General features: G+C 44.2%; 46 protein-coding genes (1 of these 46 running past the window's edge). 16 read left to right on the forward strand and 30 right to left on the reverse strand.

Translation table 11 applies throughout. The features are described from left to right. Positions 1–17: 17 nt before the first annotated feature. From queF to CFT61_RS05540, 4 genes are all read right to left on the reverse strand, one after another. Complete coding sequence (queF, locus tag CFT61_RS05525; RefSeq protein ID WP_089543472.1) at positions 18–473, reverse strand: preQ(1) synthase; 456 nt, start codon at positions 471–473, stop codon at positions 18–20. 82 nt (positions 474–555) lie between these two features. Then, positions 556–1,245 carry a queuosine precursor transporter gene (locus tag CFT61_RS05530; RefSeq protein ID WP_089543582.1) on the reverse strand — a complete coding sequence of 230 codons (690 nt, stop codon included), beginning with the start codon at positions 1,243–1,245 and terminating at the stop codon, positions 556–558. A 282-nt stretch (positions 1,246–1,527) separates the two neighbouring features. Beyond that, positions 1,528–1,935 carry an Hsp20/alpha crystallin family protein gene (locus CFT61_RS05535; RefSeq protein ID WP_089543473.1) on the reverse strand — a complete coding sequence of 136 codons (408 nt, stop codon included), beginning with the start codon at positions 1,933–1,935 and terminating at the stop codon, positions 1,528–1,530. A gap of 222 nt (positions 1,936–2,157) precedes the next feature. After that, the gene (locus tag CFT61_RS05540; RefSeq protein ID WP_089543474.1) at positions 2,158–4,404 is read right to left on the reverse strand and encodes an inorganic phosphate transporter; all 2,247 of its coding nucleotides are present in this window, start codon (positions 4,402–4,404) and stop codon (positions 2,158–2,160) included. A 537-nt stretch (positions 4,405–4,941) separates the two neighbouring features. On the opposite strand from CFT61_RS05540, the gene CFT61_RS05545 reads away from it, so the two are divergent. Beyond that, positions 4,942–5,079 carry a hypothetical protein gene (locus CFT61_RS05545; RefSeq protein WP_176425511.1) on the forward strand — a complete coding sequence of 46 codons (138 nt, stop codon included), beginning with the start codon at positions 4,942–4,944 and terminating at the stop codon, positions 5,077–5,079. A gap of 80 nt (positions 5,080–5,159) precedes the next feature. On the opposite strand, the gene CFT61_RS05550 is transcribed toward CFT61_RS05545, so the two are convergent. The 14 genes from CFT61_RS05550 to CFT61_RS05615 form a co-directional block, all read right to left on the reverse strand. Further along, the gene (locus tag CFT61_RS05550; protein ID WP_089543583.1) at positions 5,160–5,453 is read right to left on the reverse strand and encodes a helix-turn-helix domain-containing protein; all 294 of its coding nucleotides are present in this window, start codon (positions 5,451–5,453) and stop codon (positions 5,160–5,162) included. 40 nt (positions 5,454–5,493) lie between these two features. Then, positions 5,494–7,005 carry an RNA-binding domain-containing protein gene (locus CFT61_RS05555; protein ID WP_176425512.1) on the reverse strand — a complete coding sequence of 504 codons (1,512 nt, stop codon included), beginning with the start codon at positions 7,003–7,005 and terminating at the stop codon, positions 5,494–5,496. Positions 7,006–7,101: 96 nt separating this feature from the next. Beyond that, positions 7,102–8,073, reverse strand: coding sequence for an SDR family oxidoreductase (locus CFT61_RS05560; RefSeq protein ID WP_089543477.1), 972 nt, complete (start codon positions 8,071–8,073; stop codon positions 7,102–7,104). Further along, positions 8,070–8,825: a metallophosphoesterase family protein gene (locus tag CFT61_RS05565; protein WP_089543478.1), complete on the reverse strand. Its 756-nt coding sequence runs from the start codon at positions 8,823–8,825 to the stop codon at positions 8,070–8,072. Before CFT61_RS05565 ends, CFT61_RS05560 begins: the two co-directional genes overlap by 4 nt. After that, positions 8,822–9,973 (reverse strand): hypothetical protein, encoded by a 1,152-nt coding sequence (locus CFT61_RS05570; protein WP_142990567.1) that lies wholly within the window; start codon positions 9,971–9,973, stop codon positions 8,822–8,824. Before CFT61_RS05570 ends, CFT61_RS05565 begins: the two co-directional genes overlap by 4 nt. A gap of 8 nt (positions 9,974–9,981) precedes the next feature. Beyond that, positions 9,982–11,031, reverse strand: coding sequence for a glycosyltransferase (locus tag CFT61_RS05575; protein ID WP_089543480.1), 1,050 nt, complete (start codon positions 11,029–11,031; stop codon positions 9,982–9,984). Next, positions 11,028–12,782 carry a polysaccharide deacetylase family protein gene (locus CFT61_RS05580; RefSeq protein ID WP_089543481.1) on the reverse strand — a complete coding sequence of 585 codons (1,755 nt, stop codon included), beginning with the start codon at positions 12,780–12,782 and terminating at the stop codon, positions 11,028–11,030. Before CFT61_RS05580 ends, CFT61_RS05575 begins: the two co-directional genes overlap by 4 nt. Then, the gene (locus CFT61_RS05585; protein ID WP_089543482.1) at positions 12,779–13,414 is read right to left on the reverse strand and encodes a hypothetical protein; all 636 of its coding nucleotides are present in this window, start codon (positions 13,412–13,414) and stop codon (positions 12,779–12,781) included. Before CFT61_RS05585 ends, CFT61_RS05580 begins: the two co-directional genes overlap by 4 nt. After that, positions 13,390–14,268, reverse strand: a complete 879-nt coding sequence (locus tag CFT61_RS05590) for a radical SAM protein (protein ID WP_089543483.1) — start codon at positions 14,266–14,268, stop codon at positions 13,390–13,392. The genes CFT61_RS05585 and CFT61_RS05590 overlap by 25 nt, the downstream gene beginning before the upstream one ends. Next, positions 14,265–15,380: a DUF512 domain-containing protein gene (locus CFT61_RS05595; protein ID WP_089543484.1), complete on the reverse strand. Its 1,116-nt coding sequence runs from the start codon at positions 15,378–15,380 to the stop codon at positions 14,265–14,267. Before CFT61_RS05595 ends, CFT61_RS05590 begins: the two co-directional genes overlap by 4 nt. 6 nt (positions 15,381–15,386) lie before the next feature. Beyond that, positions 15,387–16,223, reverse strand: coding sequence for a radical SAM/SPASM domain-containing protein (locus CFT61_RS05600; protein ID WP_089543485.1), 837 nt, complete (start codon positions 16,221–16,223; stop codon positions 15,387–15,389). Continuing rightward, on the reverse strand, positions 16,220–16,915 hold the full coding sequence (locus CFT61_RS05605; RefSeq protein ID WP_367379329.1) for a UDP binding domain-containing protein: 696 nt from the start codon (positions 16,913–16,915) through the stop codon (positions 16,220–16,222). Before CFT61_RS05605 ends, CFT61_RS05600 begins: the two co-directional genes overlap by 4 nt. Next, positions 16,882–17,427, reverse strand: a complete 546-nt coding sequence (locus CFT61_RS05610) for a hypothetical protein (protein ID WP_089543487.1) — start codon at positions 17,425–17,427, stop codon at positions 16,882–16,884. Before CFT61_RS05610 ends, CFT61_RS05605 begins: the two co-directional genes overlap by 34 nt. An 18-nt stretch (positions 17,428–17,445) precedes the next feature. Then, on the reverse strand, positions 17,446–18,168 hold the full coding sequence (locus CFT61_RS05615; protein ID WP_176425513.1) for a UpxY family transcription antiterminator: 723 nt from the start codon (positions 18,166–18,168) through the stop codon (positions 17,446–17,448). A gap of 406 nt (positions 18,169–18,574) precedes the next feature. Here CFT61_RS05615 and CFT61_RS05620 point away from each other — a divergent pair, with 406 nt between their 5' ends. Next, on the forward strand, positions 18,575–19,291 hold the full coding sequence (locus CFT61_RS05620) for a hypothetical protein (RefSeq protein ID WP_089543489.1): 717 nt from the start codon (positions 18,575–18,577) through the stop codon (positions 19,289–19,291). 358 nt (positions 19,292–19,649) lie between these two features. Here the strand turns inward: CFT61_RS05620 and CFT61_RS05625 are convergent, their stop codons facing one another. After that, positions 19,650–21,254, reverse strand: a complete 1,605-nt coding sequence (locus CFT61_RS05625; protein WP_089543490.1) for an ATP-binding protein — start codon at positions 21,252–21,254, stop codon at positions 19,650–19,652. Between the two features lie 126 nt (positions 21,255–21,380). On the opposite strand from CFT61_RS05625, the gene CFT61_RS05630 reads away from it, so the two are divergent. The 5 genes from CFT61_RS05630 (at position 21,381) to CFT61_RS05650 (ending at position 29,791) form a co-directional block, all read left to right on the forward strand. Beyond that, positions 21,381–22,112: an HAD family hydrolase gene (locus CFT61_RS05630; RefSeq protein WP_089543491.1), complete on the forward strand. Its 732-nt coding sequence runs from the start codon at positions 21,381–21,383 to the stop codon at positions 22,110–22,112. 393 nt (positions 22,113–22,505) lie between these two features. Then, on the forward strand, positions 22,506–25,622 hold the full coding sequence (locus CFT61_RS05635) for a SusC/RagA family TonB-linked outer membrane protein (RefSeq protein WP_254918870.1): 3,117 nt from the start codon (positions 22,506–22,508) through the stop codon (positions 25,620–25,622). Between the two features lie 31 nt (positions 25,623–25,653). Further along, complete coding sequence (locus CFT61_RS05640; RefSeq protein WP_089543492.1) at positions 25,654–27,510, forward strand: RagB/SusD family nutrient uptake outer membrane protein; 1,857 nt, start codon at positions 25,654–25,656, stop codon at positions 27,508–27,510. A gap of 30 nt (positions 27,511–27,540) precedes the next feature. Then, positions 27,541–28,017: a DUF5018-related domain-containing protein gene (locus tag CFT61_RS05645; protein WP_089543493.1), complete on the forward strand. Its 477-nt coding sequence runs from the start codon at positions 27,541–27,543 to the stop codon at positions 28,015–28,017. A gap of 109 nt (positions 28,018–28,126) precedes the next feature. Further along, positions 28,127–29,791: a right-handed parallel beta-helix repeat-containing protein gene (locus CFT61_RS05650; protein WP_089543494.1), complete on the forward strand. Its 1,665-nt coding sequence runs from the start codon at positions 28,127–28,129 to the stop codon at positions 29,789–29,791. A 632-nt stretch (positions 29,792–30,423) separates the two neighbouring features. On the opposite strand, the gene CFT61_RS05655 is transcribed toward CFT61_RS05650, so the two are convergent. Genes CFT61_RS05655 through CFT61_RS05660 form a run of 3 tightly spaced genes read right to left on the reverse strand, consistent with a single transcriptional unit; the run spans position 30,424 to position 31,697 of the window. Next, the gene (locus CFT61_RS05655) at positions 30,424–30,849 is read right to left on the reverse strand and encodes an N-acetylmuramoyl-L-alanine amidase (protein WP_089543495.1); all 426 of its coding nucleotides are present in this window, start codon (positions 30,847–30,849) and stop codon (positions 30,424–30,426) included. 53 nt (positions 30,850–30,902) lie between these two features. Continuing rightward, on the reverse strand, positions 30,903–31,007 hold the full coding sequence (locus CFT61_RS16875) for a smalltalk protein (RefSeq protein ID WP_153095822.1): 105 nt from the start codon (positions 31,005–31,007) through the stop codon (positions 30,903–30,905). A 27-nt stretch (positions 31,008–31,034) separates the two neighbouring features. After that, on the reverse strand, positions 31,035–31,697 hold the full coding sequence (locus CFT61_RS05660; protein WP_176425514.1) for a DNA-binding protein: 663 nt from the start codon (positions 31,695–31,697) through the stop codon (positions 31,035–31,037). A 1,078-nt stretch (positions 31,698–32,775) separates the two neighbouring features. Between CFT61_RS05660 and CFT61_RS05665 the strand changes: the two genes are divergently transcribed. Continuing rightward, the gene (locus tag CFT61_RS05665) at positions 32,776–33,939 is read left to right on the forward strand and encodes a replication initiation protein (protein WP_089543496.1); all 1,164 of its coding nucleotides are present in this window, start codon (positions 32,776–32,778) and stop codon (positions 33,937–33,939) included. Positions 33,940–33,942: 3 nt separating this feature from the next. Further along, positions 33,943–34,176, forward strand: coding sequence for a DUF4248 domain-containing protein (locus CFT61_RS05670; protein WP_228115447.1), 234 nt, complete (start codon positions 33,943–33,945; stop codon positions 34,174–34,176). A 158-nt stretch (positions 34,177–34,334) separates the two neighbouring features. Here the strand turns inward: CFT61_RS05670 and CFT61_RS05675 are convergent, their stop codons facing one another. The 6 genes from CFT61_RS05675 to CFT61_RS05700 all read right to left on the reverse strand — a co-directional run bounded on the left by CFT61_RS05675 (position 34,335) and on the right by CFT61_RS05700 (position 42,346). Further along, a complete protein-coding gene (locus tag CFT61_RS05675; protein ID WP_089543497.1) occupies positions 34,335–34,595 on the reverse strand; it encodes a hypothetical protein in 261 nt (86 codons plus the stop codon). Between the two features lie 614 nt (positions 34,596–35,209). Beyond that, positions 35,210–36,193: a hypothetical protein gene (locus CFT61_RS05680; RefSeq protein ID WP_254918871.1), complete on the reverse strand. Its 984-nt coding sequence runs from the start codon at positions 36,191–36,193 to the stop codon at positions 35,210–35,212. A gap of 110 nt (positions 36,194–36,303) precedes the next feature. Next, positions 36,304–37,365 carry a YncE family protein gene (locus CFT61_RS05685; RefSeq protein ID WP_254918872.1) on the reverse strand — a complete coding sequence of 354 codons (1,062 nt, stop codon included), beginning with the start codon at positions 37,363–37,365 and terminating at the stop codon, positions 36,304–36,306. Positions 37,366–37,380: 15 nt separating this feature from the next. After that, on the reverse strand, positions 37,381–38,670 hold the full coding sequence (locus CFT61_RS05690) for a hypothetical protein (protein WP_254918873.1): 1,290 nt from the start codon (positions 38,668–38,670) through the stop codon (positions 37,381–37,383). Between the two features lie 612 nt (positions 38,671–39,282). Continuing rightward, entirely contained in the window at positions 39,283–40,893 is a 1,611-nt protein-coding gene (locus tag CFT61_RS05695) for an ATP-binding protein (protein ID WP_089543499.1), read from the reverse strand. A 160-nt stretch (positions 40,894–41,053) separates the two neighbouring features. After that, the gene (locus tag CFT61_RS05700) at positions 41,054–42,346 is read right to left on the reverse strand and encodes a hypothetical protein (RefSeq protein ID WP_254918874.1); all 1,293 of its coding nucleotides are present in this window, start codon (positions 42,344–42,346) and stop codon (positions 41,054–41,056) included. 593 nt (positions 42,347–42,939) lie between these two features. Here CFT61_RS05700 and CFT61_RS05705 point away from each other — a divergent pair. The 4 genes from CFT61_RS05705 (at position 42,940) to CFT61_RS05720 (ending at position 50,788) form a co-directional block, all read left to right on the forward strand. Beyond that, entirely contained in the window at positions 42,940–44,715 is a 1,776-nt protein-coding gene (locus tag CFT61_RS05705; protein WP_089543500.1) for an oxaloacetate decarboxylase, read from the forward strand. 11 nt (positions 44,716–44,726) lie between these two features. After that, positions 44,727–45,272: an HDIG domain-containing metalloprotein gene (locus CFT61_RS05710; protein WP_089543501.1), complete on the forward strand. Its 546-nt coding sequence runs from the start codon at positions 44,727–44,729 to the stop codon at positions 45,270–45,272. A gap of 47 nt (positions 45,273–45,319) precedes the next feature. Then, complete coding sequence (locus tag CFT61_RS05715) at positions 45,320–48,169, forward strand: putative LPS assembly protein LptD (RefSeq protein WP_089543502.1); 2,850 nt, start codon at positions 45,320–45,322, stop codon at positions 48,167–48,169. A 162-nt stretch (positions 48,170–48,331) separates the two neighbouring features. Further along, positions 48,332–50,788: a glycoside hydrolase family 95 protein gene (locus CFT61_RS05720; RefSeq protein ID WP_089543503.1), complete on the forward strand. Its 2,457-nt coding sequence runs from the start codon at positions 48,332–48,334 to the stop codon at positions 50,786–50,788. Between the two features lie 65 nt (positions 50,789–50,853). Here the strand turns inward: CFT61_RS05720 and CFT61_RS05725 are convergent, their stop codons facing one another. Both CFT61_RS05725 and CFT61_RS05730 read right to left on the reverse strand, forming a co-directional pair. After that, positions 50,854–52,590, reverse strand: coding sequence for an AAA family ATPase (locus CFT61_RS05725; RefSeq protein ID WP_176425515.1), 1,737 nt, complete (start codon positions 52,588–52,590; stop codon positions 50,854–50,856). A gap of 9 nt (positions 52,591–52,599) precedes the next feature. After that, positions 52,600–55,146, reverse strand: coding sequence for a transglycosylase domain-containing protein (locus CFT61_RS05730; RefSeq protein ID WP_089543504.1), 2,547 nt, complete (start codon positions 55,144–55,146; stop codon positions 52,600–52,602). Positions 55,147–55,431: 285 nt separating this feature from the next. Between CFT61_RS05730 and CFT61_RS05735 the strand changes: the two genes are divergently transcribed. The 3 genes from CFT61_RS05735 to CFT61_RS05745 form a co-directional block, all read left to right on the forward strand. Then, entirely contained in the window at positions 55,432–56,910 is a 1,479-nt protein-coding gene (locus CFT61_RS05735) for an L-fucose/L-arabinose isomerase family protein (RefSeq protein WP_089543505.1), read from the forward strand. Positions 56,911–57,043: 133 nt separating this feature from the next. Beyond that, positions 57,044–57,463 carry a GNAT family N-acetyltransferase gene (locus tag CFT61_RS05740; RefSeq protein WP_176425516.1) on the forward strand — a complete coding sequence of 140 codons (420 nt, stop codon included), beginning with the start codon at positions 57,044–57,046 and terminating at the stop codon, positions 57,461–57,463. Between the two features lie 186 nt (positions 57,464–57,649). After that, positions 57,650–57,671 carry the 5' portion of a TolC family protein gene (locus CFT61_RS05745; RefSeq protein WP_089543507.1) on the forward strand. The gene runs 1,304 nt beyond the window's last position, so the window shows 22 of its 1,326 coding nt (coding positions 1–22); the start codon lies at positions 57,650–57,652; its stop codon lies off the right edge, out of view.

A 57,671-nucleotide genomic window follows, 5' to 3' on the forward strand; every position in this document is an offset into this window, starting at 1 on the left:
ATTTTTTATTTCGTTTTTTATTCGTGAGTAGCGAATCTCTGTTCTGCGAGCTTCTCATACTTGGTTCCTGGCTTGCCATAGTTGGTGTAAGGCCAGATGCTGATGCCGCCGCGAGGAGTAAAGATACCTGTTACCTCGATATACTTTGGATCCATCAGCTTGATGAGGTCCTTCATGATGATGTTCACGCAGTCCTCGTGAAAATCACCGTGGTTGCGGAAACTGAAGAGATAGAGCTTCAGACTCTTGCTCTCTACCATCTTCACGTCTGGAATGTAGCTGATGCGAATCTCTGCAAAGTCTGGCTGACCCGTGATAGGGCAGAGGGAGGTAAACTCTGGGCAGTTGAAACGTACCCAGTAATCATTGCCAGGGTGCTTGTTCACGAAGGTCTCCAATACCTCTGGCGCATAATCCATTCTATATTGGGTCTTGGCACCCAGTGCCTTCAACCCATCTTCTTTTCTATCCATTGTTTTATTCTAATGTTAAATGTTAAGTGTTAAATGTTAACTTTGTGGGGCGAACTTCTATTGAAAAGACTTTCTTTTTATCCTAGATAGCCCCTAACTTGAAGATGTTGTAGGAGATATTGTTGTCATACACATCCTCGCCCTCGTGTTTCTTAATCGCATTGACCACACGGATGGTAATAGGCAGCACGATGATTTCATACACGGTCTTCAGTACCACCTGCCAGAGCATCAGCCAAGGCAATTCTGAGGTTGGAACGATTCCGCCCAGGGCAAGAGGGAAGAAGATAAGGCTGTCGCAACTTTCGCCAGCTACCGTACTCCAGATGGCACGGGCTGAGAAATGCTTGCCGCCATCTCGAATCTTCATCACGCTCATTACGTAGGCGTTGGCAAAGGAACCTACGATGAATGCCACGAAAGAGGCGGCTGCAATGCGGGGAGCCAGACCGAAGATGGCATGGAAGCCGGCATCGTTGGTCCAGTAGGGAGCGGCTGGTATCCAGTCGCAGATGGCACCCAGGGTTACGAAGAAGAAGTTCATGGCGAAGCCGGTCCAGATGAGGAGACGGGCTTTCTGGTAGCCCCATACTTCGCATACCACATCATTGATGATGTAACTTACCGGGAACACGATCAGACCACCGGTCAAAGAGATGGGACCAACAGCGATTTGCTTTGTTTCGAGCACGTTTGCCGCAATGAGACAAACGCAGAAGAGGATGCTGAAAAGCATGAACAGCACACTCACTTGAGTTGTTTTCTTTTCCATTTTCTTGTTTTTTACGAGGTTTACCAAGCACTCGGATTATACTAACTTTTTTAATTCGGGCTGCAAAATTACAACATTTCTCTCTAACTGCCAAATCTTTACCCGTTTTTTTGCATAAAAAAAAGCCCCAAGTACTATCACTAGCACTTAGGGCGATATGTATTAACTAAACCTAACTTATCTAACAATTAAACCTAACTAAACAATCTAACCTAAACTAAACAATCTATTCAACCAAAACCTAACTAAACAATCTGCTTATGAAAAACTAACCAAAAACACTTATCCTATTGAAATCTGGCGTGCAATCTTCTGCTCTTCCTGCTGCATCTTAGGCAACTGGATGGTGAGCACACCGTCAGCTACGCTGGCAGAAATCTTCTCCTTGTTGACATCGTCTGGGAGAATCAGGGTCTGCTCAAACTTAGCGTATGAGAACTCGCGACGCAGATAAACGTGCTCCTCCTGCTCTGGCTGATGCTTGTTCTCCATCTTGATGTGGAGATCGCCATTCTCATTGAGATTTACCTCAAAGTCGTCCTTGCGCATTCCTGGAGCTGCAAGTTCTACTGTATATTTTGTCAAAGACTCCTTGACGTTAATGGCAGGGGCTGTAGTATTAGCCTTCTGCATATTACCCTCGTTGAAGAGTCCGTTAAATACCTCTGGTATCCAAGAATTTCTGTACATCATAATCTTAACCTCCGATTCTATTTTTATTTATTATTATTCGTTATTATTTATGTTGTGTAGCGAATTACTGATCCGCTTACACTCCCTCATCTAGCAATCCCCGTACCAAAGTGCAAACTTCTGTCATTTCGGCAGTAAATCTGAAGAAATGCAAATAAGCCCCTAAAAAACGACCCAAAAAGCCCGACATTCTGTCGCGAATGCCGGGCCTTTTATCATTTATTTCTCCATAAACTTCTTGGCTGCTCTGAGCTGGTGTCTCATCACGCTCAGGAACTCCTGGCTCTCCTGAAGTACATTCAGGTAAACCAGCGAAATCTGCATCAGGGAATTATCTGAAAGATGCTGCATGCGGTCGATATGCTTCTTGCGAAGTACGCTGAGCTCATCCTTGCAGGCATCTGCCTCGGCGAGAATCTCGTGGTAGTTCTCGTAGCGGCTGGTCTCAATCTGCTCGCAGCTCATACGCATCAGGTCGTTGATCTTCTGGCGTACAGGAGCAAACTCCTTGGTGTATTCTGCAGGGAGTGGGTTGAAGTTGTTGTCCACGTGCTCCTTGATAGGGTCGAGCATACGGCGCAGAGAGTAGATGAACTGCTGGTTGCTGTTGGCACCCAGATGGAACCAGGTGTTGCGCTCGATGGCAATCTCCATAGGCGATTTCTTCAAACCGAGCATCTCCTGGCGACGGAACTTCTTCAGCATATCCTGCTCCTTCTTCAAGTCCTTGTTGGCATGACGGAGATTCTTAGGATTCTCGTTGGCAAGACCATCCATAATCTGGTTGAACTCGTTGAGTGCAAAGTGGCAGACGAAGCTCTGGGTGCGGGATACCTGGCGACGAAGCAGATCCCATACAATCTCTGGATCGTGTGAGCGCATCATCAGTTGGAAGGTGCTGCCCTTGCTCTCTTCCTTTGCCTTTTTGTTATACTGGATGTTGCTGCGGATGAGCAGGAAGATAACCAATGCCATGAAGCAGCTCTGGATTCCTACACCGCCGAAGTGCATGATGAGGCAGACAATGGCACAGGCTGCGAAAGCTACACCGGCTGTGATAAACCATCCACCAATCACACTCAATACACCGGTTACACGGAACACGGCACTCTCACGGCTCCAAGCTCTATCTGCGAGTGAAGAACCCATTGCTACCATAAAGGTTACGTAGGTGGTAGAGAGTGGCAACTTCAGGTTGGTACCGATGGTGATAAGCATACTTGCCAATACCAGGTTTACGGCTGCACGAACCACGTCGAAGGCTGCGCTCTCTTCCAGCTCTACATTGTCCTTGTCGAATCGTCTGTTAATCCAGTTCATCAAAGACTTTGGCATAAACTGCTTCAACCAAGAATCTGTAGCCTGGCAGTTGCGTACAATCACGCGGGCTGCAGAAGAACTTCCGAACATCTCGTCACCCTCGTCCTGACGGCTCAAATCCACAGAAGTCTTGATTACGTTCTGAGCCTTCTTGGAAGTTGCCATGGCGATGATCATCACGGCACCGGCAGCGAGAAGATAAACTGGAGTAGTCTTGGCGCTATCCATCAGAGAAGTCATCATAAACTGGTTTGGAGTAGCACCATTGGCATTTGCCATATAGTCCTGATAAGAGGAAAGACCTGCGAGAGGCACACCGATGAAGTTCACCAGGTCGTTGCCGGCGAAAGCCATCGCTAGGGCGAAAGTACCCATCAATACGGTAAACTTGAAGATGTTGATGCGGCAGAGATGCAGGAACTCCATCACGATGGCTGAACCCACGAAGGTGATGCAGAGCAACAAGCTCAGGTTCTGGTCGATATAATCACGCCATTCTGCAGGCAGATAAGGACTCTTACCCAATCCTTTCATGAAGATGAAGTAAGAGAGGGCTGTGAAGGCGATACCACCGAAGATGGCAATGCTGTAGCGTGAATGCTTGCGATAATTGAAAGTGAAGACGATACGGGAAAGCCACATCACGAAAGCACCGAATACGAAGGCGATGATAACGGATGAGAAGATACCCATGATAACCTCCAAAGCTTTGTTACTGTTGAGCAATACGCCGTAGTTGAGGCTATCGTCGCCGTACATCTTCAGGGTTGCGAGGATAAAGGCACCTCCCAGGAGCTCGAACACCAGCGAAACGGTGGTTGAGGTTGGCATACCCAGCGTATTGAACACATCCAGGATGATCACATCCGTCACCATCACGGCTAGAAAGAGCGTCATCACTTCCTCGAAGGTAAAGTGATCTGGACTCATGATACCGTGTCGGGCGATATCCATCATTCCCGATGACATAATGGCACCCAGTACCACACCGCAGGAAGCGATGATCAGCACCGTGCGAAACTTTGCCACCTTAGCTCCGATGGCAGATTGCAGGAAGTTGACAGCATCGTTGCTGACTCCCACGAAGAGATCAAACACTGCCAGACAGAGCAGGAAGATCACGATACAAAGATAAATCGTACTCATATATTTTATTAATGTGTTTATATACCTTATTATATAGGGGCTTGTCTCAACATAGCTAGATACATTTCTCCCCTTGCTTTTCCGGGTGCAAAGGTACGAGTACGATGTTACAGGTGATTTAAACAGGTGTTACAATGTTGTTAAGATGTTGTTGTGCTGGCGATTGAATAAGAAAGTTGCCACCGAAAACAAAGAAAAGTGCGAAAATATTTGGAAGTTACAGAAGTATTTTATATTTTTGCAGTCGGATAGGGTGCATTTCCTTTCCACTGATTTTTGAGATTTAAGAAGCGTTATGCTTATCGAAGTACTGGTAACCTAGGAAATTTCCCGACATACTCTAAGATAGCATAGTGGTTCTCACGCATAGCGTGGGCTGCTATTGTTGCATCTATGAACATGGGCTTTCCTAGGGCCTCCGATAGAAGATGTGGGCATTGCAGTTCACGCTTCTCTGTTTAACAAAAAGACCTAATGGGACTGAAAAGGCCAAGAAAGGATTGTATTTTCTTTTCATCCATACATCAAAAAATGACTATGGATCTTGACAGAACCAATCGCCTTTTCTATAAAAATGTCATCATTAACGAAAAGAGAAAGAAGGACTATCAAGAGCTAGATTCGCTCATTCATTCAAATTCATTCTTCAAGACCTATTGGACTTTGGAGCATTGAAGCCTTACAAACAACAAGACGATAGGGTTATCCAAAACCGGACAAGCCTATCGCCTTGTTCATGAGGACTTATATAACCCTTATAGGTCAGCCTTCGCCAATTCGCATTCTACGACTTCAATAGCATAAAGTTGTAGTTCTTTTTCGCCCTCGATTGCATCCAAGATTCTATCTGCCAGCCACAAGATGAGCAATTCTTTCTCATCAATATGAAAGAATTTTGCCAGTTGAAGCACTTGACTTCTCTTTGCGCGCCTGTCACCACGTTCAATCTTGCTGAACATGGGGGTATCTATTTCTAAATATGCAGCCACTTGGCGTTGCAATATTCCTTGTTCGTCTCTAAGAGATCTTATCTTGTTTCCTAATAACATTATGAATTCAATTTTGAGTTCGCCTAAAAGCATTGAAAAATCATTCAACCACCTTCCACTCGCCTCCATTGCGTGGACCTCCGATTCTAATCAACCGTCCTCTTTGCTTTAATTTCTTGATATGGTAAGCAACTCCATCTACTGTTATACCACATACGGATGCTATCTCTTTTGCCGTAACCTTAGGATTATTGCTGATTATTTTTAGAATAGTTTCCGTAGTATCGGCAGAAGTTTCCGTAGTATCAGCAGGGGTTTCCGTAGTTACAGTGGAAGTTTCCGTAGTTGTTTCCGTAGTATCAGCAGGAGTTCCCGTAGTTCCATTAATATTTCCCTCCAGTTTTAGGCAAGTTTCTATTCTATCAGGATTACTCTTTTCTTCAACTGTTGGTATGCTCCAACCATTATCCTTCCATCCTTTTGCAATAACATCAGCGCCAGTTCCTCCTTTCTCACCAATTCCCAAGAATACAAACATCTTTTGGATTACAGGGTTTCTGCATACACTATGTCCTCCTTCATAGTATTCTTCCATGCTGATAAGCATTGTACCAGGATTTGACAAAACAATACGGTCGAAGTATCTGTCAATCACAATATTGCCCCTTACCGTATATGCTGCATGAATCAAACTGTTAGCAAAAGCCTCACGCAAAGCTACATGAGCCGTGGTTGTATTATTCCTCATCTGATTGTTGTCAAGACTGAAAGGCACAGGCAAAGCGTGTTGCAATAAAGGTAAGACACGAGTGAAAAACTGATAAAGGTTGGCTTCCCATGTCCCATCGGGATATATACGATTTGTCCAACGTACCTGAAGGTCGTCACTCAAATGCTCACGATAGTCTGGGAAAAACTCTTGGCAGCACTCTGGGTCGGTAATACTGTTAGTCTTGCCAAACATCAGCATGCCAGCAACAGTGAATCCTTCCGTTGATGTGGCTCTATCTTTACGATAGGCACCTATGATTTCCAAAAACTTTTTGTCATCAAGCTCTGTCCAAGGATGGTTTTCATGCTTAATATCGTACGCACGACGATATTGGTGCAGAGTAGGTATGTCAATGTCATCAATGGAATAGCCTCTTAAAATTCGGGAGTCTGCTGACGCCCTCATGTTATTGGCATCCGAATACATCTGCTTTATTTCATCATCTTTACAGAGATAATCACCCTCGTCCCTGCGCTTGTAAGTATGCCCAAACGGGGTAAGTGTAAGGTGTATTGGACGTAAGTCGTATTGAGCACGGGGTATTCTGAAGGCAAGCAGACATTGCCCTCCATCAGTCTTTATTTCTTCTATGTCGCTCTCTACCAACAGTGGAATGTTCACACACGACTTATTGTGTGCGTCATCCCAAAACTGTTTTCTATATTTGGCAACAAGTTCTTCAGAAAGACCATCTGGTGTGAATTTATGATTCTTCTCTTTCACTCCCAACACAATCGTTCCACCATTGGTATTGGCTAATGCAGAGAAAGAACGCCAAAATTCAACCTTTGGGAAACCACCTGCTGCTGACTTATACTCCACTTCGGAGTTCTCCTTCAATTGGAGTTTTAAACGTATTTGATCTGCTATGTTCATGTCATTATAATTTAATTCGTCATTTTTATCAATGGTTACAATATTGGCTTTTGATTATATTTATTCTTTTAGATTAGTCAAATACCAGTATATAGTCTTCTTGAGTCCATCTTCAAATGTACAAACTGGGGTATAGCCAAGTAGTTCTCTTGCCTTTGATATGCTTGCCTTAGAGTGCTTTACATCTCCGATTCTATTTGGACCAAATATTGGTACAATGCAATCTATACAATTATCATATGCTGATAAGTTTTTTGTTATCAGTTGTTCCAACTCTAAAACTGAAGTATTTTCACCTCCTGCACCATTGTAAATTTGGTTAAAGGCTTTTGGGGATAGCGTCTCCAATGCCAACATATTGATATGAATTATATTGTCTATGTAAGTAAAATCACGGCTGTTACTTCCGTCTCCATTTATTATTGGCTGTTCATGTTTTAATAATTTTTTTATGAACAAAGGTATAACTGCAGCATATGCACTATTAGGGTCCTGACGGCGTCCAAATACATTAAAGTATCTTATGCCTATATACTTTAACCCATAAGTAATTGAGAAAACGTGTGCATACAATTCATCAACATATTTTGTAAGTGCATATGGAGAAAGTGGTTTGCCTATAGTGTCTTCTACTTTCGGAATGGTTTCGTTGTCGCCATATGCAGAACTACTTGCAGCAAATATAAACCTGTCTATTTTTGCGTTTTTTGCTGCTACAAGCATATTCAGGAAACCACTAATGTTTACAGCATTAGTGGTAATAGGGTCATCTATACTTCGTGGAATACTCCCCAAAGCAGCTTCATGAAAAACTACATCTACTCCATTTACTGCTTTTAGACAAGTATCAAGATTCCTAATATCTCCTTCTATTAACTTAAATCTATTATTGTCAAGTAAGCCTTGTATATTCTCAATGCGTCCTGTCGAAAAATTGTCAAGGCAAACTACATAATTTCCCTTCTTGACAAGTTCTTCACAAAGATTGGATCCGATGAACCCAGCTCCTCCTGTTACCAATATTTTTCTCATTTAACTTCTAATAATATATTTTCTATAAAAATATCCTTCTTGTTTAAAGAAATGCAACTAAAGCCTTCTTGCCCTTGTTTGATTTCATATTTTGGGAGTTTTGTAGAGAAAGCAAATCCAATGCCTGAAGCTGTACTATAAAGAATATTTTTATCTCTCTTTACAAAGAATGTGTGAACATGTCCCGAAAGGACTAATTTAACATTCTTATGACAACAAAGCATCTCCCTAAATGTTTCACGGTCTTTGAGTATCTTATTATCTTGCCATCCTCCGATTTCTAACGAAGGATGGTGCAATACGACAATTGATGGTTCAGGATTCTTCGACAGCAGTCCATCCAGTTCGTTTCTTACATTCATCGTCACAATACCTTTGGAACGATTAGAGTTTGGATCATCATTATCCCTTGCAACAGAATTTACAAAGTAAAATCTCCAACCACCTAACAGTGCTTGATCACTCAAATGGCAAAATTTTGGTTTAAACGTAGTAAACATAACACTGAGATTATCATGATTTCCTACACACCAATAGGTTGGTATACTTAACTCTGAGAATACCCGATCTGCAAAATAATATGAATTCAAACTACCATCATTAGATATATCTCCCGATACGATTATAGCATCTACATCTCGCATCATTTTTATTTGTTTTATTGCAGTGAGAAATTTCCTTCTACAGTCCTCTTCCCATACAAGTGCACCATCTGCTGAAAGATGTAAGTCAGACATATGTATAATTTTCATTTTGCTATATTCTTAGGTTGATAAAAATGGTTTAAATCCTGAATTATTAGACGTTTTGCATTTTCAATACCATTTAGATTAAGTCTAAAATTCTTTTTAGGCTGAAAGCAGAACATCTTACTGAAGATTAAATCCTCCATTGATTCAAGAGATGTAATTTCTGTAATTGGATAATATTTCCCGAAATTTCTAATATTATGAACCTGTTCTTCTTCAACAGCAAAGTCCATGACTGAATAGGCAAATACGTTTTTGTCTTTTCCTTGCATAGATTCTACCAAAGAATTATAGCCTCCAGAACATATTACACAGTCTGCAGAAGCATGAAGCAAATATAAATCTTTCAGTTTTCTATGAATAGTTACATTCTTTTTACTGTATATTTCTGTTTGACCATATGGCCATTGAAGTTGTGAATAATTACCTAGGATAATATCAATCTTCCAATCTGCGAATCTTTTGTCTTTAGCCAATTCAATACATTTCCTAGAGAACTCTTGACTTATTCTTCCTCCACCAGCCGAACATACCATCCATTTTTTTGTATGTCCTGCTAGATATGCAAAACGTGTTTCAATTATCTGTTTTGCTGACACCGGATACGTGACACAACCAATATATACAATCTTATTAAGAATTTCTGTAGGAAGCCATGAGTACACTTCTGCAGAAGTGACTACTGGATCGCTAGCTAATAGTATCCTATGGTAGTACCTCTTGAGAATTGCAATGTTTCTTGTAGAGAATACATCCTCATGAGTAAGTCTATCCCCACCTATATCACTTCTAAGTACAAAATATTTAAGGCAGTTATAGCCTGTAATTATTCTTGCGAGTTCGCAACGTTTCCCAAGAGGTAGATAATCCGTAACAAACACATCTGGCATAAAATCCAGAATCAATTTTTCCAATATTTTTATTCTGATTCTGTTAGTTTGCTCATTGGTGTAACAGTTTGCTTCTCGTAACTCGCTGAAATTTGGAAGAAGATAGTATTGAATACCTTCTGGTATAATATCAGGCATAGCCTTATGCCCAGACACTACTATCACTTGGCATTCTTTGGATAGTCCCCATGCGATCTTTATTAACCTCATAAGGTGTCCGAGTCCAGTACCGTCATATGCAAATAGCATTACCTTTTTCATATTCATAACTATAAATTCTGGATTTCTTGTATTGCTTGTTGATTTCCTGGAGCAAAAAAAACTCGTTGGCACTTAGTGCTCGCCGTTTCTTTGATTTGTTCAGCCAATTCTTTTGGCTGAATGCTGAGAGAAATCGGTTTGATATTGTGTACTTCTAAAGCGTCCAGATTTTGTTTCTGTTCTGCTTTTCTATATTGACAGCCAGACAGAAAGGATAATGCTGGTATACCCAAATATGCCAATTCGCTTAAAGTGTTCCTTCCAGATCTTGTAATAATGAGCCCTGCTTTTGAATAATACTCATGTATATCAAGTATTTTATCATGGAGTATAGTGTTTTTCCCATGCTTGAATTCATTGAGAGCATCATAAATATTCTTCGATGAGCAAACGATATGCATATTGTATTCTTTTAGATACTCAGATGCATCCATGCATAATTTAGCTATTTGAATAGTTGATTCAGAAAAGGAATATCCAACATTAACTGTACCTCCACCTAACAAGCAATATATATTGTTTGTACTATTGATATTGACATCTAGTATTTCCTTTCTCAGAATAGTGTTCACAGATACTAATTTCTTATAGTTTCCGGTATTTGAAACACTTCTTAACCCATGAACTATTGCCAAGTCGGAAAGAGAATACATTGCATTAAAATAGCGCATAGCATCCTGATCATTCTGTTCATTTTCTATGTCTGCAGGGTTTAGCAATGCTACAATCTTTAGTTTAGGATATGAGATTTTTAATGCCTGGATTATCAATGGCTCACCATCTATTATTACAATGTCAGGTTGGAAGCTTCGTATTTTTTCATGAATATAAGCTCCAGTAACATTCGTGGGAAGTAACCCAATAGAGCAATAGTCCATTGGTACCACTTCATGCAGGTTTTCATATCCTTTTAGTTCAAGATAGCGATTACCTTGGAGATAGGAAATAATTTCAATGCAACAGCCATACTCGTCCCTCAGCGTTTCAAGAAGTGAAACTCCGGAAACAACACGGCCTAATCCTGGAAATCCTCTAAATATTCCCAATATTTTTTTCATTGTTTTTTAAGCATTTTATAAATTTCCGTAATAGAATATCTCTTTAACTGATGTTTGTCAACAACCATTGATGTTCCACCTTGGTCAACTGTGAATGCGTACTTATAATATTTTTCAACACAGCGGCGAATAAATTTGTTATAAGCGCCATAAGGATAGGCATATGTATCACAATATCCGACTATTTGATTCAAAGCTTTCTTTGATTCTAATAGCTCATATTCAATTTCTACATCACTTAGTTTGAGAAGATTTTTGTGGAAAACGCCATGTGATGCCACCTCCCATCCTTCTTTTATAAGAAGGTTAATGGCGTTTATGTCAAGATGCTCTCGTAAGATTGCGTCCTTGTTATTCCAGGAATTATCCTTTCCGATGAGACCAGTGCAAACAAAGACAGTTGCTGTAAATCCCTGCTTCTTTAATATTTCTAGCGCATCATTAGTTAGGCTCTTATAGCCATCATCAAATGTACATACAATCCACTTTTTTCTTTCTTCTTTACTCTTTGACAAATAGTCATGCATGGAACATATTCCATATCCCTTTTCTGCAATATATCCAACGAAATCTCGAAAAACGTTTGTTGGAGTAGTTATACTATCATGAATGTCCCCCATAACATCATGAAGACCTACACACACAATGCTCTCGACTTCTATTTCATTTTTAGGAGTTTTGTTATACGACAACATCCCAAGCCACTTTTGTGCTATATATTCCTTGGCACAGTTACTTTTGATAACACCTATAGCTTCTTGATAACGCTCGGCCAAGTTTGGCATGCAACATAATGCTTTCAAATTGTTTGCCATAACGTCAGGAGTGAAATCCTCAAAAAAGAACTCGGCAAATTGCTCCTGTAGCGTTTCTGCTATAAATCCTGTTTTGCTACTGATAAACCCGGTTCCACACTGAAGGCTTTCACTGATAGCGTTGGGATGACCTTCACACACTGAAGCCTGAATGTAGAAATCCCATTCTTTCATGGTATCTTTTAAAATCTCACGTGGTTGATAACCTAGAAATCTTATATTATTTCCAAGATTATGTGCCTTGACTTCATTCTGGTAATTTTCAAGCAAGTCACTGTCTATTTCTCCAACTAAATCCAAACAGATGTCTGTTTCTGAAATTTCTCTAAACTTTTTAAGCATAAAGATAAGATTACCTATGCCTTTTTTCTCATTCAAATGAGAGGCTGCTGTTCCTATGACAATCTTATCATTTAGGTTGTGAAAATTGATTTTCACATAATCACCTTCATACTCATTTGGAATGATAATTGTTTTTCCATTTGCTTCAGGACAAAGACTTATAACATTACGAATCATTTCCTTTGAAAGGCATACAATCTTACTCGCCCTAGTTGTGGCTTCTCGAAGATACCAAGTGTCATCAATAGACCATTTTACAATATTTATGTCACTACCGCGAAGAGATAATATAAACCGTTTACCTAACTTCTCCGCAAGCATTGCACCGTAATACCCATTGAATCTTCCACCAAAAGCAATAACAACATCAGCATGTTTATATACTAAACTATCATGCTTGAGTTTGTATTCCTTTCGAATGCCATTCTCTGTATTCGGGTTCATCCCTCCTTTTACGGTATATATAGGATTTTCTGTGGAAGACAAAACTATCACATTATGTTCCTTCCTTAGAATATCCACAACTCGCTTGCAAGCTAATGCCATACCGCCTCCATCGAGTCCTATTTCTGATGTAACAATAAGTATGTTCATTTCTTTTCTATCAAATATAATGTTTTACTTTTCTTATTTTGAGGATATTTATATGTCTGCCATGATTTAATTTGAAAGTTTGGAAACATTTCATCTACATCTTTATGGGACAAGCGAAGGTACTTTGGAAATACTTCATCTTCAATTGTATACGAACTATCTATAACTTCCATTATAAAGTATTGGGGATTACCAGCATATTTATAAAAATCCTTCAATATTTTTTTATAGCCAACTTTACTATCTACAAGTTCATCGTACACACAATTAACCAATACAAGCACATCACATTCTATATGGCATTTCGCAGGATATTCTCCCAAAGAAACAATATTTTCTCTTCCAAACAAATCATTTAATCGACGTTTGGCATTTACTGCTAGTAATGGGTCTTTTTCATAAGATGAAACTCTTGAAAATCCAAGTTGACAAAATATTGCAGTCACATCACCTTGTCCGCAGCCTATTTCAACTACTCTCTTATTAGAGGGTATTCTACTCATTATTTGATATGTAATTTGCCAATATTTAGGGAATGGTGTAATACAATACTGCTCACTCCATGGAGAAACAATAAGATCATCTAGATGATCAAGATTGTATTTTTTTAGCAGTTCTTCAAGCTCTTCCATGCTTCTCTGAATTGTTGTTTGATACTTTCTTCTCCTTTTGACAAATCCAATATCTTTGTTCCAGAAGAACGCAGAATACATGGTTGCAGACTCATGTCTGGTAGTATTCTAATCTCTGAGTAATTTCGGCAGCTATCTATATCTTGAGTAAAACATGGTGAGTCGATGTAGAGTACAGAAGTTTGCTTATCTCCTTTTTTCAGCAGCCATCTAATAGCTCCAGTTCCTTTATCTATACAACTAACGACATATTCTTTAAGTATTGGAAATACAAATGTCTTAAAATCCTTGCTTCCTGTGAGACCTATTTGTGGTAAAAGTTTGAGTGGAAGTTCTTCTTGAAGAGCAAATTCTACCATATCCCTAACATCTGCCTCAATATCATTTTGGATAACACAGTTTAATCCAACTTCCAATCCGGCATTACGAACCATTCGTATATTTGTTATGATTTTATCTATAAAACCATTACCAGTGCTTTGATGAAACTTCTTAGCTTTTGTATAGGGAAACTGGATGTTAAATTTTAAAGGAATATCCGCTAATTGCTGAACTTGTTCTTTAGTTATCAGAGACAGATTGGAGGCACAGCATACTTCCCATTCTGCATTTCTATATGCATATCTAATCATCTTAATGAGGTTTTTATCAAGGAAGGGTTCACCTCCACTAAAGCAAATTTCAGAAATTCCCTCATCCTTTACTGCATCTATGAGGATTTTGAATTTGTCAAAATCCATTGTTTTGATGGTTTTACGAGAAACCTGTCCTTCATTATGACAAAAAGGGCATCGATAGTTGCAGCTATTGGTGACCAATATTCTTAATTTATCCCAATATATTGTATTGCTCATATCAAATAAATCTTTGCGTTATAGTATTGCTCTAATACTTCCATCTTTTCACCTTTCAGGTCTCTTCCTTCTGAGTTGTACATTTCTTCAGGAAGGAACATAACGTCATTCCTCTTAGGATGGAATTGTTCTATGATGTCGCCATGATTCAGAAGCCCTGCAACTGTAACAGAGCCACCATAGAGATGGTTCTTCACAAGGTTTGTTTGAACATTAGGGTAATCTTTGAATGCTTTAGTAAAATAATCATATCCAGAGACTGGACATATTAGATTAATAAATACATCCTTAGGTAATTGCGAAATAATTTTCTTCTGTCTTGCTATATGCTCTTCTGCCTCTATAAAATACTCATTATTTCCTCCTCTAAAACAGTCTTTCAATTCAGGCACAGTAAACACGACTTTAGGATAATTAACACTTAACCACTCAATGCACTTTTCGTATCCATCAATGCTAGATTGTGACAACACTTTAAGTCGTTGTTGTGATGTAGAAGTATGCTCTATACGGCGAACCAGAATCTGCTTAGCTTTTTGGTCAATACCTAGGCTATAAAGCAGATCTAAATCTCTTTTTAATTCATCTATATTACCTGTGAACATTAATGTACATTTGTTAACAGGTCCATATTTTAATAAGAACATAGTTCGCTCACGTGCTGACCTTGGTATAATGGCTTCTCTCTGCTCCTGCATCGTAATTAGAGACAAGTCAATTCCATAATTAGGGATACTGTTCAAAAAATCCACTTTATCTTCATTTATATAGGCACCTGTTGTTACAGTTGTTATTTTCTTTTGGGGGAAATACTCTGATGCCATTTTTATGAATTTATATATTTTGGGATGAAGGAATGGGTCTGTATGAGGTGCTACTAATACACCTGCTCCAAGACGAACATAATTTACCTTTGGATTGATATACTCAAATCCTTTCAATAAATCATCTTCATCTATTTGCGGAATTCTCGGATAATGCCCTAGATATGAATCTGTATGAACTTTACAGAAAACACAACCAATACCGCAATATTGACTACTAATTGGTATATTCCCGAATGTTGCTATTTCCATGGAAAAAGCTTCAAACTGCTCTTTATTTAATATCATAATAATCTAATAAATATCATAATCTTGGAAATCATTGCAACGAGCGCATATTGAGATACGTTTCCCATCAAGAAGAGATAATTTTATCTTTTCCATTTCCGAATTATTCCAACAATCTAAAAGATTATCAGTCATGACATTCCCAAAACAAGTATCATACAAAAAGTCATCGCAACATAGTAAAATATTTCCTGAGTACCCTATAGTAATCTTACGGAATGGATAATTGCAAAAACCGAAGTCACCAGGATTAAACTCTTGCGGTATGTTACCGGCATAGTTTGGTAAAACCTCATCCGTTCTTCTTTTTTGAAAAGACACCTTAGGATTGTTCCAATATGCAGAGTAGATAGGTTCAATATACTTTGACCATTTTTCAGGATATTTGTCCCTATCACCTCGATAATCATTGATGTTAATATTATCCAAACCAAGTTTGAAGAATTTGTCGAGTCTATCAACTGTTAATAAAGTACCATTTGTTGTCATGTCAAGAAAGAAACGAGGTGATTTTTGACGTGCATAAACAATCATGTCTTCCATCCTATCTTCTAATAATGGCTCGTTTGAAAGCATGAGTGCTATTCTTCCATTATAATTTATATCTGAGAGTTGATCTATAATTTGTTTGTAGCACTCCCATGACATAATTTCTAAAGTCTTTTTATTGAAAGCATGCGGACAGAACTTACAATGATTATTACAATCTGTACGTGTTTCAATTAATACCTGCCGAAAGATAGGAAAACAACCATGCCTGTCATAGTATTCCTTGATTTTAGCAATATCTGAATCATGACGAATATTTGATCTTACTGAATTATTATTTTTCTGTATAATCATAATAATTGTTCAATTTTAAGAGTTAAATTTGAAATAGAATTATCTATATTCAGATTCTGAAAAGCATCATGGGGTACAGCTTCCAAAATACCTATATAGTGACAATGTGTATACTCTTCCTTCGTGACCAAATGAATACCATACATTTTTTCTGCTGCATTTTTGTTTACTAAGGGATCATATACGTCTACTTTATAACCTTGTATTTCAAGTTCTTTTACAATGTTTGCCACTTTTGTATTTCTAATATCTGTACTGTTCTTTTTATATGCGAACCCTATTATGAGAATTTTTTTGTTCTCTGTTGTCGCATCTAAGTCACGAACTCTTTTAAGAAACCGATCCACAACTTTTGAGACCTTATTTTCGTTGACTTTTCTTGCCATAGACACTAAAGGTAATGCCATTCCAATATCGCTTGCTTTTTGCAGTAAATAATATGGGTCTACACTAATACAATGTCCTCCGACAAGTCCAGGATAAACTTGTGAAAAATTCCATTTTGTTGCAGCTGCTGCAATAACATCATTTATATCAACACCAATTTGTGTGCAAAAATCAGAATATTCATTTGCAAAGGCGATAAGTATGTCTCGTTGCGTATTCTCCATCAATTTCGCAGCCTCTGCAATTTTTATGCTTGCAACTGTCTCTACCTTTAACCCTGGTATTGTTTTATAAATATTTGCAATTTTTTTTTAGTTTGTTCATCACAACCTGCAACAATCTTTATGGTTTTTGTGAGTGTATGTTTCGAATCACCAACATTAACACGTTCAGGTGAATAACCATAGAAAAAGTCTTTCCCTGCTTGTAATTTTGTTTTAGCTTCTATCATTGGGATACAGTAATCCTCGGTCATTGTAGGATACACTGTAGATTCGAATATAATAATGTCATTTTCCTTAACTATATAGCCAAGCTTTAAACATACATCTGATAAACAAGTCAAATCAGGTCTGTCGTTTTTATCAATCGGAGTCGGTACTGTAACTATATAAACATTTGAGGATGCAATCTCGTTAATATTTGATGTTAAAAGTAATCGAATATCAGAGTTAACTAATTTCTGACGAACTGTATTAATTCTTTCCTCTGAAATATCATATCCTCTTACTTCATTTTCCTTATTAATGCTAAAAGCTTCCAGTAATGGTAATCCTACATATCCGACTCCGATTATCGCAATTTTATGATCATACATGTTTGTTGTGAGTTTATATTATTTTGAAATAGACAAAGCAGATGTTGGAATGTATGCAGATGCAACTAAACACCCTTCGAATATTTCCACGACTACTCTTTGTTGTCCTGCAATCCTTGCCACTCTACCACGAATATCTTTAAAATCTCCCTCAATAACAGAGACTATATCTCCTAATTTATACTGGATAATTTCTGTTGTGACAGGAATTATATATGGATTCTTTATGGATGTTAATTTTATGAAGTTAGCCATTGCTTCTTCACGGATTGTGAGCGGTGGATTGCAATCGGGATTGTCTTGACGATGGATTGTGTGGTCAAAGTAGTAGCTAAGTAAAGCTCTGCTTTCATTTGTCACAACCTTATTGTCGTGAATCACGGTTTCTACTTGTTCTGCTGTAGCATGAACAAAGAGAAATGAGGGGAGAAGAGGCTCTGTTATGATTCGCTTCTTACCTTGTTTTCTTACCTCTTTATATCGTAAAGGAACATAACATTCGAGTCCATTAGCTTCCACCAATGCTTTTGCCTTGATAATACGCCCATACGAAACACGCAGAACAAACCATTGCTTGTTTTCAAATGGCACATTCTCTACCGACACCCCACCTTTGTTCTTTGAGATGGAGGGCGTACAAGAGGTAAGTCTTGCACTTGGACACGATGAACCTGTGTCGGTAGGTTGCCCATTATACAATGAAGCATTAGCCGTTAAAGGCTGTTTGATTTTATCTTCCAATGTTATATCCAGAGGTTAGATGAAAAACCGAATGACTTTTCTTTTTAAGAATTGTCAAATATTGACCACAAAGGTAAGAATAAAGATTGAGATTAAAGACTTTTAGAGTGGAAATCTTTGTGTTTAGGTTGGTTTTTAACATTTGAGAATACTTGGCGAATTTCCTCTGATAGACGATCACAAGAAACAAGTATATATATAATAGGTGTAATAGGACTATATTCTATCTTTTATCCCCCAAAACAATATTTTGTTATTGAAAATACATAATGGGAGCATAAATATCTATATTTAGCTTGTTTTGACTTGCTTTTAAGCCTTAAATTATCCTCCATATTTGTACCATAAAAGTTTTAAAGTATTGACTATCAAAGCACTTTATTTTCTTTAAGAAGTAAGTTAGAAAATGAAAGAGTGTAAATATTGGATAGTTGTATTGCTACAGCTATGCTTTCTTTCTATCAGTTGTGGAGAAAAGAGGACAAAACAAGTTGCTCCTGCTCAAGATCATGTCATTTTGAAATTTGAAAATAATGAAGATGGAAAGTATTCGCAAGCGATGATAGCACAAATCATCAAACATTTTCATCTGCCAAATAATACTGTTGTAACAGTTGAGGATGTTGATGCAATCTTGTTGAGAAGTGTTGATGGGGGAGATGGCATTTATGGCGGTGACGTAGTTAGCATTTGGAAGTATTATAAGAAGCAGAATGATATTCAAGAAATAGTTACGGCGCATCCTATGGCAGATTTGTTATGGTATAATCCTGATAAAAAATATGGTGTAACGATAGGGCTAGATTCTGTTTTTGTGGCAAGTGAAGCCATGCTTGTCCCTCTAAATCCTGATGTGGTAGTTGTAAATGGAACAATAGACAAGATGAATACAATTTATACTTTTATAGTAGATAAGGATGCGGGAAAGGCAATATTGTTACCATCTAATCTCGGCTGTGTAGGTTTTACATCTGAAGATGGATTACCAATCTGCCAGTCTTATCGTCATTATTCTGATACTAGGTTTGGTAGGTATTCTGTGGTATCTGTTTATGATTTGGATGGAAACCTCGTCAAGGAAATGTCGTTTGAAGATTATAAAAAAGACACTAGTGATTTCTAAATGGACAGAAAAGCGGCATCTTATTTTGCAAAATTCAGATTTGGATTTTTATATAGCCTCAAACGGTGTAGCTTTGAAAGCTGATTTTGAAAATCTTTAGACGGCAAAAAGTTGCCCGCCTAGGGGCAATATTGTGCCCTAGTAAGACAATAAGTGAAATGTCCCCATTCGCATTTGAAATCTACAGGATGGCGCATAAAACTTACAGACTTTCCATCCGTTCTTTAGTAAGAAAAATTATAATTATCGCTATTGTTGCTTGAAGGGTATGAAGAGAAATGATATGTAAAAAATAAAATGAAACACCGTTTGGAATCTTCATTAAACAAGAAAATTTCAAACGGTGTTTTATTTGTTCTTAAGCCTCTGAAGAAATCTGCAGCTTCCAGCCATCAATTGTACCTGTCTCAGATGAGAAGTTGCAGCCTATCTGGTATATCTTTCTTTTGTCGGCGGCATACTCACGAGCATATCCTTTTGTTTCGATTTGTTTCAAAGCATCAAGGGCTGAACCATCACGCTTAAACTCAAAGATATAAACAAAATTAGGGGTCTCTACGATACAGTCTACTCGTCCCTCGCTTTGCTCTTTCTCAATCAAGACAGTAAAGCAACTTATCATGCGAATCACCAAATAAAATGTGTATTGGAAATAGCGCTCTTTTTCCCGCTCGTCGTCCTTGCGTCGCTGACTATATGGGATGCTGGCGAAGAAGGAGGTTAGTAGCTTCTCCAATTTGTCGCAATCTCCCGTCTTCATAGTGTTAACTACCTCTATAACCCATGCGTCTGGTGACTCCTTGGGTCTCAGATAATTGGCTGCCACCATGGTTACGAAACCCGCTTTTACCTCGTCGTTTGGAAAATCCAAGAGATAGGAATCGGTATCCATGTTCCAATCCTTAATGGTGAGATAACCGCTCTGGTAAATCATAGGTAGGGGAGCCTCTATATCTGCCTTGTAGTCAATGAAACTGCTCGTTGGATAATACTTTCCTGTCAACTCGTTGAGGTTTTCGTCGGAATGAGCCAATAAGCGAACCAGATAGGTTGGCGAACCTGTACGGAACCAGAAATCACTCAGGATTTTCTTGCTCAGTGAGTTCAAGATGCTGAAAGGATTGTAGATGTCGAGCATGCTTGGACTGAAGTGATAACCATCATACTTGCGCTTGAGTCGATATTTCATCTCATCTTCAGATACTTTATATCTTACGGACATTGCCTTGATTTGTTCATCGAAGGTTGAGTATAATTCTTCCTCTGTGATTCCGCAAAGTGCCTCGTAGTGGTCGTCCATACTAATGTCGTTAGGCTGGTTGAAACCACTAAACACACTAACTTGCGAGAACTTGGTGACACCAGTCAATAGCACGAATTTCAAATCTCTGTCAGCTGCTTTGAAGACGCTGTAGAATCCTTTCATGATTTCACGGTGTCTATCTTCCAACAAACGCTCGTTACCTTCAGAATCGAAGGTCTTTAATCCTGTGTCCAAGACATCCAGTAAAGGTTTGTCATATTCGTCAATCAAGACAACGGCGCCCTGTCCTGTCTTTTCATGAGCAGTTCTCAATACAGCCATAAATCGGTCTCCCAAGGTGGTGGCTAATGGATCCCTTCCGTAAATCAACTCTTGGGTTTCAACAAAAGTCAACAAAGTCTTTTCCAATTCGCCTGCTTGTGTGAAATCCTTACCATTGAAGTCTATATGGAAAACAGGATATTGCTTCCATTCTTTTTCTAATTGTTCGATGGCAAGTCCTTTAAACAGTTCTTTCTGTCCTTGGAAGTAGCATTCCAGAGTAGAAATCAACAACGACTTTCCGAATCGTCTTGGACGACTCAGAAAATATATTTTCCCATTATGTACTAAATCATAGAGGATTTTGGTTTTGTCGAGATAAACATAACCGCCATCTATAATTTCGCTAAAGTCTTGTATTCCTATAGGGTATTTCATATTGTTGCTTTATTTGAATTTTTGGCAAAGTTACGAAAAATATTGGTATATGCAAAAGAAAGCAGAATAAATTGTTTTCCTTTTCAGATAAAAACATTAACTTTGCAACTAAAAGAAATGAAAAGTATGGAAAAACTGAAAGATATCAGGGCGATAGCCTTCGATGCCGACGATACGCTCTGGGCATTGCAGAATTACTTTGAGGATGTAGAGCATGAATATTGCGAGCTTCTTTCTGCTTATGGCAAGGAGAAGGAGATTTCTGCAGCCCTCTTTGAAACGGAAAGTCGGAATATGGCAGACTTGGGATATGGCTGCAAGGCTTTCACCCTTTCGCTGGTAGAAAATGCCATCAAGGTGAGTCATGGTAAGGTGGAGGCGAATGTCATTGCTCAGATTCTGGATCTGGGCAAGAGCCTCCTGCATCTTGATGCCAAACCGCTGGAGGGTGTTGAGGCTACTCTTGCCCGCATCCGTGAAATGAGAGTAGGGCAGGAGGATGGTTCTTCCGGTGAAAGAAGATACAGGTTGGCTGTCTTTACCAAGGGAGAACTGATGGATCAGGAGAATAAGTTGTGGCGTTCGGGGCTGCAGCGCTATTTTGATGTGGTAAGTATCGTGAGCGATAAGAAGCCCGAGGCTTACCGCCGTCTTTGCCGGGAAATGGAAGTGAAGCCCGAAGAGCTTCTTATGGTGGGCAACAGCTTTAAGAGCGATATTGCGCCGGCATTGAAAATCGGAGCCTCTGCCGTCCATATCCCTTTTCATACCACCTGGGCGCACGAAAAGATAGAGGAGTTTGAACATCCCAACCTCCGCCGCATCTCCCGCTTTGCGCAGCTGCTGGACATCCTGTAGCTTCCTTGGGGCAATATGTGCATCCCGGCAGTGTTAGCTTCAATTCTTCCCGCTACTTCAATGAGTACGATTATACCGAATCAGCTGATGAGGAAATTGAGGGAAGTTAAGGGGAGTGATAACTTCTCTAACTTCCCCACATTATATAAAAAGGATAAAGAGAGGGCGAAAAAGCAAGTTTTATATGTTTTTTCGCCTCATTTGCATTTATTAACTTTTTTTTAGACAACTTATTAAAATTTATCGTAAATTTGCAACCAGTTATTAAAATACGATAAGCTAAGCAATAAGAATCATTAATAGAAATATATATATATAGTCAGACTATTATATAATTAAGAATCTGATTATCTCTATAAAACTACATAATATAACAATTAAAACCAAACAATTATGAGCAAAAAAAGTCAGTTTGGCATGACCCTATTACTATCTACGATTTTAGTAGGTGGCGCCAATGCGAGTACTGTTCCTTCCTCAAGTACATTTGGTGTAGCCCAGGTAACACAGCAGGGCGCTGTTTGCAAGGGTGTGGTAAAGGACGCTGCTGGTGAACCAATTATTGGTGCAACGGTCAAGGTGAAAGGTTCCGAAAAGACAGGAGCTGTAACTGACCTGGATGGTGTATTTACCCTTTCTGGTGTAGAAAAAGGACAGACTGTTGTTGTTTCCTACATTGGTTATGTAACACAGGAAGTGAAGTTCAAAGGTCAACCTTTGGATGTTGTAATCTATGAAGATTCTAAAACCCTCAACGAAGTAGTTGTAGTAGGTTACGGTACTACTTCTAAGAGAAAGACCACATCTGCCATCTCTTCTGTAAAGGCAGATGACATCGCTAAGGTACCTGTACCTAATATTACACAGAGTTTGGCAGGACGTGCTCCTGGTCTTATCGTGCAGCAGTCAGGTGGTGGTATCAATGCCAAGGCATCTATCAGTATCCGTGGTGGTGGCACACCTCTCTACGTTATCGATAACATTATCTGTGAGGAGCGTGACTTCCAGAACTTGAATACAGATGATATCGACCAGGTAACTGTATTGAAGGATGCTTCTGCTACCGCTATCTACGGTGCTCGAGCAGCCAACGGTATCATCATGGTAACTACCAAGAAGGGTGCTACAGGCAAGTTGAATATTGACTATAGCTTCAACTACACACTCTCTCAGCCAGCCGACTTGCAGGATAAGGTAGATTCTTACACAGCAGCTACCTATCTGAACCGCGGTCTGGAATATGACGGACGTGCCCCTCAGTACTCTCAGGAAGAACTGGAACTCTTCCGCAACGGTTCTGATCCAAAGGGTCATCCTAATGTAGATTGGCAGGACGTATGTATGCGTACTTTCGCTCCTGAAATGCGCCACAATCTCTCTGTTGCAGGTGGTAATGATGTAATGAAGATCTACACTGGTCTGGGTTACTACAACCAGGAGTCTATCTATCGCACCAACTCCAACAACATGCAGCGCTACAACTTCCGTACCAATATGGAGGCTTACTTCAAGCAGATTGGTTTGAAGGTACAGACAGGTGTAGATGCTTACATCGTGGATACCAAGGAACCTGCAACTGCTTCTGGCCGTGGATACTACAATGTATGGTCTCACATCCAGAACAAGCGCCCTTGGGAGCCTGCTTACAACCAGTACGGACAGATTTACAGCGGTACTACCGATAACCCACTCGTTGACATCAGCGGTGATGGCGGTTACTATAAGGAACAAATCAGTTCTGTACGCGGTAACCTCAACCTGATCTGGGAGGTGCCATGGGTGAAGGGACTTACCCTGAAGGCGCTCGCCAGCTACGGTATCGTGAACGACCACAACAAGACCTGGGAGAAGTCTGCACAGACATACGATTGGGAGGGCAATCCTGCTACAGCCAACAAGCCTAGCCTGAGCAAGAACGTTTACTACCGCAGCAACTTCAATACTCAGTTCTTCGTTGACTACTCTCGTACCTTCTTTGAGAAGCATACAGTAGGTGCAACCTTCGGTGTTGAGGCCAGCGGTTCAGATTACGACAACTCATCTCTGGCTCGTAACTCATACCTCTTCGACGTTGACCAGATGAATTCAGGTCCTGTAGATACAGCTACCAACGGTTCATCAGAGGGTGTAGGTTATCGCCGTGCAGCCTTTATCGGCCGTTTGAAGTACGACTATGATTCTCGCTACATGTTCGAGGTGAATATGCGTCATGACGGTAGTGACTACTTCCCAAAGAACAAGCGTTGGGGAACCTTCTTCTCTGGCTCTGCAGCATGGGCAGTATCTGATGAGGCATTCTACAAGAACCTCGGTATCGACAAGGTGCTCAACCTCTTGAAGATCCGTTCTTCTTACGGTGAGATCGGTCAGGACAGTAATGTAAATCGTTTCGCTTATGTATCTTCTTATGGTATGAATACCCGTGGTGCTTACCTCGGCGGCAAGTGGTACTCAAGCTTCTATGAGGGTAATCTTATCAGTCCAGATATGACCTGGTACACCACCAAGGACTTCAACATCGGTGTTGACTTCGCTACACTCAACAGTCGCTTGTCAGGATCTATCGATTACTTTGCCAAGGTTACAACAGGTTACATCGCTTCACCTTCAAACGTAGGTTATACAGCTCCTCTGGGCAAGAACCTTCCTTACGTGAAGTCAGACGGTGAGAGCATCCGCCGTGGTGCTGAGTTCGTACTCCAGTGGAAGGACAACATCGGTGACTTGAAGTATGGTGTTTCTGCCAACTTCACTTTCTACGATGACCGTTGGAACATCAACCCTAACGAGAGCGAGACTTCATTGAAGAACCCATATAAGCGCAGCACACAGGTAGGTGCTTACTCTGGTGTTTACTACAAGAACCTCGGCTTCTACAAGAATTATGAGGACGTCATGAACAGTCCTAAGCGTAATGGCTCAACCAACCTGATGGCCGGTGACTTGAAGTACTACGACTTCAACGGTGACGGTAAGATTGATGGTGATGACCAGTATCGCCAGGGTTCAGGTGGAACTCCACAGTCTAACTATGGTTTCAATGTAGATTTGGAATACAAGGGCTGGTCGCTCAATATGTTGTGGCAGGGTGCTACCAACTATAACCTCTATATAGATAGCATTCTTCAGGGTGGTAACAGTAACTATTTGCCAGTGATTTACGATTTCCAGAAGGATATCTGGGCACCTGACAATACCAACAGTCTCTACCCACGTCAGCATGCATCAGCAGGTTTCAACGGCAACAACAACTTCGTAAGCTCTAACTTCTGGTTGGTTGATGCTCACTACCTGCGCTTGAAGACCCTCTCTATCGGTTACGACTTGAAGCGTACCGTTCTCAGCAAGCTGGGATGGTTTACCAAGTGTAATGTATCTCTCGCAGGCTACAACCTCCTTACCTTCAGCCCTGCCAAGAAGTGGGGATTCGATCCTGAGTCAGGTTCTGGTAGTGGTTATACATATCCGATTTCAAGAGTATATACAATCAGCGTGAACATCGGCTTCTAAATTCTAACAATAATTAAAAAGCATATTCATTATGAAACATAAACATATATTGCCAATTCTGTTGATGGGAGCCCTCGGCCTTCAGAGCTGCAGCGATTTCCTCGACACCAAGCCAACAGAAGGCTATCCTGAAACAACTGTTTGGGAGACACAGGGTACTGTTGATGCATTCGTCATCGGAAACTATGGCAATGCATTCGGCCTTTACGAATGGTTCTCTACATGGGACAAGACATTCACCAACAACATGGTGAACTGCCGTGCCGACTGTCCAGGCGAGGCTCGTGGCCTTATCGAGAACACCTACGATTGTGGTTTGAACAGCCGTTTTACCTCTATCCGTAACTGTAACCTCATCATCGAGAAGATGAAGGAATCATCTATTCCTGAGGCTTACAAGGCACGCTACACAGCAGAGGCAAAGATGATGCGCGCCATGATTTACTTCGACCTGGCTCGCAAGGCTGGCCGTTATATCTGGGTGGACCGTGTACTCAACACCAACGATGAGTTCAATCTTCCTCTTACCAAGGATATCGTAGAGAGCTACCAGCACGTACTGACCGATTTGCGTGAGGCTATTCCTAACTTGCCAGAAGAGGCAGAGGCTGGTCGCCTGACAAAGAATGCCGGCTATGCATTCCTCTCTGAGGTTTGCCTTACAGCTGCAGCCTATACCAACGACAATGCATCTCTGCAGGCAGGCAAGAGCCTTTATCAGGAGGCTATCGACGCAGTTGACGCCCTCAAAGGTGTTTCACTCGATGCCAACTATGAGAGTATCTTCAACCAGGACGGTGCTTACTCTTCACCAGAGATCATTCTGGCTCAGTACTGGAGCAAGGACAATACAACCGTACAGGGTACTGATATGATCAACCTCATCCCTAACCTGCTCAACTCAAACCTTGAGAAGAACGGTTGCGGACCTTTGTTCAAGAATCCAGATATCTTTGAGTGCTGGCTCGACCACACTCCAAGCCAGAACCTCGTAGATGACTATCTGGTTATCGACCAGGAGACAGGTAAGGCAGTACGCTGGTATGAGGCTTCACAATTCGTCAACAACACCACTCCTATCAGCCGCGATGAGGCTATTGCCAGCATCGAGCACAAGGATGATGCAGAGTTTGACGGTGGTCAGTACTTCAAGGCATTCAAGGTAAAGACTGCTGGTACCAACATCAGCGACCTGATGTATCAGCACCGTGACAAGCGTTTCGACGCTTCTATCGTTCACGACGGTTCTACATACCTCGGCGAGAACATCACCACTTACACTCGTGGTAACTTCAGCCGCTGGGCAACCAACCGTTACGCTAACGACCACGTGCCTCTGACCAACTACGCTATGCGCAAGTACATCTATACCAACTGGGATCCACGTCCATTCTACAATGTATATACGGATTACCACAAGGTTATCTTCCGCTATGGCCGTTGCTTGCTCAACAAGGCAGAGGCTCAGCTTCGTCTGAACAAGGTATCTGATGCAGTAGCTACTCTCAACCTGACTCGCCAGACTCATGGTGGTCTTCCAGCTTCTGAGGCAAGTACACTTGCTGATGCATGGAAGGACTACAAGATTGAGCGCCGCGTAGAACTCTTCTGGGAGGGTGACTGGTACTTCAGTCTCCTGCGTTGGGGTAAGTATGGTCAGGAGGCTAACGATGGTAAGGCTCCTGGTAGCGTAATCAATGAGCTTACAGAACCTGCAACATTCATCGAGATCAAGCCAGACCACTCTGCTTTCTATATCGGTAATGTTCAGCTTTCTAACGACAAGCGTGCATTCGATACCCGCTCTTATCTCTTCCCTATTCCTAAGTCATTGATTCAGGCAAACTCTGCCATCAACGAATCAGACCAGAACCCAGGATGGGAGTAATATTATTAATAAACAAAAAATCGAATAGAAATGAAAAAGATATCTCTTTCAACACTCAAATGGGTGTTTCTGTTGGTTTGCATGCCTCTTCTCACAGCATGTAATTGGGAGGATCTGCCTGCTTATGAGGAGGCGGAAATCAGCGCCGTACAGCTCTACCACCGTTGGGCAAGTACAGACAAGGACCCTATCACTGGCGAGCCTGTGGTAAAGGAAAAGCGTTTGAACTGCCAGAGTGCTGTTGACTCTGAGAATGGCGTCATCAACGTAAGTGTTTCCGTTCCTGATGCTGGCGGCGACTTCACAGAAGAAGTACGCAACCAGGTAACTCAGAGCAAGTTGTGGGGTCAGGTAACTGTTTCTACAGCAGCTCGTATTACTCCTGTTGAGGGAACTGCTAACTTGGGTACTCCAGACGATTGGACCAAGGAACGCAAGTTCAGCGTAAAGGCTGCCAATGGCAACACAAAGATCTGGACTATTAAAATTGTTAGTTTTAATAAATAAGCTTGCCAGCTCCTATTTCAGGAGTTAGACAGAAAAAGGGGAAAGCCCGGAATCTTCTCTGATTTCGGGCTTTCTTAAAATTAAGAATAATAGAAAAGGTATCATTATAATGAAGAATACTATCAAAGAAAGACTGATTGTCCTGTCGCTTTTACTGTTGTCGTTCATTTCTGTAAGTGCTGCTGAGAAGGTTATCAGCGTCAGCCAGAACGGAAATGCAGCCAATGCTATCCGCAGCGCATTGGAAAAGGCTGCTGCCATGAAGGGAAGTCCAGTAACTTTGAAGCTGGAACTCGGTGTATGGAACATTACCCGTGAGGAATCTACCGTGCGCAAATATTATATTTCGAATACTACGTCAGAGGTTGAGTGTGCAGATCCTTCAAAGCACATCGCCCTGCTGCTGCGTGGCCTTCGAAATGTAACCATCGACGGTAATGGCTCTACACTGATGCTCGACGGCGAGATGTCGGCATTTGTCATCGACAACTGTCAGAACATCACACTCCGTAATCTTAATATTGACAATGCTCATCCTACCCAGACCGAAATGACCGTGGAGGCTGATGGTAAGGACTATATGATATGCCGCACTCATCCTACTTCACAATACCGCATCAAGGACGGTAAAGTAGAATGGTACGGACGTGGCTGGGCTTTCAGCAGAGGTATTGCGCAGTGGTATGATCCTATCAAGGATATTACCTGGCGTGACTGGAGTCCTACCGACAATGTGGTAGAGGCTCGCGAGATGGAGCCTGGTAAGCTCTATATCAAATACAACAAGAAGCCTACCGTTCCTGTAGGTACTGTCTTCCAGATGCGCGACGCTATCCGCCGTGAGGCTTGCGGACTTATCTGGGAGTCAAAGAATGTTCGTCTGGACAATGTACGTATCTATTATCTCAGCAACTTCGGTGTTGTAGGTCAGGTTTCTGAAAACATTTCTATCCACCGCTGCTGGTTTGCACCAGAAGAGGGAAGTGGCAGAACCAATGCGGGATTTGCCGACTTTATCCAGATTTCCGGCTGCCGTGGACTGGTGGATATTACCGATACCAAGTTTGCCGGTGCTCATGATGACCCTATCAATGTGCATGGAACTCATTTGCAGATTGTTCGTGCAACCTCTGCCAACAAGCTGCTCCTGCGCTATATGCATCATCAGACCTATGGTTTCCAGTCATTCCACAGCGGCGATGACATTGAAATAGTAAATCCTGAAACACTTCTTGCTGAGGGTGCCTTCAAGGTAAAGAGTGCCAAGATGGTTTCTCCTCGCGAGATAGAGATAACGCTCACCAAGCCAGTACCAGCGAATCTATTGAAGAATGGAACACGTGTAGTGGAGAACATCACCTGGACTCCTCGTGTACACATTGCACGTTGCCACTTCAGCCGTATTCCTACTCGTGGTATTCTCATTACCACCCGTCAGCCATCTGTTATCGAGGATAACTATTTCTACGGAATGCAGATGAGTGCTATTCTCGTGGCAGACGATGCTCGCAGCTGGTTTGAATCGGGTCCGGTTCACAATCTCATCATCCGCAACAATACTTTCAATCGTTGCGCTAGTTCTACCATCTGGATCAATCCAGAAAACCGCAAGAAGGCTGGTGCTGTTCACCGCAACATCACCATCGAGAACAATGTATTCACTCTGCGTTCTCAGGATGACAAGCCTCTTGTTTATGATTCGGTAGATAACTTGAAGGTGAAGAACAATATTGTGATCAGCCCAAATGGTGAGACAACAAAATTGAGTTATTAGTCATCTTATACGGGATAACTTAGAATTGAATAACTATCAAATTAGTTTAATTGTACTAGGTTAGATCTATAGAATAGGCTTATTGTAAGATTAGTTTTATAAGATTTAGTGTTAAATTTGGTTTATTTATTGACTTATACAAATCAAATAATGAAAACTAAGCGTATGCCCTTTTGCTGCGAAGCAAGAGGGCATATCTTTTTTATTTAACTCAAGTTTCGCATGTAAGCTCCACACGCCCTGAAAGGGCAGAAGCCCCTAGCCCAGGGCATCGCCCTGGGTTATTATGGACGCAACCCTGTCGCCCTGTAAGGGCAAAAGCTTTAAAGAACCGGGCTATTTATAAGGCTTTTGCCCTTACAGGGCGCCTTGCTGATTGCTTTTATACCCAGGGCGTTGCCCTGGGCTAGGGGCTTTTGGGCCTTCAGCCCGTACTTAAACCACATGCGAAACTTCAATTATTTTAAGGTTCAACATCTAGTTTCGCCGCAAAATTACGCTTTTTTCCTGAAACGACCAAATAAAAAGCGGGAAAACTGGCTGATAGACATTCATAACTCTTTCTATCACATAATGCAAATCCCCCAGCCCGCAGTTTGCAGGTTGGGGGATGATTCTTTCTGTTCCCATTCCTATACCTCCAGCAGCGGCTGGAGCTTGGTGGCATCGAAGCAGGGACATGCCTTCTGCACGCCAGGCAGGTCACGATGACCCAGTATCACCTTGATGTCAGGAAAACGGTGGTGGAGGTTGATGATCAGCCAGAACATCGCATCCTTCTGGGCCGCCGTTCGGGTGTCGGCTATGCAGCCATTGGCATCCAGTCCGCCCTCATAACAGATGCCGATGGAGTTGGCGTTGGCTCCACGGGCATGCGCACCCATTCGCTCTACCGGACGGCACTCATGTACCTTGCCGTCGCGCGTAATATAATAATGATAGCCGATGTCAAACCAGCCGTTCACCTCCACATGGTCGTGGCGCAGCTGCTCTACTGTGTAAGGGTGATTGCAGCGGCTACCGCTGCAATGCACCACAATCATATCAATCTTTCTCATAGTCTATCAAATAAAACCAGATACTCATTGTTAAACCCTAGTGTCGGTGCTCCCTAAAAAGAGCAGGAAGAAACTCCCATAGCCCCCAAAAGGGCCGTTAATACCGTCACCACAAACTTGATGACCTCATTCCATGTCTGCTTGTTCTTGATACTCATATACTTAATCTTTTAATAATTAATGGTTTACAAACTTACATTGTCACCGTTGCCGGAATCCTCGCCGGTGTTGCCGGTATTCTCACCTGTGCCGCCTGTTCCCTGGCTGTTGCCGCCACTGTTCTCACCAGTGCTGCCGGTGCCCTGTGATGTGCCGCCTCCGGTGGTGCTTCCTGGCTTGCCGGTCTCGTCTGTGCCGTCGCCAGCCGCCTCGTCCTTCTTGTACTTCTTTGCCTCCTCGATGTTGAGCGTCTTGGCGCCCGCCTTCTCTGCCTTCATGGCTGCAATCTGCAGAGCTCTGGATGCCACCTGCTTGTAATCCAGCTCGCTGAACTTGTTCTTCACACCCTCTCCAGGAATATACTGGATGTTTGCCCCGGTGATGTTGACGTCGCTGCGGAAGTCGGCAGGATTATCTACTCCTGTACTTGTAAGCTGGAGTCGGAACTTGCCCAGCTCACCAAACTCCACCTGGTTGCCGCGCTGAAGCTCTGTTACCAGGTTATCTACGGCGCTCACCAATACTGCGGTGCAGTCTGCACGGGATACGGTGGTCTGCTTCTCGATCAATCCTGCAAACATCTTGAGCGAGATAGAATCGTTGATCTGTGTGCAAGCATAATACTTGCTGTCCGAGGTCTTGTCACCCGGCTTTGCCAAATGCTTTGCTAAACTAAAACTTACTGACATAATACTAAAAATTTAAAAGATGAATAACTCTTGTTGTGTATCGGACTCTTCCCGATTACATATGCAAAGATACGACATCCGGCAGGGGCGATTTGCACACTTTGGTCCAAGATGGTTCACTTTCGTCCTTTTTGGTTCACTTTGGTTCAAGATGGTACTCTTTCGTCTGTGTCATATATGATGATCGCTTGCGTCATATATGATACTCGCCAGCGTCATATATGATACTTGCCAGCGTCATATATGATGCAAGCTCATGCCGTATATGGCGTAGGCTCATGCCATATTGGGTGTAGGCTGATGCCCGATATGCCTCCTGCAAGCACCCTATATGCCGATATCCGAAAACATCTTTCCTGGCGTTGCTACACTCTCGGGGAGTGGGTGGTTTTTATGCTACCATTTCGGCGAGAAACAGCTACCATCTCGGCGAATGGGGGTGGCTGAAGCTACACTCTCAGCGAGAGGTTGAATGTTAAGTGCTTGATAATTAGATGGATAGATTTGAGAAAATGGCCCTTATACTATACCATATATAGTAATATATATACTTTATTATACTTTTTATACTATACGTAAACGCGCGTGAAAAATCTTTTTTTTTAGAAAATTTGATGGAAAATGTATTTTTTCTTCGTTTTTTTTGGTTATTTCAAAAAAAGGTGTTACTTTTGCAATCGGTTAGCTGAAATGACATCAAAAGCTATGGCAAAAAGCTTTGACAACAAAGCTATGGCAAAAAGCAGTATTGTTATGAGGCTGATACAAGTGAGGGTTTTTCAATCGCCCTGAGAGAATAGGTACACTCATTCTTTTCCTATCTCTTATGGGTTTGGTATAGGATCCTTACCTGGACATTCTGTGTCCGATTGTTTCGAAAAAAGAATAATCGGCACGGAATGGATGGTAAGATGGTATATACCATACGAGCGCTAAAAAAAGAATGAGTAAAAGCTCCCAAAGGAAGCTATAAGTAGGCGCTCTGATTGTTATCTTCACCTATCCTTCTGTGTCGATTTCCTTTTAAAATATGAATTTGCCTACCTTGAAAAGGGCAGACAGCTAACAAGGAAAAAAGATGACTACACCTAGAAACAATGTAATCTCCCTGCTGGGAGTTCAAGGACTGTCGCGAAACAATTATTCCGTTGTGCAGCTCAAGGTAGTTTTGACCATTATTGGCCATGCTCAGAAAGTGATTAAGGACTACGTGGTAGATGGTCAAATGCCTAATAAGTCTATGCGTAAGCGTTTGACAGCCAGGCAGATGGCAGATGGCTATGTTGTAGTCGTCATCCGCTTGTCGGATCTATGCGCCCATACCAGCCGCTATAGTCAGGTTAAGAATGCGATAGTGGATATGGCGAAGCGCAAGCCGATAGCCATCCCCTACAAGTGTGATGTGAACCAGGTGACCTATTACGCTGAATTTCCAAGACTTTTCTCTTGTGAATTCATCAGGATGGGAGGTCATCTGGCGGTGGAGTTCCGTTTCTCCAACGATCTGCTGGACTACTTCTACAGTTTCGACAAGGGGGTAGCCCATGTGCATCTGGATGTGGTGAATCACTGCTGCAGTGCGTCATCCATCAAGCTCTACATCATTACCCTCTGCTGGGCGTTGAAGGGATATACCAAGATAGATCCCAAGAAGTTTGTGGCGCTGATGCACGGCAGGGAGAATTATTACAAATACTTCAGCGATCTGATGTCGAAGAGCCTCCAGCCGGCACTCGACGACCAGAAGCGACTCTACGACTGTGGCATGGTAGATCAGTATCTCACGCTATCTACCTATTATTCCGAGGAGGATGCCCTGAGAGCTGAGCAGCGCTGCGTGGGGTGGCCTACCTACCTGGTTTTTACGGTCCACTGCCGTGAGGATGAAGTGCAGGAAGATAAGATTCCGGAGGAATTGCGCTCTCAACGTATCCAGTTGAAAATCAAGCTGATGAATCGTTATGATGTAAGCGAGGCTACTGCGAAGGAGCTGAGCAGTCATCTCTTTCTGGGAATGTTGGGCGACTTTGTGGTGTGGTTTGAGCGCAAGGAAAAGTATGTTGCCGAGCGCATCCGTCTGCATCAGCCTATGAAAAAGGCAGCATATATCGTGAGTGCCCTCCGTGGTTTCTTCAAGGATAGAGGCAGTCTGCCTGTGAAATCTTCCGGAGCATCCTCTCCGGATCCTGTTCCCGTAGCCAAGCCTTTTCCTCCTGTTCCGTCTAACCTCAAAAATGACTAGCTTATGCAAGATGCCAATCACAATAACAATATGATGATGGGCAAGGCAGATCTCGCCTTGCAGTATTTTCCGATGGCGGGCGACAAGATTACGGCTCGCCGACACCTGATGTCATGGATCAAGCGCTGTCCACCCCTATGGGAGGGCATCCGCCAACTGGGCTATCATCAGCGGTGTCAATACTTTTCTCCCAAAATGGTGCAATTGATTTACCATTTCCTGGGAGAGCCTGGCTAAAGGCTGAATAGTGAAAATTATTTGTCATTACAGCAGTTTACAGGCTATTTTAGCCAAAAATCTCCCTATAAGCCAGAAAAAACTGTGCTTATAGGGAGATTTAAGCTATAAGAAGAGGGTGCGTCATGGACTTATGACGCACCCTCTCTCATTATATTTTATGCTTCTTCTTCAGTTTCCTCGTCCTTCAATGACTCCAGAATCTCTACGAAAGGACTGTGGAAGGTACTGAAGAGATGGAGAATCTCCTTGCGCTGCTCCTCATCCTCTTCCCAAAGGCTGATCTCGCCCGTAGCGTCGGATATGCCCTTTCCTCCGTTAGGCGTCCCGGCGGATTTGCAATCCGCCGTCAAAAAATGACCTAACCTCTTTATGCTCTGGGGATTTGCAATCCCCAGCAACCAGGCTGTTGCCAGCATATCGATGGGATAGGGGATTGCAAATCCCCCGGCTTAATAGGTCGAACCTTTTTTACGACGGATAACATATCCGTCGGGACGCCTAACGGAGTACAGTCTGGAACGAAAGAAATTCATTTCATAGAATGCGCATGAAAATGCCGCGCCTCGGCGGAAGTTATGTCGCCGCCGGGGCGTTTTCTAAAAAGACAGTTCGAGATATAATAGGTAGGCTAGTGATAGTCTGTGGTAAATAATCGCAAGAATTAGAGTCTATTGATTGCGGGTGTATGTGAATATGCCTCCTTCATATTCAAGGAAGCAGATTAATGTGTGTAGAATCTGCAAGATTAATTTTATAGTTTTAATAAGTAGGTTGTACAGTGGTACATCTATTTACATCTTTTACTTATAATTATCCCCTGCCTGCTTGTGAAAGCCGGCAGGGCTTTTGATCCGAAAATCCAAAAGATATCATATATCTATAAATTAAATATAAATATCAGCAGTATCGTCAGATACGGGCTTTTTTAGGTTTACTTTTAGTAATAAGCAAAACCCCCATCCCGCTTGAGAAAGTAGGATGGGGGATTTCTGTTTATCTGTTATTCAAGTACTGAAATGGGTTTGGAATATCAGTTAGATAATATTTCCAGTATTTTCTCCTCTCCGATATTCAAAGTCTTTGCTATCATTTCTGCATTCATGCCCGACTTCGATAATGCCAAGACAGCTGCGCGCAAGGATGCATCCTTCTCTTCAAGTGACGCCTTCTGCTCTTCAAGTGCCGCATCCTTCTCTTCAATTGCCGCTTTCTGCTCTTCAATTGCCGCCTTCTGCTTTTCGAGTTCTTTTTTCTGCGTCATGATAGTAGTATCCCTGTCTTCCAGGGCCTGGAAGAACTCATCCTCTGCATTCATCCTGTTTCTGATGTCAGGATTAGCCGCCGCCGACTGGAGACGATGGAGTATATGCGTCATTTCGGCATCATCCCCATATTTGTTCTCATCCAACTCAAGCATTCGCTGGTCGTCCGGATAAATCTGCGACTGGTCGAATACGCTCAGTATTTTCTCCAGTCTATTGTTTACCCTTCCTCTCAGTCGCGGAATCTGGACAATGATGCTGTCATGCTGCAGACTCTCTACAAATGGGTCTGGCTCCTCCTGGTGTACTTCATTTCCCTCATAGTCATATATCTTATGTCTGGCATAGATGACGGGTTCCGTGAATTGTCCCACGTTATGCCCCAGCAGATACACCGCCACGGTAGGCAGGGCATACTTGCCCTTGGTCTCCTTGCGCATATTCTCCTTGTTGTTATACTGCACAGCCAGGTATTGGCGGAAGCGCAAGGTTTCCGTCTCCAGCCATGTTTTCTGCAATTCTATCAGAATCAGATTCTTACTGCCGTCATCTTCCAATACGGTTGCAGCAAAGTCAACACGAAACATAGAGATGGCATCACGGGCAATATTGGGATACTCATGACGACGCATTTCTACAGCAATCACCGTTTTCTGCAAGAGTGCAGAAAGCAGAGTCTTGGCTATTCGCTCATCTTCCATCATATACTTGAAGACGGCATCGTAAAGTGGGTTGGCTACGTATATCATCATATTCTATCCTCCATGATTAATTAAATATATATGCAAAGATACGCTGAATATTTGTAACCTCCAAATTTTTAGGCAGTTTTTTTGCTTTATTCCGAGAATGCTTCGCTTACTTACTTCTGCCGAGGCTGGATCTCGTAGGATGGATTGTTGCGGATCTCCCAGCGGTCGAGCTTAGTGCCGTTGGTCAGGATCAGCTTCTCCTTCTGGTAGGTTACGATGGTCTGGGATGGCAGGCTCACTCGGCCGTCGCCCGCAAAACTGCGGATTGGCTGAGAGAAGTCTCGCTTCTGAATATCAGCCAGGGTGTATTCTGCCAGCTGCATCTTGCCGTCCTTCTCCATCGATACGAAGAACTTCTCCTTGTCATCGGTCTTCGAGATGGAACGGATCTTCTCTGTTGCATTCTGGGTAATCTTGGCTGGCGCATCTCCCTTCTTCTCAATGATGTCCTGCACCTTCCAGGCATAGATGGTACCTGTACGAGGAATGAAACTGTAGAGCGAATCGCCTATCGCTTCCATATCATAGGATTCAGACTGCGGCTCAAACTTGCTGCCGATGAAATAACTGTCTGTAGCCAGCTTGGCATAGACATTGTTGTTGTTGGCAGCATCCATATCCAGCGCCTCACGGTCGAAGACCCTGATATTCATCTCCTTGGAATCTCTTACGAATACCAGACGAGGGGTGGCGCACACGCATCCTGCCCAGGATACATTGCTGCCTTGCCAGTTGCCTGTGCCTAGACGGTTGAGATACTTGCCCGTCTTCTTCTCGAAGATCTGCACCTCGCGGCTGTCGCCGGCTGCCACGAAGAGGTGGTCGCCCTCGGCATATACATCACGTGCCAGTGTGCGGTCGCCATTGCTCATGCTGCGCTTCAGCTCCAGCGTTTCTGCATCGAATACATCGATGCATTTGCCGGCAAAGTTGGCTACATACAGTTCTTCGCCATCGCTGAAGAGATTTACGGCATTCAGCTGTCGGCCTCCGATATCCTCAGATGTGCGTGAGAGGTAGCCGTCCAGGTAGAAATGGTCTGCCACCTTGATGGTATCCACCGGCTGCGGCACAACTCGGTCTTCTGTAATCTCTCTATATTCTGTCTGGTCGCAGGATGCCATTGCCAGCATCATCAGTCCTGCGCTGATCATCATTACGTCTTTTCTCATTTCTCTTTTTCCTCCTTACTTCTTGTTGTCCTTGAGCGGATTCTCGGTGAAGTACTTCACCAGTCGGCTCTTCTTGTAAAAACTATCGATATTCTTCTGCAATACGGCATCATCCTGGAAAATCTGCATGATGTCGCAGTCACGATACTGCGCATTCTCCGGTTTGTGGAAACCCAGCAGGTTCCGGTCGGTATATGGCAGGTCGCCCTTCTTGCTCAGCCACATGTGCAACTGCCAGATGAACTCAGTCCAGCCTACGTTCACACCTTCCGGAGTCTTTGCCGCATAGGTCATGTTGCTGTTGTGACTGTAATCCATGCAGTGCATGAACTCGTGGGTGATGGATTCCCAACCGCTGAAGGATGCATAGTGACCGTAGAAGTTCCAGTCGGTAATGCCCCAGGTGGCACCGCCGCCCAGTCCGCCATAGGCAGGTGAGGTCTGTCCGAGCACGAAGTTCTTCTTAGCCTTGAATCTCTCCATCTCGCTCTGGTACTTTTCGGCAGTGAATGTCACCTTCTCGTTGTCGTAGAGGTCGCCGCCCATCACCTTCTTGAAGTTTGCCATCACATACTTGTACTCCGGGGTGGTCATCATATAGGCATAGTTGGTGAGTATCACCACCCACTCTCGGGCATAGATAGGTCTCATCTCGCGGAAGTTGTATGATTCGCCCACGGTAGGAGTCCATCCGAAGTTGGAGAAGCTGCAGTTCCACTGGGCATCAATTTTCTGGAGCATCTTGAAGTGTTCATCATCGCTGGTGAGTCGTGCCTTCATCTGGTTCATATCGAGATATGGACAAAGGAAGCTCACGAAATTTCCGCTTTTCTTCTTCCATACGTTTCTTCTGCCAATAAAGGATGGCTTGAACGAGAAGCGGGAGAAGGCAGGAACGGTTTCGAAAAAGGCCACGGGGATATACTCGTCAGCCTCCGGAATATACATCTCGAGGGTGACGTTGGAGACTGGTTTCGCACTCCAGCTGGTGATGACGAGCGAATCGCCCACTGCCGATTTCTTCACGCTGATCAGGTTGTTGGTCTGGAAGGTGTAGTCTGCCTTGCCGACGATCTCAGTTGAAGGGTCGGATAGATTCAGGATGTGCTTGGCGAACTCAGCCGGCAGCTTGTCGAAAGCCACGGTGTCTTTCTTGAAGTTCTGCTGGAAGGGCTGCTGGATGTCGTTGTACACAATCTTGTCTTCGTAGTCTGTGGAGCAGGAAGCCATCAGGGTCATCGCTGCCACGAGCGTAGTACCAGCTACCAGAGCCGGAATCTTTCGATGTTTTTTCTGTTTCATCATTTTGGGTTTTTTACTGTATAATCATTTACTATTTCATTAAAATATTTGCTTGCAAAGATACTGAAAATAATTCAAAATACCAAATATTTAGAAGAATATTTCGTCTAGTCCGTAGCGCCGGATATGCCCGTCCTCCGTTAGGCGTCCCGGCGGATTTGTAATCCGCCGTCAAAAATGTCCTAACCTCTTTATGCTCTGGGGATATGTTATCCCCAGCCCCCAGGCTGTAGCCGGCATTTCGATGGGATAGGGGGATTACAAATCCCCCGGCTTAATAGGTCGAACCTTTTTTTACGACGGATTGCAAATCCGTCGGGACGCCTAACTGAAGATAACCCTTATTGCATAAGCAAAATCCCCATCCAGCTTGAAAAAGCAGGATGGGGATTTTTTAATCTTATACTGCTATTTAAAGCCAACGTATAGCCATCTTTCTGCCGTTGTACATAACTTGTCTGTGCTTAAATTATCTTAACAGTATGAGGGTGAAGGAAAAAAGCCTTTAAGGATAAAAATAAAAACCCTTAAGGAAAAATATCACATCTCTGCAATTCCCATTTTCCGGGCGTTTGAGAAGATTGAGTTGAATATAGAACTATATTTACATCATTATCAGGTGAGAGAGTTGGACGATGCTTTTGACTTCCAATCGTCAATCGTTCCCGTCTTAGACGAGAAGTTGCAGCCAATCTGGTAAATCGTTCTGTTGTCTGTAGCATACTCACGGGCATATCCTTTTTCCTCGATTTGCTTCAAAGCTTCAGAAGCTGAACCATCACGCTTAAATTCGAAGATGTAAACAAACATTGGGGTCTCAACAATGCAATCAACTCGTCCTTCACTTTGCTCCTTTTCTATTAGGACGGTAAAGCAGCTTATCATGCGAATCACCAGATAGAAGGTATATTGGAAGTATCGTTCTTTTTCCCGCTCGTCATCTTTGCGTCGTTGGCTATAGGGTATGCTGGCGAAGAAGGATGTGAGTAGCTTCTCCAATTTGTCGCAATCTCCCGTCTTCATAGTGCTTACTACCTCTATAACCCATGCATCTGGTGACTCCTTGGGTTTCAGATAATTGGCTGCCACCATGGTTACGAAACCTGCTTTTACCTCGTCGTTTGGAAAATTCAAGAGATAGGAATCGGTATCCATATTCCAATCCTTAATGGTGAGATAACCACTCTGATAGATCATCGGTAGGGGAGCCTCGGTATCAGCCTTGTAATCTATAAAACTGCTGGTAGGATAGTATTTTCCTGTCAGTTCATTGAGATTTTCGTCGAAGTGAGCTAATAAGCGGACCAGATAAGTAGGCGAACCTGTACGGAACCAGAAATCACTCAGGATTTTCTTGCTCAGTGAGTTCAAGATGCTGAACGGGTTGTAGATGTCGAGCATGCTTGGGCTGAAATGATAACCGTCATACTTGCGCTTGAGTCGATGTTTCATCTCATCCTCAGATACTTTATATCTTACGGACATTGCCTTGATTTGTTCATCGAAGGTTGAGTATAATTCTTCCTCTGTGATTCCGCAAAGTGCCTCGTAGCGGTCGTCCATACTGATGTCGTCAGGTTGGTTGAAACCGCTGAATACGCTTACTTGCGAGAACTTGGTAACACCTGTTAATAACACGAATTTCAGATCTCTGTCAGCTGCCTTGAAAACACTATAGAATCCTTTCATGATTTCACGGTGTCTATCTTCCAGTAATCGCTCGTTGCCTTCAGAATCGAAGGTCTTTAACCCTGTGTCCAAAACATCCAGTAAAGGCTTGTCATATTCATCGATCAAGACTACGGCGCCCAGTCCTGTCTTTTCGTGGGCAATTCTCAATACAGCCATGAAACGGTCTCCCAAGGTGGTGGCTAATGGGTCTCTTCCGTAAATCAATTCTTGTTTTTCAACAAAAGTCAGCAAAGTCTTTTCCAATTCGCCTGCTTGTGTGAAATCCTTGCCGTTGAAATCTATATGGAAAACAGGGTATTGCTTCCATTCTTTTTCTAATGAATCGATGGCAAGTCCTTTAAACAGTTCTTTCTTTCCTTGGAAGTAGCATTCCAGGGTAGAAATCAACAATGACTTTCCGAATCGTCTTGGACGACTCAGAAAGTATATATGCCCATTGTGTACTAAATCATAAATCAAGTCTGTCTTGTCAAGATAGACATAACCGTCATTTCTGATTTTTTCAAAGTCTTGTATTCCTATAGGGTATTTCATGTTGTTGCTTTTATTGAATTTTTGGCAAAGTTACGAAAAAAAATGGTATATGCAAAATAATGTGGAATAAAATGTCTTTATTTTCAGATAAAAACAACAATTTTAGGCTATAAGAAGAGGGTGCGTCATAAGTCCATGACGCACCCTCTCTCATTATATTTTATGCTTCTTCTTCAGTTTCTTCATCCTTCAATGACTCCAGAATCTCTACGAAAGGACTGTGGAAGGTGCTGAAGAGATGGAGTATCTCCTTGCGCTGCTCCTCATCCTCATCCCAAAGGCTGATCTCACCCTTCTGGTGAGCCTTGATGAGCTTGGCGCAACGCTTGATCTTGCGCTTGTTGTTGCGAGCCTGCAACTGGTCGCCCTGGATAGGCTTCTGGCTTACATACGAGAAAGCTACAAGCTGGTTCATGAACATGTCAAACATCGGATCATCATGACTCCAGTCGCTGTCCTTCAGCCAGAACCACTGGAAGGCATACTTCTGCTCCATGGCAATGAGGCTCTGTCCCAGGGTATCGATGTCGATGCCCTTTGCCATCTGCTCCTTGATGAAGGCAACGAGACTATCTGGGGTAATCTCCAGTTCCACCTCGTGGGTGATGCTGCTGCCGGCAATGTTGATGCGCCAACGATAGTTCTTGTTCTTGATCAGGGCAGAATGGGCATTCATCATCAACTCGCTCAATTTTCCCTCAGACGGAATCTGATCTACTACGGCAAGGCGCTGGCGCTGGTCGCGAACCACCAGCTGGGCATCCTCATGACGGAGCACGCAGATATAAACCAGTTTGTTGTCGTCCAACTGCAAGGTGAAGCGGTCGTTGTTGTCATTACCTACAAATTCATAGCGATACTCATCTACCTTGTCGTGAGCCACCTCCAGTTCATTGTGTACCTTGTTGCCCTCACTGTCGTAGAGCGAGAAGCCGATGTATGGAATCTGAATATTGAGAGAGAAAGGATTTCCCTCTTCCGGAATCAGGGTGAGGCGCAAGCCTTCGTCACCGAAGTCCTCCTTCTTGCAGACGAAGCCATCGTCGGTCTTCTCCGCCTTTTCTACCTTCACGTCGCCATGGCGCCAGTAGATATCAAAAGTGATGGTGTTTTCGTCCTCGCTGGTCACCTGAATGAAATCATCGATGTCCTGTCCCAGATAGATAACCTTGGCAGGTTCATATACCTCGGTATCATCATCTTCCAGAGGTTTTACCCACATTTCTCCCGGCATTGGGTCATCTTCCCATTCTTCCTCTTCTGCGGCAGCAGTAGATTTGAAGACCAGGAAGATCATTCTCTGTTCCTCTCTGCTTCCGTCTTCCTTGCAAAGGAAAACCTTCGATTCCTTTGGGATGAAGAAAGGAGTAGATAGATACGGGTTCTTACATAATGCTGTGTATTCCACCTCTGTCCAGATTGGCAAGGTGTGCTTGTTCGTATTATTTGTCATATCTGTTTTTTTGTATTATCCAATTGATTGAACTAAATTTCAAAAACGGATGCAAAGATACTGAGAAAAGCAGACAATACAAAATTTTACGGCCATTTTTTGTTGTTTTTGCTTTAAAAGTTTGTGTTAAGGGAAAGCTTTTGCCCTTTCAGGGCGTATGGTTTGAGCCCGTTGTAACCCAGGGTGATGCCCTGGGCTAGGAGCTTTTGCCCTTTCAGGGCGTATGGTTTAAGCCCGTTGTAACCCAGGGTGATGCCCTGGGCTAGGAGCTTTTGCCCTTTCAGGGCGTATGGTTTAAGCCCGTTGTAACCCAGGGTGATGCCCTGGGCTAGGAGCTTTTGCCCTTATAGGGCGTATGGATATTAGTCTGGTGAAACAAACAGCTCTATACCTTTGGCTCTGCGCAAGTGAGTTAATAATTAATAATTTCAGTGCCGAAACCATAATAAATTGTGGGAAATGACTGATTTCTCGAATTTTTTGTCTAATTTTGCACCTTGGTATAGAATGCCTTGGCTTGTAATGAGGCTCGGGGCAGGAGATACACATTATTTTATATATAAATTTAGGAAACAAGAAATTTAATAATAAGAATGAAGAAGAAAATTCAGTTCAGTCTCGTTTACCGAGACATGTGGCAGAGTTCTGGTAAGTTCCAGCCACGTAAGGATCAGTTGGCTAAGATTGCCCCAGTTATCATTGAAATGGGTTGCTTTAGCCGTGTAGAGACCAATGGTGGTGCTTTCGAGCAGGTTAACCTCCTCGCTGGCGAGAATCCTAATGATGCAGTTCGTGCATTCTGTAAGCCATTCAACGAGGTGGGCATCAAGACTCACATGCTCGACCGTGGATTGAACGCTCTTCGTATGTATCCTGTGCCAGACGATGTACGTGCCTTGATGTACAAGGTGAAGGCTAAGCAGGGTACCAACATCACCCGTATCTTCGATGGCTTGAACGATGTTCGTAACATCATTCCTTCTATCAAGTGGGCTAAGGAAGGTGGCATGACTCCACAGTGTGCACTCTGTATCACCAACTCTCCAGTACATACACTCGAATATTATATGAACATCGCCGACCAGCTCATCGCTGCCGGTGCTGAGGAAATCTGCTTGAAGGATATGGCTGGTATCGGTCAGCCTGCATTCCTCGGTAAGCTTACCAAGATGATCAAGGACAAGTATCCTGAGATCATCATCCAGTACCACGGTCACTCTGGTCCTGGTCTCTCTATGGCTTCTATCCTCGAGGTCTGCAACAATGGTGCCGACATCATCGATACAGCCATCGAGCCATTGTCATGGGGTAAGGTTCATCCAGACGTTATCTCTGTTATCAGCATGTTGAAGAACGAGGGCTTTGAGGTGCCTGAGATCAACATGAGCGCTTATATGAAGGCTCGTGCCATGACTCAGGAGTTCATCGACGAGTGGCTCGGCTACTTCATCAACCCAGGTAACAAGATCATGTCTTCATTGTTGCTCGGTTGTGGTCTCCCTGGCGGTATGATGGGTTCTATGATGGCAGACCTCGGCGGTATGCGTCAGACCATCAACAACATCCGCAAGAAGAAGGGTGAGGAAGAGTTGTCTATGGACGACCTTCTGATCAAGCTCTTCGACGAGGTAGAGTATGTATGGCCACGCGTTGGTTATCCTCCATTGGTAACACCATTCAGCCAGTATGTAAAGAACATCTCATTGATGAACCTCCTCACCATGGAGCAGGGCAAGGGCCGCTTCGTAATGATGGATGATTCTATGTGGGGTATGATCCTCGGTAAGAGTGGTAAGATTCCTGGAAAGATTGATCCAGAACTCGTAGAGCTTGCCAAGAAGCAGGGTCGTGAGTTTACAGATGTAGATGCTCATACATTGCTTACTAATGCACTCGACGACTTCAAGAAGGAGATGGACGAGAACGGTTGGGAGTATGGTCAGGACGATGAGGAGCTCTTCGAACTCGCTATGCACCCAGAGCAGTATCGCAACTTCAAGAGCGGTCAGGCTAAGAAGAACTTCCTGGCTGACCTCCAGAAGGCAAAGGATGCCAAGCTCGGCAGCACCTTGACTCCAGCTCAGCTCGCAGAGTTCAAGCATGCCAAGGCTGATGCTATCGTAGCACCAGTAGCCGGTCAGATTTTCTGGGAGTTCCAGGGCGAGGGCGAGTGCCAGCCAGCTGTAGAGCCATTCATCGGTAAGGAGTACAAGGAAGGTGATGCCTTCTGCTACATCCTCGCTCCATGGGGTGAGTTTGAGACAGTTCCTGCCGCTTTGGGTGGTAAGCTCGTGGAAATCAATGCTAAGCAGGGCAGCAAGATCCGCAAGGGTGATGTCATCGCTTACATTGAGCGCAACGCTGAGTAAACATTGAATTTATGGATTATCAAGCAATTATTGATAAGTATTATCCTGAGGATACGGAGCTTCGCCGTATCCTCATCACACATAGTCAATCTGTAGCGCGAAAAGCGCTACAGATTGTTTCGTCTCATCCCGAACTGCATCTGGATGCCCGGTTTATAGAGGAAGCAGCCATGCTTCACGATATCGGAATCTTTCAGACCGATGCTCCTGGCATTCACTGTTTCGGTTCGCAGCCTTACATCTGTCATGGCCGACTGGGTGCCGAACTGCTGCGCAAGGAAGGTTATGAGCGACATGCTCGGGTATGCGAGCGCCACACCGGTGCCGGCATTACGAAAGAGCAGATCGAGAAGCAGCAACTGCCACTGCCTCACCAGGATTTTCTGCCGGAAACCATGGAGGAGAAGGTAATCTGCTATGCTGACAAATTCTTCAGCAAGACTCATCTCGACAAAGAAAAGAGTATCGAAAAGGCAGAGAAAAGTCTCGCTAAGTTTGGCGAGGAAGGAGTAAAGCGCTTCCAGGAATGGGAGCGGATGTTTGAAAATAAAATATAATTTTCTGAAGTTTTATCGGGTTTATGAAACTCGAATATTTATTCTGAATGAGAAAACAATCAACTATAGCTGTTCTGATGTTTGCATCCATCGCTGCCATGATGGTTGCAAACCCGGGTATGCCTGCAGGAAAACACAAGAAGAAGCAGGCTGATTCCACTGCCGTGGCTGTGGGCGACTCCGTCTTTGTCGATTCGCTCGGCAATGAAATCATCAGTACGGAGACCGATACCACCCAGATGGATTCCCTGCAGAAGGCTATATGGAAACATAATAAGGTGGTGGATGACAGTATCCGACTCGACAGTATCAACAGAAAGAAGTCGGGTGGCATCGACGCACCTGTACAGTATCAGGCCGACGACTCGCTGGTATATGATGCCCACCACAAGGTGGCGCATCTCTATGGAAACTCGAACGTGAAGTACGAGAACATGGATCTTACCTCCGACCGCATCTCCATGGATCTGGACAAGAGCAATGTGAGAGCCAGCGGTACCAAGGACTCGATGGCTGATGGAGGCATCAAGGGAAAACCGGTCTTCAAGATGGGCAATGATACCTATGATACCGATACCATCAAGTTCAACTTCAAGAGCAAGAAGGCCCTTATTAATAATGTATATACCGAGCAGCAGGATGGATTCCTCACCGGTATGAAGTCGAAGCGAGATTCTTCGGGTGTCATCTATCTGCAGCATGGCAGATATACCACCTGCGATGATCCGCATCCAGACTTCTACATCTCGCTCTCCAGAGCCAAGGTGCGCCCGGGCAAGGATGTCATCTTCGGTCCCGCCTATCTCGTGGTCTGCGATGTGCCGATGCCGCTGGGTATCCCATACGGATTCTTCCCGTTCACCAAGAGCTACAGCAGCGGTTTCATCATGCCTACCTATGGTGATGAGAGCGACCGCGGTTTCTATCTCCGTGACGGTGGATATTATTTCGCCATCAGCGACAAGTGGGATCTGAAACTGCTGGGAGAAATCTACACCAAGGGTTCGTGGGGACTTTCTGCAGCCAGCAACTACCGCAAGCGATACAAGTATTCCGGTTCCTTCTTCTTCAGTTACCAGGATACGCAGACGGGTGACAAGGGAATGCCTGACTTCACCAAGCAGGAGAGTTTCAAGGTGCAGTGGAGTCACCGACAGGATTCCAAGGCAAATCCGTTCAGTTCGCTTTCGGCAAGCGTCAACTTCGCCACATCGAGCTATGAGCGCAACAACCTCAACTCGCTCTATAATCCTCAGACGATGACGCAGAGTACGAGAACCTCTTCCGTAAGCTGGAGCACCACTTTCTCGAGCATCGGAATGTCGCTCAGTTCTACGGCAAACCTCTCGCAGAATATGCGTAACTCATCCATTGCGATGACCTTGCCCGACCTGAACATCAGCATCTCCCGCTTCTATCCTTTCCGCAGAAAGAAGATGGTGGGTGATGAGAAATGGTACGAGAAGATAGCCATGAGCTATACCGGACATATCTCCAACAGTATCAATACCAAGGAGGATAAGCTGATGCACAGTTCGCTCATCAAGGACTGGCGAAACGGATGGCAGCATCAGATTCCGGTGAGTGCATCCTTCACCCTCTTCAAATATCTCAACGTGAATCCTTCGTTCAACTTCACCGACCGTATGTACACCAACAAGGTGGAGAAATCGTGGGATGCCACTGCGCAGAAAGAGGTTTGCGATACCACCTACGGATTCCACAACGTATATAACTGGAACATGAGCATAGGACTCTCTACCAAGCTTTACGGCTTCTGGATTCCTAACCGCAAGCTGTTCGGCAACAGGATAGACAGGATCCGCCACGTGATTACCCCGACGGTAAGCTTCAGCTATGCACCTGATTTCGGAGCATCGCATTACGGCTATTGGGATACTTATCAGAAGACTGATGCCGACGGCAATGTATCGCTGGTAAGTTATTCGCCATATCAGAATGCCCTCTACGGCGTGCCGGGAAAGGGAAAGAGCGGAAACATCTCTTTCACCATCGGCAACAACCTGGAGATGAAATGGAGGGATAAGAACGACAGCTTGAAGAAGGTGAGCCTCATTGATGCGTTTGATGTGAGTATGAGCTACAACACCGCAGCCAAGGTGCGCCCTTGGAGTGATATGAACATCAACCTGCGACTGAAGTGGTGGAAGAACTATACCTTCAACATGAACGCCGTGTTTGCCACCTACGCCTACGAGATGGACGAGAACGGCAACGTATATGTCGGCAACCACACCGAGTGGGGCAAGGGCAGGTTCGGACGATTCCAGGGTATGTCGCAGAACTTCTCGTTCACCCTGAATCCTGAGAAACTGAAGAAACTCTTCGGTGGAGGCAGTGATGAGGACGACAAGGACAAGAACAAGCGCAAGGACGATGACGATGAAGGTATGGATACCGACATAGAGAGCAACGTGGACGACAGTATGGAGAAGGGAAAGACGGGAGCCAAGAAGAGCGGTGGCGGAAAAGCCAAGACCGACTCGGACGGCTATATGGCATTCAAAATGCCATGGTCGCTCACCTTCGGATATGGTATCACCATGCGTGAGGATACCCGAAGAGAGAAGTTCAACGAAAAATCGATGAGATATCCATACAAGTTCACCCAGAACCTGAATATGAGCGGTAACGTTCGTATCAGCGACGGATGGAACATCAGCTTCTCTTCCGGTTATGATTTTGATAATCATAAGCTGAGTATGACCACCGCGAGTCTGGCCCGTGACCTGCACTGCTTCAACATGAGCTGTTCGGTAGTGCTGGCGCCATATACCAGCTATAACTTCACCTTCCGATGCAATGCAGCCACATTGACGGATGCCCTGAAGTATGACAAGCGAAGCGGTTATTCGAATGCTGTACAGTGGTATTAAGCCACCCTGAACGATATGAAATAGCAAGACGAGGATAGCAAGTATTGAAAAAATGCTGGCTATCCTCGTTTTTTATGACCCTATATTTGGATATGTCGATTTTTAATCGTATTTTTGTAGCGATTATCTGAAAATAAGTAATCAGACTAAATATAATATATAATGAACAAGAAAACCGTATCTATTTTAACCTTTGCGATGCTGGGGGCACTTTCTGCCACCGCACAGCAGAAGACAGCATTGTCTTACTGGTTCGACACGCCTGTTACCCTGAAGGGACAGCAAGTTTGGTATGGAGGCCATCCTGAGAAATGGACTCACAAGAAGCCAATCTCGGCTGGTGATACCGCCCGCAATCCGGATTCGGATTGGGAGTCAAAGTCATTGCCTATCGGTAACGGAAGCATCGGTGCCAATATCCTGGGATCGGTGGAGGCGGAACGTATCACCCTGAATGAGAAGACGCTCTGGCGTGGCGGTCCGAACACCAAGAAGGGCGCTGCCTACTATTGGGATGTGAACAAGAATTCTGCCCATGTGATGCAGGAAATCAGAGATGCCTTTGCAGCCAACGACTGGGAGAAGGCTTCACAGCTCACCCGCAAGAACTTCAACAGTCCGGTGCCATACGAGTCTTATGCCGAGGATCCATTCCGTTTCGGTAGCTTTACCACGATGGGCGAGGCGTATATCGAAACCGGATTGAGCACCGTGGGTATGTCGAAATATCGCCGTGCCCTGTCGCTCGATTCAGCTTTGGCTACCGTTTCTTTCGTCAAGGATGAAGTGAGCTATCAGCGTGAATATTTCATCTCTTATCCAGCCAATGTGATGGCTATCCGCTACAAGGCTTCCCGTCCTGGTAAGCAGAATCTCGTATTCTCTTATGCGCCTAACCCTGTCTCTACAGGCAAGATGGTGGCTGACGGCAAGAACGGTCTGCTCTGGGATGCCCGTCTCGATAACAACGATATGCAGTATGCCATCCGCATCCGTGCCATCAACAAGGGCGGTAGCCTTTCTAACGAAGGTGGAAAGCTGACCGTAAAGGGTGCCGACGAGGTGGTATTCCTCATTTCTGCCGATACCGATTACAAGGCAAACTATAACCCTGATTACAACGATCCTAAGACCTACGTGGGCGTGGATCCGCTGGCCACTACCCAGAACTGGGTGAGCAAGGCTGAGGGCAAGGGTTATGCGCAGCTGCTGGATGAGCATTACAAGGATTACAGCCGTCTGTTCAATCGCGTGAGCCTGAATCTGAATGATGCGGCTAATGCCAACGATATGCCTATCGATGAGCGCCTGGCTAACTACCGCAAGGGTGCCAAGGATTTCTATCTGGAGCAGCTCTACTATCAGTTTGGACGCTATCTCCTCATCGCCTCTTCACGTCCTGGAAACATGCCAGCCAACCTGCAGGGTGTATGGCACAACAACGTGGATGGTCCTTGGCGTGTTGACTACCATAACAACATCAATCTCCAGATGAACTACTGGCCAGCCTGCACCACCAACCTGAGCGAGTGTGAGCTTCCGCTCTTCGACTTCATCCAGACACAGGTGAAGCCGGGTGAAAAGACAGCCAAGTCATATTACGGTACCCGTGGCTGGACCACATCTGTATCCAGCAATATCTTCGGTTTCACTTCTCCGCTGGCAAGCGAGGATATGTCTTGGAACTTCTCTCCATTTGCCGGTCCATGGTTGGCTACCCATCTCTGGGATTATTACGACTATACCCGCGATAAGAAGTTCCTGAGCGAGACAGCCTACGATATCATCAAGGGAAGTGCCAACTTCGCAACAGATTATCTGTGGCACCGCAAGGATGGCGTCTATACAGCGGCTCCTTCCACCTCTCCGGAGCACGGACCGATAGACGAGGGTGCCACCTTCGCCCATGCCGTGATTCGTGAGATTCTGCTCGATGCCGTAGAGGCGAGCAAGATTCTGGGCAAGGATGCCAAGGATCGCAAGCAGTGGGAAGATGCTCTGAAGCACATTGCTCCTTATCAGATTGGCCGTTACGGACAGTTGATGGAGTGGTCGAAGGATATTGATGATCCTAAGGATGAGCATCGCCATGTGAACCATCTCTTCGGTCTGCATCCGGGCCGCACCATTTCGCCTATCACCACTCCTGTGCTGGCGAAGGCTTCCAAGGTGGTGTTGGAGCATCGTGGCGATGGTGCCACGGGATGGTCTATGGGTTGGAAGCTGAACCAGTGGGCTCGTCTGCATGATGGCAATCATGCCTACAAGCTTTATGGTAATCTTCTGAAGAATGGAACATTGGACAATCTCTGGGATACGCACGCCCCATTCCAGATAGATGGTAACTTTGGCGGTACAGCGGGTATCACCGAGATGCTGATGCAGAGTCACATGGGCTTTATCCATCTCCTGCCAGCCCTGCCAGATGCATGGCAGAAGGGTTCCATCAAGGGTCTCCGTGCCAAGGGCAACTTCACGGTGGATATCTATTGGGACAACGGCCGCCTTACCAAGGCTGTCATTCTCTCCGGCTCCGGCGAACCTTGTCAGGTAAGATATGGAGATAAGGTGAAGAAGATGAAGACCCAGAAGGGCAAGACCTATGAGGTTAGATTTTAATCAATAAAAAATGTGGTTGATAAAACGGATTTGTTTTTCCGTTTTGTCAACCACATTTTTTATGATTATTCGTTGAGATGCTTCAGCCTTCTCTTTGCCTCGGGATGGCTAGGGTAGAGGGTGAGCGCCTTCTTGTAATTGGTGATGGCAGCTTCTTTCATGCCCTCCTTCTCGCATTCCTTGCCCATGATAACATACTCCGTAGCTAGGCGCTTCAGGAATTTCTCCTGCTTCTTCTTTTCTTCATCCTTTTGCTTGATAACTTCACGCAACCGCTCGTTCTCTGCCTGCAACTCATTCACCTTGTTCAGCTTCTTGCGGATGAAGCGCTTGGCAAGCGGATGCTCGATGTCGTAACGGCTGTGGATGGCTAGGAAGAAATTATCCAAGGCGGTTTGCATGTCACCCTTGTCATACGCTTTTACAGCATCGTGATACTGCCTGTCTGCCTTGCTCTGCATCAGCGCCGTGTGGATGGTGTTCTGGTTGTTATACTGGCGGGCAAACTGCTTCACCTCGTTGCGCACGAATATCTCGCTGGGACGGATAGGTTCCTGCAGACTGATTCCCTCCAGACTGGTGCATCTCGACAAAGCCACGTAAGTCTGACCGCCTGCAAAAACTCCTCCCGTGAAATCAATCTTCACCTGATTGAAAGTCAGACCCTGGCTCTTGTGTACGGTAATTGCCCAGGCAAGTCGGATAGGATATTGTTCGTATCTGCCTATTTCCTCTTCCTCAATCTTCTTTTCCACCTCATTGAAATGATAGCGCATGTTGCTCCAGGCGGCAGGTTCTACCATAACATCCTGTCCATTCTCGGTGCGCACATATATCTTGGCATCATCTTCATCATCGAACCCGATGATGGTGCCCAGAGTACCGTTCACCCATTGGTGCTCGATATCATTCTTGATAAAGATAATCTGTGCTCCGGTCTTCAGGTACAGTTCGATAGGGGTAGGCAGACTGCTTTCCGGAAACTCGCCCTGGATATTGCCCCGGAAGAGTGTTGGCTCTCCTGGCAGGAGCTTGAGCTGGTTCTCGTTGATGAAATCCACGGTGTCGCGGCGGGTGGAGAGGGTGATGGCAAGCTTGGAATCACTCTCGTCGAGCTGGGCGCCTACCCGCTGGTTGAGCAGCTGAAGGTCTTGACTCTGCGCCTGACTGGTTCGGATATGGTCGAGGATTCCGATGAAGACAGGGTCGCTCTGGCGATAAACTTTCTTGAGTTCGATGCTGACGAGCTGGAACTGCTGGAAGATCTTGGCATCGAAGAAGAAGCTGCTGCGATAGAAAGGATTCAGCAGTTTGCGGTCCTCCTCCTTTACCACCGGTTCCAACTGATAGATGTCGCCCACCAGCAGAAGTTGCTTTCCTCCGAACGGCTCCCTCATATTGCGGCAATACACACGCAGCACCTTGTCGATGAAATCGATGATGTCGGCACGCACCATACTGATCTCATCGATGATGATGAGTTCCACTTCACGGATAATCTTGATTTTCTCGGAATTATACTTCAATGTATTCCGGATGTTGCGCACGGAATACATACTGTCGTTGGGCAGCAGGGGGTGGAAGGGCAGCTTGAAGAAACTGTGCAGGGTGCTTCCGCCGGCATTGATGGCTGCGATGCCTGTAGGTGCCAGAACGATGTGTTTCTTCTTGGTATTGGCTGCGATGTACCGCAGAAAAGTAGATTTACCCGTCCCCGCCTTTCCGGTGAGGAAAAGCGAACGACGGGTAAACTGTATGATTTGGAGTGCATTCTGCAGCTCCGCATTGTCGAGATCAATCATATTTTATTTTTAAAGGTCGTCGAAGTTGACAGGCTGTTCTGTTGGCTTTGTCTTCTTCTTCTCTTTCTTTTCTTCTGTAGCTCCTGAAGCAGAAGATTCTCCTTCCGACTTGACTGCAGGAACCTCCTTGGTAATAGGATTGCCGTTTTCGTCGAGGATGATTTCCTCTGTGAATGCGGTGCTATCCACACGGGTGGTATCTACCTTTGGTTTTGGTGCATAGCTTGCGCAGATATACATATCTCGTGTAATGTCGCCATCCTGTGGCTTGTCGAACTTGGCGTGATACTGCTGGAAGGCAGGATCGCCGAATACAGACTGCATGAAGTAACCGCATATTGGCAATGCTGTTCGGGAACCCTGACCCAAGGCTCCGGTGCGGAAGTGGAGACAGCGGTATTCGCCGCCTACCCAGGCACCAACCACCAGTTTAGGACTTACACACATGAACCAGGCATCTGAGTGGTTGTTGGTCGTACCCGTCTTTCCGCCAAATTCGGTGTCACGGTAGTTGCCTACATAGCCCCAAAGGCTCTGCGATGTACCGCCCGGCTCCTTCATACCGCCCTGCAGCAACTGCTGCATCAGGAAGGCACTCTTGTAAGGAATCACCTGCTCTTCTGTAGAAGGACCTTCATATACCACCTTGCCGTCGTGGTCCACAATCTTGGTAACCAATACCGGGTCGTGGTGCTTACCATTGTTTGCAATAGTACTGTAGGCACAGGCCATCTCCAGCAGGTTGACATCGCTTGAACCCAAGGCAAGGGCTGGTGTGTCATCCAGTGGACTGTTGATACCCATCTTCTGGGCGGTTTCGATGATGCGCTTGATGCCCATCTCCTGTCCCAGGCGTACTGCCACGGAGTTGATACTCTTGGCGAAGGCACTCTTCAATGGGATGCTGTCACCCGAGAAAGAACCGTTGGCGTTGGATGGTCTCCAGATGGTCATCTCGTGCTTCTTCTTGTCATATACCTCCATCGAGATATATTCGTCGCGGCGCTTGTCGCAAGGAGTCAATCCCTGGTTCATTGCCTCTGTATAGACGAAGAGCTTGAAGGTAGAACCCGGCTGGCGCTCGGCTGTTACCTTGTCATACTTCCAGTGGTCGAAGTCGATGTCGCCCACCCATGCCTTCACGGCTCCCGTCTGTGGCTCCATAGCCACGAAAGCACTGTGCATGAAGGTAGTCATATACTTGATACTATCTTCAGAAGTCATGTTGATAGTGATGCTTCCCTTGTCGTAATCGAATACCTTAACCGGGTGAACCCACTCCTTATAATAGTAGTTCACGGAGTCTGGATTGTTAGGGAAACGAGCCACCAGATCCTTGTAGAATGGCTGTCGCTCGGCGATGCCCTGGATGAAGTTTGGAATCACCTGGTGGTTCTCATCCTGCCAAGGTTCCTGTCCCATCCATTTTCCCTTTCCTGCCTGTGTGCGGCGGATGCTCCAGTGGTTGTTGAAGTTCTGCTGTACCTGCTTCATCTGCTTGCGGGCAGCCTCCTCGGCATACTTCTGCATGCGGGTATCTATGGTGGTGTAGATCGTCAGACCACTGGTGTAGAGATCGTAACCTTCCTCCTTGCACCAGTCTTTCAGGTAGTTGGCTACAGCCTCACGGAAGTATTTAGCCTGTCCATCGTAGTTTTCCTCTACCTTGAAGTCGAGTTTGATAGGCTCAGCCTTCAGCTGGTTGTATTCTGCATGTGACAGATCGCCGTGTGTCACCATATTATATAATACGGTGTTGCGGCGTGCCAGACTGTTCTCCGGATTGGTACGTGGATTGTAATAGGTGGTAGCCTTCAGCATACCCACGAGTACGGCAGCCTGGTCGGTGGTCAACTCCTTAGGAGTGGTATTGAAGTAAGTCTTGGCGGCAGTCTTGATACCGTAAGAGTTACTACCGAAATCCACGGTGTTGGCATACATGGTGATGATTTCCTTCTTCGAGAAAACCGTCTCCAGCTTCACGGCGATGATCCACTCCTTGCTCTTGATGATGAGCAGGCGGAGTACAGGCACCTTGCCGAGCAATCCCGTAGAATACTGCGAACGGACGCGGAACATATTCTTTGCCAGCTGCTGCGTGATGGTAGAAGCACCACGGCCATTGTGATGCAGGAGAGCATCCTTGGCAGCAGCGAAAACGCCGATAGGGTCGATACCGATATGCTTGTAGAAACGCTCATCCTCGGTATCTACCAGAGCCTTGAAGAAGGCAGGGTTCACCTCGTCGTATTCTACAGGAGTACGATTCTCATTGAAATACTTACCGATGAGCTTGCCATCGGCACTATAAATCAAGGAAGCCTCGGAAGTCTGAGGATTCAGAATACCTGAAAAATAACCAGGTGACTTACCGAAAAGCCATAAGAAGTTAATATCGACAGCACCTAAATAAAGGATAAAGGCGACAATACAACTTGCCAAGGCGACTACCGTCTTGGTGTACCACGCTCTTCCCTGATACAATGTCTTGTACCAAGGCCAAAAGGCGCAAAGCTTTTGCCATATCCAGGCAAAGATAGTCTTGACTTTGTTCATAATCGTTTTTCTGTTTTTGTCGGTGCAAAGGTACAATAATAATTTGAAAAACCATCAATCTTTGTGTTTTTATTTGTTATAAAGTCTCAATCGATGTGTATGAAATGTTACAGGAACTTTATCGGATGTTTCATTCCGGCGGAAATCTTCTGTTTTTAACTTTTTTCACCATAAAAAAACTCTTAAAATGCTTGCTGAAACAAAAAATATTAGTACCTTTGCGCTCAGCAAAAACAAGCAAAAACAAGTAAATTATATAAAAACTTAATATAAAACACAAGAATTATGGTAAGCAACAACATTCCACAAGTAAAGCTCGGTATTATTGCCGTTAGCCGTGACTGTTTTCCAATCGCGCTTTCTACTCAGCGCCGTGAGAACATCGTAAAAGAGTACAAAGGTGAGATTTTCAACTGTCAGACTACAGTTGAGAACGAGAAAGATATGCTCAAGGCTGTGGCTGAAGTGAAGGAGCAGGGCTGCAACGCTCTGGTTGTATTCCTTGGTAACTTCGGTCCTGAGACCCCTGAGACTTTGATTGCAAAGAACTTCGATGGTCCTGTTATGTTCGTAGCAGCTGCTGAAGGTGATGGCGACATGATCAATGGTCGTGGTGATGCATACTGCGGTATGCTCAACTGCTCTTACAACCTCGGTATGCGCCACTTGAAGGGTTATATTCCAGAGTACCCTGTTGGTACAGCAGAGGAAGTAGCTAAGATGATTGCAGACTTCGTACCGGTAGCTCGCGTCATCATCGGTTTGAAGGGCTTGAAGATTATCACATTCGGTCCACGTCCACAGGACTTCTTCGCCTGCAACGCTCCTATCAAGGGCTTGTATGAACTGGGTGTAGAGATTGAGGAAAACTCAGAGCTCGACCTCCTCGTAGCTTATAAGGAGCACGCGAACGATCCACGTATCGACGAGGTTTGCGCTGATATGGCCAAGGAGATGGGCGAGGGATGCTACTATCCTGACCTCAGCCGCAGAATGGCACAGTTTGAGTTGACATTGCTCGACTGGGCAGAGGCTCACAAGGGTTCTCGCCAGTATGTAGCATTCGCCGACAAGTGCTGGCCAGCCTTCCCAAGCCAGTTCGGTTTCGAGCCTTGCTATGTTAACAGCCGTCTCGTTAGCCGCGGTATTCCTGTAGCTTGCGAGGTTGATATCTATGGTGCATTGTCTGAGTACATCGGTATGTGTGCTTCTGATGATACTGTAACATTGCTCGACATCAACAACTCTGTTCCTCAGTATATCTATGATGAGGACATCAAGGGTAAGTACGATTACAAGTTGACTGATACCTTCATGGGCTTCCACTGCGGTAACACTCCACAGTGCAAGATGTGCTCTAGCCGTAAGATCAAGTATCAGTTGATCCAGAACCGTTTGTTGGAGAATGGTGGTACACCAGACTTCACCCGTGGTACTTTGGAGGGTGACATCGCTGCATCTGACATCACATTCTATCGTCTGCAGTGCGATTCAGAGGGTAACCTCCGTTCTTACATCGCAGAGGGTGAGGTTCTCGATGTTCCTACACGTTCATTCGGTGGTATCGGTATCTTCGCCATCAATGAGATGGGCCGCTTCTATCGCCACGTCTTGGTTCAGAAGGGCTATCCACACCACGGTGCCGTAGCTTTCTCTCACGTAGGCAAGACCCTGTTCGAGGTATTCAAGTATCTTGGCATCAAGGATATCGCTTACAACCAGCCAGCTAGCCTGCCTTATCCAACCGAGAATCCTTGGAAGTAAAAATATGAAGGGCAAAAGCTTTGAATTTAGAAAGCTTTTGCCCTTTCTTCTTTTATTAAAAAATAAAATATTCCCTGCAATTCTTGGCAATCTCCGAAATATATGCTAAGTTTGCACCATGAAAGAACCTAGATTGATAGAATTAACAGAATTGAAGCCAGGTTATTTGGCAAGTATCAATAACCTATTGTCGCAGTTGAGTGATAGCGTACATACTATCACCGAGGAAGAATTGAACTCTTTGCTCTCCTCATCCCAAAGTCATCTCTATGTCTTGGAATCCGATGGACAATTCATCGGTATGACCACCCTCTGCCTTTATCAATGCCCTACCGGATGGAAGGCATGGATAGAAGATGTGGTGGTGGATAGAAACTTTCGCGGCAAGGGATATGGCAAGCTGATGATTCTGCAGGTGATGGAACTGTGCAGGAAGAGGGGAGAGGTAACGCTGATGCTCACCTCGCGCCCATCCCGTGTCGTTGCCAACCAGCTCTATCAGAGCCTGGGCTTTGAAAAGAGAGAAACCAACGTCTATAAAATGAAATTCTAAAATATCAGAAAGTTCCCTCACAGACCTCTATCTGTGAGGGATTTTTGTTTCCAGAACCTCCGCCGCTAAAAGAAACGGCAATTTTGAACATTTTGTGATATTTTGTGAATAGTGATAATCGACAGAAAAGCAGTATCTTTGCACCAGACATCAATCATATTGTATATCATAAGAAACATATTAAAAATGAACAAGAAAAAGATATTGT

Source organism: Segatella copri, assembly GCF_002224675.1.
GTDB classification, from domain to species: Bacteria; Bacteroidota; Bacteroidia; order Bacteroidales; family Bacteroidaceae; genus Prevotella; species Prevotella copri_U.

Excerpts from the sequence above, each read along its gene's own strand:
- queF (WP_089543472.1), bottom strand. The coding sequence starts at position 473 with ATGGATAGAAAAGAAGATGGGTTGAAGGCACTGGGTGCCAAGACCCAA.
- CFT61_RS05530 (WP_089543582.1), bottom strand. The coding sequence starts at position 1,245 with ATGGAAAAGAAAACAACTCAAGTGAGTGTGCTGTTCATGCTTTTCAGC.
- CFT61_RS05535 (WP_089543473.1), bottom strand. The coding sequence starts at position 1,935 with ATGTACAGAAATTCTTGGATACCAGAGGTATTTAACGGACTCTTCAAC.
- CFT61_RS05540 (WP_089543474.1), bottom strand. The coding sequence starts at position 4,404 with ATGAGTACGATTTATCTTTGTATCGTGATCTTCCTGCTCTGTCTGGCA.
- CFT61_RS05545 (WP_176425511.1), top strand. The coding sequence starts at position 4,942 with ATGGATCTTGACAGAACCAATCGCCTTTTCTATAAAAATGTCATCATT.
- CFT61_RS05550 (WP_089543583.1), bottom strand. The coding sequence starts at position 5,453 with ATGTTATTAGGAAACAAGATAAGATCTCTTAGAGACGAACAAGGAATA.
- CFT61_RS05560 (WP_089543477.1), bottom strand. The coding sequence starts at position 8,073 with ATGAGAAAAATATTGGTAACAGGAGGAGCTGGGTTCATCGGATCCAAT.
- CFT61_RS05565 (WP_089543478.1), bottom strand. The coding sequence starts at position 8,825 with ATGAAAATTATACATATGTCTGACTTACATCTTTCAGCAGATGGTGCA.
- CFT61_RS05570 (WP_142990567.1), bottom strand. The coding sequence starts at position 9,973 with ATGAAAAAGGTAATGCTATTTGCATATGACGGTACTGGACTCGGACAC.
- CFT61_RS05575 (WP_089543480.1), bottom strand. The coding sequence starts at position 11,031 with ATGAAAAAAATATTGGGAATATTTAGAGGATTTCCAGGATTAGGCCGT.
- CFT61_RS05580 (WP_089543481.1), bottom strand. The coding sequence starts at position 12,782 with ATGAACATACTTATTGTTACATCAGAAATAGGACTCGATGGAGGCGGT.
- CFT61_RS05585 (WP_089543482.1), bottom strand. The coding sequence starts at position 13,414 with ATGGAAGAGCTTGAAGAACTGCTAAAAAAATACAATCTTGATCATCTA.
- CFT61_RS05590 (WP_089543483.1), bottom strand. The coding sequence starts at position 14,268 with ATGAGCAATACAATATATTGGGATAAATTAAGAATATTGGTCACCAAT.
- CFT61_RS05595 (WP_089543484.1), bottom strand. The coding sequence starts at position 15,380 with ATGATATTAAATAAAGAGCAGTTTGAAGCTTTTTCCATGGAAATAGCA.
- CFT61_RS05600 (WP_089543485.1), bottom strand. The coding sequence starts at position 16,223 with ATGATTATACAGAAAAATAATAATTCAGTAAGATCAAATATTCGTCAT.
- CFT61_RS05610 (WP_089543487.1), bottom strand. The coding sequence starts at position 17,427 with ATGTATGATCATAAAATTGCGATAATCGGAGTCGGATATGTAGGATTA.
- CFT61_RS05620 (WP_089543489.1), top strand. The coding sequence starts at position 18,575 with ATGAAAGAGTGTAAATATTGGATAGTTGTATTGCTACAGCTATGCTTT.
- CFT61_RS05625 (WP_089543490.1), bottom strand. The coding sequence starts at position 21,254 with ATGAAATACCCTATAGGAATACAAGACTTTAGCGAAATTATAGATGGC.
- CFT61_RS05630 (WP_089543491.1), top strand. The coding sequence starts at position 21,381 with ATGGAAAAACTGAAAGATATCAGGGCGATAGCCTTCGATGCCGACGAT.
- CFT61_RS05635 (WP_254918870.1), top strand. The coding sequence starts at position 22,506 with ATGAGCAAAAAAAGTCAGTTTGGCATGACCCTATTACTATCTACGATT.
- CFT61_RS05640 (WP_089543492.1), top strand. The coding sequence starts at position 25,654 with ATGAAACATAAACATATATTGCCAATTCTGTTGATGGGAGCCCTCGGC.
- CFT61_RS05645 (WP_089543493.1), top strand. The coding sequence starts at position 27,541 with ATGAAAAAGATATCTCTTTCAACACTCAAATGGGTGTTTCTGTTGGTT.
- CFT61_RS05650 (WP_089543494.1), top strand. The coding sequence starts at position 28,127 with ATGAAGAATACTATCAAAGAAAGACTGATTGTCCTGTCGCTTTTACTG.
- CFT61_RS05655 (WP_089543495.1), bottom strand. The coding sequence starts at position 30,849 with ATGAGAAAGATTGATATGATTGTGGTGCATTGCAGCGGTAGCCGCTGC.
- CFT61_RS16875 (WP_153095822.1), bottom strand. The coding sequence starts at position 31,007 with ATGAGTATCAAGAACAAGCAGACATGGAATGAGGTCATCAAGTTTGTG.
- CFT61_RS05660 (WP_176425514.1), bottom strand. The coding sequence starts at position 31,697 with ATGTCAGTAAGTTTTAGTTTAGCAAAGCATTTGGCAAAGCCGGGTGAC.
- CFT61_RS05665 (WP_089543496.1), top strand. The coding sequence starts at position 32,776 with ATGACTACACCTAGAAACAATGTAATCTCCCTGCTGGGAGTTCAAGGA.
- CFT61_RS05670 (WP_228115447.1), top strand. The coding sequence starts at position 33,943 with ATGCAAGATGCCAATCACAATAACAATATGATGATGGGCAAGGCAGAT.
- CFT61_RS05675 (WP_089543497.1), bottom strand. The coding sequence starts at position 34,595 with ATGCTGGCAACAGCCTGGTTGCTGGGGATTGCAAATCCCCAGAGCATA.
- CFT61_RS05680 (WP_254918871.1), bottom strand. The coding sequence starts at position 36,193 with ATGATGATATACGTAGCCAACCCACTTTACGATGCCGTCTTCAAGTAT.
- CFT61_RS05685 (WP_254918872.1), bottom strand. The coding sequence starts at position 37,365 with ATGAGAAAAGACGTAATGATGATCAGCGCAGGACTGATGATGCTGGCA.
- CFT61_RS05690 (WP_254918873.1), bottom strand. The coding sequence starts at position 38,670 with ATGATGAAACAGAAAAAACATCGAAAGATTCCGGCTCTGGTAGCTGGT.
- CFT61_RS05695 (WP_089543499.1), bottom strand. The coding sequence starts at position 40,893 with ATGAAATACCCTATAGGAATACAAGACTTTGAAAAAATCAGAAATGAC.
- CFT61_RS05700 (WP_254918874.1), bottom strand. The coding sequence starts at position 42,346 with ATGACAAATAATACGAACAAGCACACCTTGCCAATCTGGACAGAGGTG.
- CFT61_RS05705 (WP_089543500.1), top strand. The coding sequence starts at position 42,940 with ATGAAGAAGAAAATTCAGTTCAGTCTCGTTTACCGAGACATGTGGCAG.
- CFT61_RS05710 (WP_089543501.1), top strand. The coding sequence starts at position 44,727 with ATGGATTATCAAGCAATTATTGATAAGTATTATCCTGAGGATACGGAG.
- CFT61_RS05715 (WP_089543502.1), top strand. The coding sequence starts at position 45,320 with ATGAGAAAACAATCAACTATAGCTGTTCTGATGTTTGCATCCATCGCT.
- CFT61_RS05720 (WP_089543503.1), top strand. The coding sequence starts at position 48,332 with ATGAACAAGAAAACCGTATCTATTTTAACCTTTGCGATGCTGGGGGCA.
- CFT61_RS05725 (WP_176425515.1), bottom strand. The coding sequence starts at position 52,590 with ATGATTGATCTCGACAATGCGGAGCTGCAGAATGCACTCCAAATCATA.
- CFT61_RS05730 (WP_089543504.1), bottom strand. The coding sequence starts at position 55,146 with ATGAACAAAGTCAAGACTATCTTTGCCTGGATATGGCAAAAGCTTTGC.
- CFT61_RS05735 (WP_089543505.1), top strand. The coding sequence starts at position 55,432 with ATGGTAAGCAACAACATTCCACAAGTAAAGCTCGGTATTATTGCCGTT.